This window comes from Rhodococcus sp. ACPA1, assembly GCF_002300195.1.
Taxonomy (GTDB): Bacteria; Actinomycetota; Actinomycetes; order Mycobacteriales; family Mycobacteriaceae; genus Rhodococcus_F; species Rhodococcus_F opacus.
On the sequence record NZ_NSDX01000005.1, the window covers coordinates 169,780 to 227,450 of the forward strand.

The 57,671-nt window shown below is 67.3% G+C and carries 48 protein-coding genes and 1 pseudogene (2 of these 49 only partly in view); 19 read left to right on the plus strand and 30 right to left on the minus strand.

The genetic code is table 11. The annotated features are described in order from the left end of the window. Together hsaC and hsaB are read left to right on the plus strand one after the other, a co-directional pair. A protein-coding gene (gene hsaC, locus CJ177_RS25200) for an iron-dependent extradiol dioxygenase HsaC (protein WP_005263859.1) crosses the window boundary here: on the plus strand, positions 1 to 491 show its 3' portion. The gene continues 412 nt to the left of window position 1, outside the view; the window shows 491 of its 903 coding nt (coding positions 413-903); the start codon falls outside the window, past its left edge; the stop codon is at positions 489 to 491. After that, complete coding sequence (gene hsaB / locus CJ177_RS25205; protein WP_005244804.1) at positions 488 to 1,075, plus strand: 3-hydroxy-9,10-secoandrosta-1,3,5(10)-triene-9,17-dione monooxygenase reductase subunit; 588 nt, start codon at positions 488 to 490, stop codon at positions 1,073 to 1,075. Before hsaC ends, hsaB begins: the two co-directional genes overlap by 4 nt. A gap of 3 nt (positions 1,076 to 1,078) precedes the next feature. Here the strand turns inward: hsaB and CJ177_RS25210 are convergent, their stop codons facing one another. Next, on the minus strand, positions 1,079 to 2,527 hold the full coding sequence (locus CJ177_RS25210) for an NAD-dependent succinate-semialdehyde dehydrogenase (protein WP_095868896.1): 1,449 nt from the start codon (positions 2,525 to 2,527) through the stop codon (positions 1,079 to 1,081). Between the two features lie 114 nt (positions 2,528 to 2,641). On the opposite strand from CJ177_RS25210, the gene CJ177_RS25215 reads away from it, so the two are divergent. The 3 genes from CJ177_RS25215 (at position 2,642) to CJ177_RS25225 (ending at position 5,341) form a co-directional block, all read left to right on the plus strand. Beyond that, positions 2,642 to 3,883: an aspartate aminotransferase family protein gene (locus CJ177_RS25215; RefSeq protein WP_005244800.1), complete on the plus strand. Its 1,242-nt coding sequence runs from the start codon at positions 2,642 to 2,644 to the stop codon at positions 3,881 to 3,883. A 67-nt stretch (positions 3,884 to 3,950) separates the two neighbouring features. Then, on the plus strand, positions 3,951 to 4,445 hold the full coding sequence (locus CJ177_RS25220) for a DUF3830 family protein (protein ID WP_005244798.1): 495 nt from the start codon (positions 3,951 to 3,953) through the stop codon (positions 4,443 to 4,445). Between the two features lie 74 nt (positions 4,446 to 4,519). Then, positions 4,520 to 5,341, plus strand: coding sequence for a PhzF family phenazine biosynthesis protein (locus CJ177_RS25225; RefSeq protein WP_095868897.1), 822 nt, complete (start codon positions 4,520 to 4,522; stop codon positions 5,339 to 5,341). A gap of 2 nt (positions 5,342 to 5,343) precedes the next feature. Here the strand turns inward: CJ177_RS25225 and CJ177_RS25230 are convergent, their stop codons facing one another. Together CJ177_RS25230 and CJ177_RS25235 are read right to left on the minus strand one after the other, a co-directional pair. Further along, positions 5,344 to 6,504, minus strand: coding sequence for an iron-containing alcohol dehydrogenase (locus CJ177_RS25230; protein ID WP_061043614.1), 1,161 nt, complete (start codon positions 6,502 to 6,504; stop codon positions 5,344 to 5,346). Between the two features lie 12 nt (positions 6,505 to 6,516). Further along, positions 6,517 to 8,007 (minus strand): CoA-acylating methylmalonate-semialdehyde dehydrogenase, encoded by a 1,491-nt coding sequence (locus tag CJ177_RS25235; RefSeq protein WP_095868898.1) that lies wholly within the window; start codon positions 8,005 to 8,007, stop codon positions 6,517 to 6,519. Between the two features lie 111 nt (positions 8,008 to 8,118). Here CJ177_RS25235 and CJ177_RS25240 point away from each other — a divergent pair, with 111 nt between their 5' ends. Further along, a complete protein-coding gene (locus CJ177_RS25240) occupies positions 8,119 to 9,012 on the plus strand; it encodes a LysR family transcriptional regulator (RefSeq protein ID WP_061042376.1) in 894 nt (297 codons plus the stop codon). 1 nt (position 9,013) lies between these two features. Here the strand turns inward: CJ177_RS25240 and CJ177_RS25245 are convergent, their stop codons facing one another. The 7 genes from CJ177_RS25245 to hisD form a co-directional block, all read right to left on the minus strand. Further along, positions 9,014 to 10,078, minus strand: a complete 1,065-nt coding sequence (locus CJ177_RS25245) for a LacI family DNA-binding transcriptional regulator (RefSeq protein WP_095868899.1) — start codon at positions 10,076 to 10,078, stop codon at positions 9,014 to 9,016. Positions 10,079 to 10,150: 72 nt separating this feature from the next. Beyond that, positions 10,151 to 11,533 carry an NAD(P)/FAD-dependent oxidoreductase gene (locus CJ177_RS25250; RefSeq protein WP_095868900.1) on the minus strand — a complete coding sequence of 461 codons (1,383 nt, stop codon included), beginning with the start codon at positions 11,531 to 11,533 and terminating at the stop codon, positions 10,151 to 10,153. Positions 11,534 to 11,708: 175 nt separating this feature from the next. After that, positions 11,709 to 12,548: a sugar phosphate isomerase/epimerase gene (locus tag CJ177_RS25255; RefSeq protein WP_095868901.1), complete on the minus strand. Its 840-nt coding sequence runs from the start codon at positions 12,546 to 12,548 to the stop codon at positions 11,709 to 11,711. A 12-nt stretch (positions 12,549 to 12,560) separates the two neighbouring features. Continuing rightward, complete coding sequence (locus tag CJ177_RS25260) at positions 12,561 to 14,360, minus strand: thiamine pyrophosphate-binding protein (RefSeq protein ID WP_095868902.1); 1,800 nt, start codon at positions 14,358 to 14,360, stop codon at positions 12,561 to 12,563. Between the two features lie 35 nt (positions 14,361 to 14,395). Further along, positions 14,396 to 15,982: a GMC oxidoreductase gene (locus CJ177_RS25265; RefSeq protein ID WP_095868903.1), complete on the minus strand. Its 1,587-nt coding sequence runs from the start codon at positions 15,980 to 15,982 to the stop codon at positions 14,396 to 14,398. A gap of 172 nt (positions 15,983 to 16,154) precedes the next feature. Beyond that, positions 16,155 to 17,549, minus strand: a complete 1,395-nt coding sequence (locus tag CJ177_RS25270; protein WP_025431778.1) for an aspartate ammonia-lyase — start codon at positions 17,547 to 17,549, stop codon at positions 16,155 to 16,157. Beyond that, positions 17,546 to 18,871, minus strand: coding sequence for a histidinol dehydrogenase (gene hisD / locus CJ177_RS25275; RefSeq protein WP_095868904.1), 1,326 nt, complete (start codon positions 18,869 to 18,871; stop codon positions 17,546 to 17,548). Before hisD ends, CJ177_RS25270 begins: the two co-directional genes overlap by 4 nt. A 132-nt stretch (positions 18,872 to 19,003) precedes the next feature. Here hisD and CJ177_RS25280 point away from each other — a divergent pair, with 132 nt between their 5' ends. The 3 genes and pseudogenes from CJ177_RS25280 to CJ177_RS25290 all read left to right on the plus strand — a co-directional run bounded on the left by CJ177_RS25280 (position 19,004) and on the right by CJ177_RS25290 (position 23,425). After that, positions 19,004 to 20,545, plus strand: a complete 1,542-nt coding sequence (locus tag CJ177_RS25280) for a PucR family transcriptional regulator (protein ID WP_095868905.1) — start codon at positions 19,004 to 19,006, stop codon at positions 20,543 to 20,545. Between the two features lie 210 nt (positions 20,546 to 20,755). Then, positions 20,756 to 22,072 (plus strand): annotated as a pseudogene (locus CJ177_RS49215) (MFS transporter); the annotation flags it as partial. Positions 22,073 to 22,189: 117 nt separating this feature from the next. Further along, complete coding sequence (locus CJ177_RS25290; RefSeq protein ID WP_095868906.1) at positions 22,190 to 23,425, plus strand: MFS transporter; 1,236 nt, start codon at positions 22,190 to 22,192, stop codon at positions 23,423 to 23,425. Positions 23,426 to 23,481: 56 nt separating this feature from the next. Here the strand turns inward: CJ177_RS25290 and CJ177_RS25295 are convergent, their stop codons facing one another. The 3 genes from CJ177_RS25295 to CJ177_RS25305 are packed head-to-tail and all read right to left on the minus strand — an operon-like array spanning position 23,482 to position 27,538. Next, positions 23,482 to 25,068 carry a GMC oxidoreductase gene (locus CJ177_RS25295; protein WP_095868907.1) on the minus strand — a complete coding sequence of 529 codons (1,587 nt, stop codon included), beginning with the start codon at positions 25,066 to 25,068 and terminating at the stop codon, positions 23,482 to 23,484. After that, positions 25,065 to 26,852, minus strand: coding sequence for a thiamine pyrophosphate-binding protein (locus tag CJ177_RS25300; RefSeq protein ID WP_095868908.1), 1,788 nt, complete (start codon positions 26,850 to 26,852; stop codon positions 25,065 to 25,067). The genes CJ177_RS25295 and CJ177_RS25300 overlap by 4 nt, the downstream gene beginning before the upstream one ends. A 20-nt stretch (positions 26,853 to 26,872) precedes the next feature. Further along, positions 26,873 to 27,538, minus strand: a complete 666-nt coding sequence (locus CJ177_RS25305; protein ID WP_095869224.1) for a ThuA domain-containing protein — start codon at positions 27,536 to 27,538, stop codon at positions 26,873 to 26,875. A gap of 209 nt (positions 27,539 to 27,747) precedes the next feature. Between CJ177_RS25305 and CJ177_RS25310 the strand changes: the two genes are divergently transcribed. Both CJ177_RS25310 and CJ177_RS25315 read left to right on the plus strand, forming a co-directional pair. Next, entirely contained in the window at positions 27,748 to 28,806 is a 1,059-nt protein-coding gene (locus CJ177_RS25310) for a LacI family DNA-binding transcriptional regulator (RefSeq protein WP_005244747.1), read from the plus strand. 46 nt (positions 28,807 to 28,852) lie between these two features. Next, entirely contained in the window at positions 28,853 to 29,737 is an 885-nt protein-coding gene (locus tag CJ177_RS25315; RefSeq protein WP_095868909.1) for an LLM class flavin-dependent oxidoreductase, read from the plus strand. A 43-nt stretch (positions 29,738 to 29,780) separates the two neighbouring features. Here CJ177_RS25315 and CJ177_RS25320 read toward each other — a convergent pair whose 3' ends face one another. The 15 genes from CJ177_RS25320 to CJ177_RS25390 all read right to left on the minus strand — a co-directional run bounded on the left by CJ177_RS25320 (position 29,781) and on the right by CJ177_RS25390 (position 47,457). After that, positions 29,781 to 30,815, minus strand: a complete 1,035-nt coding sequence (locus tag CJ177_RS25320) for a proline racemase family protein (RefSeq protein ID WP_095868910.1) — start codon at positions 30,813 to 30,815, stop codon at positions 29,781 to 29,783. Between the two features lie 182 nt (positions 30,816 to 30,997). Then, complete coding sequence (locus tag CJ177_RS25325; RefSeq protein ID WP_095868911.1) at positions 30,998 to 31,894, minus strand: dihydrodipicolinate synthase family protein; 897 nt, start codon at positions 31,892 to 31,894, stop codon at positions 30,998 to 31,000. A gap of 179 nt (positions 31,895 to 32,073) precedes the next feature. Continuing rightward, on the minus strand, positions 32,074 to 33,414 hold the full coding sequence (locus CJ177_RS25330; protein ID WP_095868912.1) for an MFS transporter: 1,341 nt from the start codon (positions 33,412 to 33,414) through the stop codon (positions 32,074 to 32,076). A gap of 82 nt (positions 33,415 to 33,496) precedes the next feature. After that, on the minus strand, positions 33,497 to 34,831 hold the full coding sequence (locus tag CJ177_RS25335; RefSeq protein ID WP_095868913.1) for an NAD(P)/FAD-dependent oxidoreductase: 1,335 nt from the start codon (positions 34,829 to 34,831) through the stop codon (positions 33,497 to 33,499). Then, positions 34,828 to 36,267: an NAD(P)/FAD-dependent oxidoreductase gene (locus CJ177_RS25340; protein ID WP_061042350.1), complete on the minus strand. Its 1,440-nt coding sequence runs from the start codon at positions 36,265 to 36,267 to the stop codon at positions 34,828 to 34,830. The genes CJ177_RS25335 and CJ177_RS25340 overlap by 4 nt, the downstream gene beginning before the upstream one ends. Beyond that, a complete protein-coding gene (locus tag CJ177_RS25345) occupies positions 36,260 to 37,693 on the minus strand; it encodes an FGGY family carbohydrate kinase (protein WP_061697738.1) in 1,434 nt (477 codons plus the stop codon). The genes CJ177_RS25340 and CJ177_RS25345 overlap by 8 nt, the downstream gene beginning before the upstream one ends. A 36-nt stretch (positions 37,694 to 37,729) precedes the next feature. Next, positions 37,730 to 37,987, minus strand: a complete 258-nt coding sequence (locus CJ177_RS25350; RefSeq protein WP_005244733.1) for a hypothetical protein — start codon at positions 37,985 to 37,987, stop codon at positions 37,730 to 37,732. Beyond that, positions 37,984 to 39,423: an aldehyde dehydrogenase family protein gene (locus tag CJ177_RS25355; protein ID WP_095868914.1), complete on the minus strand. Its 1,440-nt coding sequence runs from the start codon at positions 39,421 to 39,423 to the stop codon at positions 37,984 to 37,986. The genes CJ177_RS25350 and CJ177_RS25355 overlap by 4 nt, the downstream gene beginning before the upstream one ends. A 44-nt stretch (positions 39,424 to 39,467) precedes the next feature. Continuing rightward, entirely contained in the window at positions 39,468 to 40,931 is a 1,464-nt protein-coding gene (locus CJ177_RS25360) for an APC family permease (RefSeq protein ID WP_095868915.1), read from the minus strand. Between the two features lie 198 nt (positions 40,932 to 41,129). Next, complete coding sequence (locus tag CJ177_RS25365; RefSeq protein WP_005244730.1) at positions 41,130 to 41,792, minus strand: PolC-type DNA polymerase III; 663 nt, start codon at positions 41,790 to 41,792, stop codon at positions 41,130 to 41,132. Beyond that, a complete protein-coding gene (locus CJ177_RS25370) occupies positions 41,771 to 43,591 on the minus strand; it encodes a putative nucleotidyltransferase substrate binding domain-containing protein (RefSeq protein WP_095868916.1) in 1,821 nt (606 codons plus the stop codon). Before CJ177_RS25370 ends, CJ177_RS25365 begins: the two co-directional genes overlap by 22 nt. Then, complete coding sequence (locus CJ177_RS25375) at positions 43,584 to 44,369, minus strand: GntR family transcriptional regulator (RefSeq protein ID WP_025431783.1); 786 nt, start codon at positions 44,367 to 44,369, stop codon at positions 43,584 to 43,586. Before CJ177_RS25375 ends, CJ177_RS25370 begins: the two co-directional genes overlap by 8 nt. A gap of 60 nt (positions 44,370 to 44,429) precedes the next feature. After that, a complete protein-coding gene (locus CJ177_RS25380; protein ID WP_005244727.1) occupies positions 44,430 to 44,939 on the minus strand; it encodes a hypothetical protein in 510 nt (169 codons plus the stop codon). Further along, positions 44,936 to 46,573: a GMC family oxidoreductase gene (locus CJ177_RS25385; RefSeq protein ID WP_061042344.1), complete on the minus strand. Its 1,638-nt coding sequence runs from the start codon at positions 46,571 to 46,573 to the stop codon at positions 44,936 to 44,938. The genes CJ177_RS25380 and CJ177_RS25385 overlap by 4 nt, the downstream gene beginning before the upstream one ends. 125 nt (positions 46,574 to 46,698) lie before the next feature. Further along, positions 46,699 to 47,457 (minus strand): SDR family NAD(P)-dependent oxidoreductase, encoded by a 759-nt coding sequence (locus CJ177_RS25390; protein ID WP_095868917.1) that lies wholly within the window; start codon positions 47,455 to 47,457, stop codon positions 46,699 to 46,701. A 251-nt stretch (positions 47,458 to 47,708) separates the two neighbouring features. Here CJ177_RS25390 and CJ177_RS25395 point away from each other — a divergent pair, with 251 nt between their 5' ends. From CJ177_RS25395 to CJ177_RS25430, 8 genes are all read left to right on the plus strand, one after another. Beyond that, positions 47,709 to 48,227 (plus strand): RbsD/FucU domain-containing protein, encoded by a 519-nt coding sequence (locus tag CJ177_RS25395; protein WP_025431785.1) that lies wholly within the window; start codon positions 47,709 to 47,711, stop codon positions 48,225 to 48,227. A 1-nt stretch (position 48,228) separates the two neighbouring features. Beyond that, positions 48,229 to 49,017 (plus strand): alpha/beta fold hydrolase, encoded by a 789-nt coding sequence (locus CJ177_RS25400; RefSeq protein ID WP_095868918.1) that lies wholly within the window; start codon positions 48,229 to 48,231, stop codon positions 49,015 to 49,017. A gap of 46 nt (positions 49,018 to 49,063) precedes the next feature. Further along, positions 49,064 to 49,444, plus strand: coding sequence for a DUF1937 family protein (locus CJ177_RS25405; RefSeq protein WP_061042341.1), 381 nt, complete (start codon positions 49,064 to 49,066; stop codon positions 49,442 to 49,444). A 98-nt stretch (positions 49,445 to 49,542) separates the two neighbouring features. Beyond that, positions 49,543 to 51,744, plus strand: coding sequence for a maltose alpha-D-glucosyltransferase (gene treS / locus CJ177_RS25410; RefSeq protein ID WP_061697745.1), 2,202 nt, complete (start codon positions 49,543 to 49,545; stop codon positions 51,742 to 51,744). 61 nt (positions 51,745 to 51,805) lie between these two features. Further along, entirely contained in the window at positions 51,806 to 52,459 is a 654-nt protein-coding gene (locus tag CJ177_RS25415; RefSeq protein ID WP_025431786.1) for a hypothetical protein, read from the plus strand. Positions 52,460 to 52,566: 107 nt separating this feature from the next. Next, the gene (locus CJ177_RS25420; RefSeq protein ID WP_005244719.1) at positions 52,567 to 54,105 is read left to right on the plus strand and encodes an arylsulfatase; all 1,539 of its coding nucleotides are present in this window, start codon (positions 52,567 to 52,569) and stop codon (positions 54,103 to 54,105) included. Positions 54,106 to 54,110: 5 nt separating this feature from the next. Continuing rightward, on the plus strand, positions 54,111 to 55,052 hold the full coding sequence (locus CJ177_RS25425) for an HAD family phosphatase (RefSeq protein ID WP_061042338.1): 942 nt from the start codon (positions 54,111 to 54,113) through the stop codon (positions 55,050 to 55,052). A 75-nt stretch (positions 55,053 to 55,127) separates the two neighbouring features. Continuing rightward, positions 55,128 to 56,030 carry a formylglycine-generating enzyme family protein gene (locus CJ177_RS25430; RefSeq protein ID WP_257014726.1) on the plus strand — a complete coding sequence of 301 codons (903 nt, stop codon included), beginning with the start codon at positions 55,128 to 55,130 and terminating at the stop codon, positions 56,028 to 56,030. Here CJ177_RS25430 and CJ177_RS25435 read toward each other — a convergent pair. Next, complete coding sequence (locus CJ177_RS25435; RefSeq protein WP_005244716.1) at positions 56,004 to 56,351, minus strand: YidH family protein; 348 nt, start codon at positions 56,349 to 56,351, stop codon at positions 56,004 to 56,006. The genes CJ177_RS25430 and CJ177_RS25435 overlap by 27 nt on opposite strands. Then, positions 56,348 to 57,671: the 3' portion of a protein kinase family protein gene (locus CJ177_RS25440; RefSeq protein ID WP_095868920.1), read on the minus strand. 167 nt of this gene lie beyond the right edge of the window; the window shows 1,324 of its 1,491 coding nt (coding positions 168-1,491); its start codon lies off the right edge, out of view — the gene reads right to left on this strand; the stop codon is at positions 56,348 to 56,350. The genes CJ177_RS25435 and CJ177_RS25440 overlap by 4 nt, the downstream gene beginning before the upstream one ends.

A 57,671-nucleotide genomic window follows, 5' to 3' on the forward strand; every position in this document is an offset into this window, starting at 1 on the left:
CGGGTGAGCAGGGCCTCGGGCACGTCGTGCTCTCGACCACGGACGACGAGGCGTCGCTGCGCTTCTACCGCGACGTCCTCGGTTTCCGCCTGCGCGATTCGATGCGGTTGCCCCCGCAGATGGTCGGGCGGCCGGCGGACGGCAAGCCGGCGTGGTTGCGGTTCTTCGGCTGCAACCCGCGGCACCACAGCCTCGCGTTCCTGCCGATGCCGACGCCCAGCGGCATCGTGCACCTGATGATCGAGGTCGAGAACTCCGACGACGTCGGATTGTGCCTCGACCGCGCGCTCCGCAAGAAGGTCAAGATGTCGGCCACGCTCGGCCGCCACGTCAACGACCTGATGCTGTCGTTCTACATGAAGACCCCCGGCGGCTTCGACATCGAATTCGGTTGCGAGGGACGCCAGGTGGAGGACGAGAGCTGGATCGCGAGGGAGAGCACGGCCGTCAGCCTGTGGGGTCACGACTTCAGCGTCGGGATGCAGCCGTGAGTGAGGTGACCGGGGACGGGGCCGTCGCGGCCGAGGCGATCGATCCGCGACGGTTCCGGACGGTGCTCGGCCAGTTCTGCACCGGCGTCACCATCATCACGACGATCGACGACGGCGTGCCCGTGGGGTTCGCGTGCCAGTCGTTCGCCGCGCTGTCGCTCGAACCCCCGCTCGTGCTGTTCTGCCCGACCAAGACGTCGCGGTCGTGGGCGGCGATCGAGCGCAGTGGCATCTTCTGCGTCAACGTGCTCGCCGAAGAACAACAGTCGACGTGCGCCCGCTTCGGTTCCCGGGACCCGGACAAGTTCGCCGGGATCGACTGGACGGAGTCGCCGCTGGGCTCGCCGATCCTCACCGGTTCGCTCGCCCACATCGATTGCTCGCTCGAGAGCGTGCACGACGGCGGCGACCACTGGGTCGCGTTCGGCCGGGTCTCCTCCCTGAGTGAGATCAGGGAGGAGCGACCGTTGCTGTTCTACCGCGGGCAGTACACCGGCATCGAGCCGGACAAGACGGTGCCTGCGCCGTGGCGCGACGACCTCGAGGCGTTCCTCACGACGTCGTCGGAAGACACCTGGCTCTAGTTCCTAGACGGCGACACCGATGTACTTCGTCTCGAGGAATTCGTCGATGCCGGTGGTCCCGCCTTCGCGTCCGAGCCCGGATTCCTTCACACCGCCGAACGGCGCGGCCGGGTTCGACACCACACCCTGATTGAGCCCGACCATGCCCGACTCCAGCGCCTCGCACACACGGATGCCGCGCTTGAGGCTCTCGGTGTACACGTAGGCCACCAGCCCGTACGGGGTGTCGTTGGCCCGCTCGACGGCCTCGGCCTCGGTCTCGAACGTGCTGATCGCGGCCACCGGGCCGAAGATCTCGTTGTGGCACATCTCGGCGTCGTCGGGCACACCCGTCAGGACCGTCGCCGGGTAGAAGTTGCCCGGACGGTCGAGTGCCTCGCCGCCGGTGAGCACCGAGGCGCCGCGGTCGACCGCGTCCGCGACGAGACTGCTCACCTTCGCGACGGCCGCCTCGTCGATCAGCGGTCCGACCACGACGCCGTCCTCCGTGCCGCGCCCGACGGGCAGGGCCTCCATCCGCTGCGTGAGTTTGCGGGTGAATTCCTCGGCGACCGAACTGTGCACGAGTATCCGGTTGGCAGCCGTGCAGGCCTGGCCGATGTTGCGCATCTTCGCCGCCATGGCCCCGTCGACGGCGTCGTCGAGATTCGCGTCGTCGAAGACGAGGAACGGCGCGTTGCCGCCCAATTCCATGGACGTGCGCATCACCGTGCGCGCGCACAGTTCGAGCAGATGCTTTCCGACCTTGGTCGAACCGGTGAACGAGAGCTTGCGGGCCCTGCCGTCGAGGATGAGGGGGGTGATCACCTCGTCGGGGCTGGACGTGGTGACGACGTTGACGACGCCGTCCGGCAGTCCGGCCTCGGTGAGGATGTCGGCGAGCGCCAGGATCGACAGCGGCGTCTGGGCCGCCGGCTTGATGACGGATGTACACCCGGCGGCGATCGCGGGCCCGATCTTGCGGGTGCCCATCGCCATCGGGAAGTTCCACGGGGTGATGAGCAGGCTCGGCCCCACGGGCTGGCGGGTCACGAGGAACCGCGACCCGCCGCCGGGTGCGGTCATGTAGCCGCCGTCGATGCGGACGGCCTCCTCGGCGAACCAGCGGAAGAACTCTGCGGCGTAGGCGATTTCGCCCCGAGCCTCGGTGAGTGGCTTGCCCATCTCGAGCGTCATGACCAGCGCGAGCCGGTCGACGTTCTCGAGCAGCAGCCGGTGCGCGTTCATGAGGATGGTGCTGCGTTCGCGGGGTGTCGTGGCCGCCCACGACGGTTGCGCCGCCACCGCCGCGTCGAGCGCCTCGCGGGCCTCCGCTGCGTCGGCGTCGGCGACCGTGCACAGGATCTGTCCGGTGGACGGGTCGTGGACCGGCATGGTGCGGGCGCTGTCGCGCCACTTGCCGCCGATGAACAGGCCGGTCTGCACCGATGCGATTGCTGCTTCCTCGAGCATGATTTTTCCCCATTCTCCGTTGCCGAAGGGACGGTCCCCATGTTATACAGATTGTCAACAATCTGACAATGCACTTGCCGACATCCGCCGGCATCTACGCGTGGGAGGGTTCTCGTGACTCGGCTATCTCCACTGCTCGCACAGGCCACACCCGTGACGGTCGATCACGGTGAAGGGTGCTACCTCTACGGCACCGACGGCAGGCGCTATCTCGACTTCACCGCGGGCATCGGCGTCACCAGTACCGGGCACTGCCACCCGCACGTCGTGGAGGCCGCGCGCAGGCAGGTCGGCTCCCTGATCCACGGCCAGTACACGACCGTCATGCACCAGCCGATGCTCGAGCTGGTCGATCGACTGGGGTCGGTGCTGCCCCCGGGGCTCGACTCGCTGTTCTTCGCGAACTCGGGGAGCGAGGCGGTCGAGGCGTCGCTGCGACTGTCGCGGCAGGCGACCGGCCGCCCCAACGTGATCGTCTTCCACGGCGGCTTCCACGGACGCACGGTCGCGACGGCGACGATGACCACCTCCGGCACCCGGTTCTCGGCCGGCTTCAGCCCGCTGATGGGCGGCGTGCACGTGGCACCGTTCCCCAACGCCTACCGCTACGGCTGGTCCGAGGAGGAGGCGACCGCGTTCGCGCTGAAGGAACTCGACTACATCTTCGCGACGCTCACCGCGCCGAACGAGACGGCGGCGTTCGTCGTCGAGCCCGTTCTCGGTGAGGGCGGGTACGTGCCCGGAAACACCGCGTTCTTCCAGGGTCTCCGCGAGCGCGCCGACCGGTACGGCATCCTGCTCGTCATCGACGAGATCCAGACCGGTTTCGGCCGCACCGGCAAGTTCTTCGGGCACCAGCACTTCGACGTCCGGCCCGATATCATCACCATCGCCAAGGGGCTGGCCAGCGGCTTCCCGCTGTCGGGCATCGCGGCGTCCGAGGAGCTCATGGCCAAGGGCTGGCCGGGGTCGCAGGGCGGAACATACGGCGGCAACGCCGTGTCCTGCGCGGCCGCGGTCGCGACACTCGAGGTGATCGAGAAGGAAGATCTCGTGGCCAACGCCGCCGCGCGGGGCGTCCAGTTGCTCGACGGTGCGCGCACGCGTGCCATCGACGGGATCGGCGACGTCCGTGGCCTCGGACTGCTCGTGGGCAGCGAGTTCACGGCCGCCGACGGCAGCGCGGACCGCGCGAAAGCGGCTGCGGCGCAGCAACTGGCCGCGAAGAAGGGGCTGCTGCTCTTGACCTGCGGCGCCCACATGAACGTGGTACGGATGATTCCACCGCTCATCGTGACGTCGGAACAGATCGAGGACGCCCTGAAGATCTGGTCCGAAGTACTCGACGAAGTGTGACAAGCACCCGTGAGTACTTGTCAACCGCCCGCGGTTAACAAGTACTCACGGCTCCGAAGGAGGACCTGTGGCTCGCTACATCACCATCAGCCTGGACAAGCGCGGCGTGACCTGCCGTGCCCGGCTTCTCGACGAGGACGCACCACTCACGTGCGACGCGGTGTGGGACGTGCTTCCGCAGAGCGGCGACGCGTACCACGCCAAGTACGCGCGCAACGAGGTGTACACGCTGATCCCGCGGATCACCGCGGCGCCGCGGCGGGAAAATCCTACCGTCACACCGATTCCCGGTGACGTGTGCCTGTTCGACTTCGAGCCCTGGGAAATCGGCAACTCGGCCTACGGGTACGAGCCGGGCTCCGAGGCGCACGCCGCGCAGGGCGCCACCGACCTCGCGATCTTCTACGGCCGCAACAACCTCCTGCTCAACGGCGACGTCGGCTGGGTGCCGGGCAACGTGTTCGCCGCCATCGAGGAGGGGCTGCCGGAATTGGCGGCCGCGTGCAACGACCTGTGGATGCGCGGGGTCGAAGGCGAGACGATGAGCTTCGCCCGGGCCTGACGTCGGCGCGACCGGTCCAGGGTGTGCAGTTTGGCCCTCGACGAGCGCCGGGGCGTCCACCACCATCGGACGATATGAAGCTGGACATCTATCAGATCGACGCATTCGCCGCCGGACCCTTCGAGGGAAACCCGGCGGCGGTCATGCCGCTGACCGACCGGCTGGACGACTCGGTTCTTCAGCAACTCGCCGAAGAGAACAATCTGTCCGAGACGGCGTTCTACACCGCTCGGCTTCCCGTGGAGGCGGGGCCCCACGACCGGGAATACCCGGCGTATCACCTGCGGTGGTTCACCCCTGCCGTCGAGGTGGACCTGTGTGGCCATGCCACCCTCGCCACGGCCGCGCAGATCTTCGAGGACGTGCACCCGGACGCCGACCGCATCCAGTTCTGGACGCGCAGCGGTTGGCTGCACGTCGACCGTGGACCGGACGGGAAACTGGTGATGGATTTCCCGGCCGAGCCGCCGGTGCCGACCGCGGGCGATCCCCGGATCGTCGCAGCACTCGGCATTCCGGTGCGGGAGTGCCTGAAGGCCACCGACCTCGTGTTCGTGGCGGAATCCGAAGACGACATCGCGTCGATGGCCCCCGACTTCGCCGTGATCAGCCCGCTGAAGGTGCGGGGCATCGTCGTCACCGCAGCATCCGACGTCGAGGGACTCGATTTCGTGTCGCGATGGTTCGGCGCCGCGGCCGGCGTTCAGGAGGATCCGGTGACGGGGTCCGCGCACTCGCAGATCGCGCCGTACTGGGCTGACGTCCTGGGCAGAAACAGCCTTGTCGGACGCCAACTGTCGGCGCGGGGTGGAACCGTGCACTGCGAGGTGCGCGGGGACCGCGTCCACCTGTCCGGGGCGTACCGGCGGTACCTCCGGGGCACCGTCGAGTTCTAGCGCTAGCTGAAGACCTCCGAATACAGCGTCTCGATCTGGCCGGCGGTGGGCACGACCGGATTGTTGCCGGGCGATCCGGACGCCAGCGCCTGCTCTGCCATCAGCGGAATGAGGCCGTCCCAGGCATCGCGATCGATCCCGTATGCGAGCGGCGTCGGAACCTTCAGGTCGTGACACAGCGACGTCAGGGTCTCGACGAGGAACTGCGCGGCGACGGAATCGCCCGCCGATTCCGGTGCCGCGCCGAACGCACGCGCGCAGTCGGCGTAGCGGCTCTCCGCTCCCTTCACGGAGAACGCCGTGATCGCCGGAAGCAGCATGGCATTCGACAGTCCGTGTGCGACATGGAAATGCGCACCGATCGGCCTGCTCATCCCGTGCACCAGCGCCACGCTCGAGTTGGAGAACGCCATACCGGCCTGCATGGACGCGACCATCATCGCTTCTCTCGCGGTGCGGTCTTCACCGTCCGCGTACGCCATGCCGATGTGCTTGCCAATCGTGCGGATCGCGGAGAGCGCGAGTCCGTCGGTGAACGGCTGGGCCTTCTTGCTGACGTACGCCTCGATGGCGTGGGTGAGCGCATCGATGCCGGTGTCGGCGGTCAACCGCGGCGGCATCGACATCGTGAGTTCGAAATCCACGATCGCGGCGATCGGCAGGAAGGAGAGTCCCGGGCACAGCATCTTCTCGTCGGACGCGCTGTCGCTGATCACCGTGAACTGCGTCGCCTCCGAGCCGCTTCCGGCGGTGGTCGGTATCGCGATGATCGGCAGCGCCTTCCCGGTGTACACGTGGGGTGCCTTGTACGACCGCATCTCGCCGCCGTTCGCGGACAGCACGGCCAGTGCCTTCGCGGTGTCCATCGGACTACCGCCGCCGAACCCGATCACCGAATCCGCGTTGTGTTCGGCGACGATCCTCAGCCCTTCCTCCAGGGAAGCGGTGGTGGGGTCGGGCACGGTGCCGGAGAACAGTGCCGGCTCCTTACCCGCCGACCTGAGGAGGGTCATGATCCGGTCGGCAGCGCCGGTGCCGGTCAGATAGGAGTCGGTGACGAGAACCGGCCTCTGCAGACCCAATTGGTCGACAACCGAGCCGATCTCGTCGACTGCTCCGGCCCCGATCCTGGCGAAACGGGGGAGTGAGAGATGTGCGGTCATGGGAGAGGTTCCTTAGTTGTTCTGGGGGAATCCGAGGTTGAGGCCGCCGTGGCTGGGGTCGAGCCAGCGGGTGGTGACGACTTTGCCGCGGGTGAAGAAGTGGACGCCTTCGGTGCCGTGGGCGTGGGTGTCGCCGAAGAGGGAGTTCTTCCAGCCGCCGAAGGAGTAGTAGGCCATGGGGACGGGGATGGGGACGTTGATGCCGACCATGCCGACCTCGACCTCGTTCTGGAACCGTCGGGCGGCGCCGCCGTCGTTGGTGAAGATGGCGGTGCCGTTGCCGAATTGGCTGGAGTTGACCAGTTCCAGGGCCTCGTCGTAGGAGTCGACGCGGATCACGGAGAGGATGGGTCCGAAGATTTCGTCGGTGTACACACTCATGTCGGTGGTGACGTGGTCGATCAGGGTCGGGCCGAGCCAGAAGCCGTCTGCACCGCCATTTGCGTGCACGGTGCGGCCGTCGACGACGATGGTGGCCCCGTCGTTTGCGCCGGCGTCGATGTAGGAGGCGACCTTGTCGCGGTGCACCTTGGTCACCAGCGGTCCCATGTCGGAGTCGCGGGTGCCGTCGCCGATCTTCAACGTGTCGGTGCGCTCCTTGATCTTGGCGACCAACTCGTCGGCGATGTCGCCGACCGCGACCAGGGCGGAGATGGCCATGCAGCGTTCGCCGGCGGAGCCGAAGCCGGCGTTGACCATGGCGTCGGCGGCGAGGTCGAGGTCGGCGTCCGGGAGGACGATGGCGTGGTTCTTCGCCCCACCCAGGGCTTGGACGCGTTTGCCGTGGGCGGTGCCGGTGGCGTAGACGTACTGGGCGATGGGGGTGGAGCCGACGAAGCTGATGGCCTTGACGGCGGGGTGGGTGAGGAGTTCGTCGACGGCGGTCTTGTCGCCTTGGAGGACGTTGAACACCCCGGCGGGGAGTCCGGCTTCGGCCCAGAGTTCGGCCATCCAGATCGCGGCGGTCGGGTCCTTCTCGGACGGCTTGAGGACGACGGTGTTGCCGGCGGCGATGGCGATGGGGAAGAACCACATCGGGACCATGGCGGGGAAGTTGAACGGGGAGATGATGCCGACCGGGCCGACGGGTTGGCGGAGGGAGGAGACGTCGATGTTGGTGGAGGCGTTTTCGGTCATGCCGCCCTTGAGTAGGTGCGCGATGCCGCAGGCGAATTCGACGACTTCCTGGCCGCGGGAGACCTCACCCAGGGCGTCGGAGACGACCTTGCCGTGTTCGGCGGTGATGATTTCCGCCAACTCGCCCTTGCGGGCGTTGAGCAGTTCCCGGAATGTGAAGATCACCTGGGTGCGCTTGGCGAGGGAGGTGTCGCGCCAGGCGGGGAACGCGGCGGCGGCGGCGTCGATGACGGCGCGGGCGTCCTCGACGCCGGCCAGGGCCACCTGACCGGTGACGGCACCGGTCGCCGGGTTCGTCACCGGAGCGGTATCGACACGCGTTCCGGGGTAGGACTTGTTGTTGAGCCAATGCGAGATAACGGCCATGGGGTTCACTCCTGGAAAGGTGGGGTGCCCACGAGTCTGCTGGGCAACAATGCCTGCGTCAACGAGTAAAATAGCACTTCGGACTGCACTTTTGCACGAGGGATGAGGACGATGTTCACCGCAGACAACATGCGTTACCTCCTGGAGTTGTCGAGAACCGGCCGCCTCGCCGACGCGGCGAAGCGGCTCGGTGTCGATCACACGACCGTCTCGCGGAGAATCACTCGACTCGAGAAAGACACGGGCACCAGACTTTTCGATCGTGGCGTGTCGGGGTGGCAGCTCACCGAAGCGGGTCGGCGACTGGTTCCCCACGCAGAGGCGGTGGAATCCGCGGTGCTCGCCGCTCTCGACGAAACGTCGTCCCTGGGCGGGCTGACGGGCACCGTCCGCATCATCACTCCCGACGGTTTCGGGTCGTTCGTGCTGGTGCCGGGGTTGGCCGCTCTGCGGTCCGAACACCCCGATCTGTTCACCGAACTCGTCACGTCGACCACCCACGACCTGCTGACCGGGCGCGACTTCGACATCGCGGTCACCCTCGAGCGTCCGTCGCCGCGGTCCGTGGTGGTCCGCAAACTGGCCGAGTACGACCTCCGTCTGTACGCGTCACGGCGCTACCTGGACCAACACGACCCCATCACGTCACTCGAGGATCTCCGGCATCACACGCTCATCTGGTATGTGGATGCGTTCCTCGATGTCGAACCGCTGCGTATCCTCGACGCGCTGATTCCGGATTTCCAGGCCCAGATCCAGACCAACAACATCGCGGGCCACTACCAGGCCGTGAAGCACGGAGTCGGGATCGCGCCGCTGCCGAGCTACATCGGGGCGCTGGACGAGGATCTCGTGCCGGTTCTCCGCGACGACTTCATCGCGCACCGCACCTACTGGTTGGTGGTACCGCGGGAATTGACGCGACTCGCGCGGGTGAAGGCGATCACCGAGGCGCTCTACTCCATCGTCGACGGCAATCCCGAACTGCGAGGCGCAGCAGGGTAACTCACCGATCCGCGGGAACGGGCCCGGAGCTCTCCCGGACGACGAGCTCGGTGGGGAGTGTGATTTCCCGTCCCGCCCCGCCGCCGATGATGTCGAGGAGCAGTTGCGCGGCCTCGCGGCCCTTGTCGACGAGCGGTTGCCGGACCGTCGTGAGTCCGGCGGCTCGGGCCGCGGGGATGTCGTCGAAACCGACCACCGACAGATCCTGCGGCACCCGGAGTCCACGTTCCTGTGCGACGTCGATGGCCGCGAGGGCCAGCAGGTCGGAGGCTGCGATCACGGCGGTCACGGGACCGGCATCGAGCAGCGTCTCGACGGCGGTGCGGGACAGTTCGTAGTCGAACCCGCCGGCTTCGACGACCACGGCGGACGACCACGGCACCGTGAATGTGCGGCAGGCGGACGCGTATCCGGCGAGGCGTTCCTTCATCACGTGGTCTCGTGCGGCCCTGATGCGGGCGGCGTCGACGGGCCCGCCCTTGCCGTCGGGGACGAGCCGGTCGACGAGAAACCCGACACGCCGGTGCCCGAGCGACAGAACATGCTCCGCGATTTCCTTGGCGGCCTGCCGATCCCGGATTCCGACGCGCGGCAGTCCGCCAGGGTTGGGGCCGTCGATCACGACTATCGGCAGCCGGCGGCTCATCGCCGTCTGCATTCCGGGGTGGCCGTCCGGCATCGCGTACGCGAGGAAGCCGTCCACCGCGCCCCGCACGAGCACGCCGGATCCCTCGGCCACCCGGGTCGACTCGAGTGGGCAGGGCAGCAGGGTCAGCGCGACCTCGGCGAGTTCACCGACCTCCGATATGCCCTTCAGCAACTGCGAGGTGGCCGGATCGTCGAACGCGTAGCGCAACGAGTCGGTGATCATCAGCCCCAGCGCACCGACCTGCCCGGTGCGGAGATTGCGGCCCGCGGGGTTGGGGCCGGCGTACCCGAGCTCCGCGGCCACCTGGAATATGTGGGCGCGCCGGGCCGCCGACAGCTTGTGGGGCTGGTTGTACGCGTACGAGACCGCGGCCTGCGACACGCCTGCCGCTCGGGCGACGTCGTGCATCGTGGTCACGAATGCCGATCCTCTCCGTCGCACGGTTACCGAGCCCAGCTTATCGGCCGGACCGCGCGCGTCATCCGGGTGTCAGCTCGCTCTGGCGACAACAGCGTCATCGTCGTCCTCACCCCGGTCGAGGAGAACGAGTTTGCCCATGACGTTGCGTGCCACCACCTGTTGGTCGGTGACCGTCATCTGTCCCCGCCACGACCCGAGGAAGGTCCACGTCCACGACATGAGCGTGGACAGCCGGCTCCGGAACCCGACGACGTAGACGACGTGGACGGCCAGCCACAGGATCCACGCCAGAAATCCTGCGAGTTCGATGCCCCCGACCTTCACGACCGCGTTGAACCTCGAGATCGTCGCCATCGACCCCTTGTCCCGGTATCGGAACGGAACACGGTCGGGTGACGTCGCGCGCCCGCCGGCATCGGCCGAGATCTGCCGCGCCGCGTAGCGGCCACCCTGGATCGCGACCTGCGCCACCCCGGGGAGGCGGTCGCGCGCCATCATGTCGCCGATCACGAACACCTCGCGGTGTCCCGGCACCGTCAGGTCCTCGCGGACGGCGATCCGCCCGGCGCGGTCGAGTTCGGCCCCCGACTGCTCGGCCAGCTGCCTGGCCAGCGGGCTGGCTTCCACGCCCGCCGACCACACCTTGCACGCGGATTCGATGCGGACGGTCTCGCCTCGTCCGTCCTTGATCGTCACCCCGTCCGCGTCGACGTCGGTGACGGCCGCCCCGAGCCGCACCTCGACACCGATCTTCTCGAGGCGCTCGGCCGCGGCGGACCCGAGCCGGTCGCCGAACGGCGGCAACACCGCGGACGCGGCGTCGAGCAGGACGATCCGGGCGTCGCGGGTATCGATGTTCCGGTACGCGCCGACGAGGGTTCGGTGGGCCAGTTCGGCTATCTGACCGGCCATTTCCACCCCGGTGGGTCCTGCACCGACCACCACGAACGTCAGGAGGCGGGCGCGCTCCTCCGGGGCGGTCGACAGTTCGGCTCGTTCGAATGCGCCCAGTATCCGGCCGCGGAGTTCGAGTGCGTCGTCGATGGTCTTCATGCCGGGGGCGTGTTCGGCGAAGTCGTCGTTACCGAAATACGACTGCCGGGCTCCGGCCGAGACGATCAGACTGTCGTACTCGGTGGTGGTCGTTCTGCCCTGGTGGGTCGAGGTGATCGTGCGCGCGGCCAGGTCGATGTCGGTGACGTCCCCCAGCATCACCGAGGCGTTCGACTGCTTCTTCAGCACCATCCGGGTCGACGGTGCGATCTCGCCCTCGGACAGGATTCCGGTCGCCACCTGGTACAGCAGCGGCTGGAACAGGTGGTGGCTGGTGCGGTCGACGACGAGCACGTCGACGTCGGCGCGGCGTAACGCCTTCGCGGCGAACAGGCCGCCGAATCCGGAACCGATGATCACCACGCGATGACGTGCCTCGGTTCGGGCAGGAGTATTCATGACACGCTCTTCCTGGATCGCGCCTATCGCCATCCGCAGTACTGGTAGGGGTGAAGCGTGCCGCCCGACACACGGGGTGTCGGGCGGCACGGTGGACACGACGCACCGGAGACTCGAATGTCGGTTCAGGACCCAGCGTGTCGCGAGATCACCTGCAGGACCGGCGACGCCGTTGTCAGCTGCCCTGGATGCGGGTGATCAGATCTGTGAGGTAGGTGTAGCTCTTCTTCGCGGCGTCGAGGCCACCGCATTCGACCGACAGGACGACGTCGTGGTCGGCGTCGTGCAGGGTCTTCACGATGCGTTCCCAGTCGATGACGCCGTCGCCGCAGGCGCAGCCGAGCATGCCGCGGACCTTGCCGCGCAGCCGTTTCGCGTCCTCGATACCGATGTCCTTGGCGTGCAGGTGCGTGACGCCACCGACGATCTGCTCCAGCCACTCGTGCGGGTCGTTCTCACTGAGGTAGCTGATGCCGGTGTCGAGGTTGATCGTCAGCGCCGGGCTGTCGATCAGCGTCATGATCTTCTCGAGCCGCTCCGGGGTCGCGGTGTACTCGCCGTGCGTCTCGATCGCGATCTTGATGCCGCGCGGTTCGGCGACCTTCGCCGCCTCCTGCAGCGTGTACCGCATCAGCGTGTAGTTCTCCGCCTCGGTGGTCCACGTCGGCAGCGGTCCGTCGTCGACCATGATCATCGGGGACCCGACCTCGGCCGCGTAGCGGATCGACTGCTTCAGATAGTCGACGCTCACGTCCGGCTTGGCCAGCGGTGCATGACTGGACAGCGAGGAGATGCTCAGCCCGCGTGATTCGGCGGCGTCCCGCATGATCAGCGGGTCGTCGAGCATCGACCGGGTGTGGAAGTACCCGGCCGTGCTCAGCAACTCGCGGCCCCAGTAGACCATCGGCTCGACGTACTTGTAGCCGATCGCCGCGGCCTGGTCCATGGCCCAGTCGAACGACCCGTTCTCGAAGCGGGCGAACTCCAGATTCAGACCGAGTTTGATCTGTCCCATGCCGGTCTCCGATCAGAATCCGCGTTGCGCGACGTAGTCGTCACGAACCTCGCCGTGGTATGCGGGAACAGTGATGTCCCACCAGCCGGTCGGGTGCATTTCCGTCCACGGCAGCTCGTGGGCGCTCATCGCCTCGATGATCACCGGGCCCGGCGTCGCGAACGCGCGCTCGATCGCGTCGGCCAGCTTCTCCGGGTCCTCGACGCGCTCGGCGCTGCAGCCGAGTGACTGAGCGAACCGGGTGATGTCGGCGAAATACGGTGTCCCGTCGAGGTTCTTCCAGCCGGAGATGATTTCGCGTTCTTCACCGAACAGGCTGATCTGGAGGTCCTTGATCGCCTCCCAGCCGCCGTTGTTGAGTACGACGATCACCAGCGGCACCCCGAGCATCGCGGCGGTCGCGATCTCGGTGCCGGTCTGGAGGAAGCTGCCGTCGCCGACCATCGCCAGGACCGGGGTGTCCGGGGCGCCGATCTGCGCACCGATCGCGGCGGGCACACCGAATCCGATGCCGGAGAAGCCGCCGGCCACGATGTTGGTCTTCGGCCCGTAGATCGGGAACTCGTTGAACGCCTGGTTCGCGGGGTTGGACGAGTCGGTGACCAGAATGCCCTCGCGCGGAAGGGCCTTGCGGATCTCGACCATCGCCCGTGAGTTGGTCATCGGCAGGTAGTCGGTGGTCCGCATCGGCCGCAGGTGCTCTTCCCACTGCGCCTTGAGGTCCTGCAGTTCGGAGAAGTAGTCGGTGTTGCGGTAGTCAAGGGCAGGCCCGAGGTCGGCGAGCACGTCGCGCAGCGCGGCGAGGGACGTTTTCGCGTCGCCGACGACGCCGACCTCGACCGGGTAGTTGCGGCCGATCTCGAAGCCGTCGATGTCGATCTGCACGAGCTTGGTGTTCGGGATGTCGAACGTGACGCCGGGACGGTACGACGACGTGATGCGGTCGCTGAACCGGCAGCCGACGGCGAGGATCACGTCGGCTGTGCGGGTCACGCCGTTGCCGGGAATCGAACCCATGTCGCCGCACGGCCACGCGTAGAGGTCGTGGTCGGCGGGGAACGCGCCCTTGCCCTGGAACGAGTGCGTCACCGGTGCGCCGAGGTGCTCGGCGACGGCCATCAACTCGGCGGCGGCCTCGGCGTGGATGACGCCGCCGCCGGCCACGATGACGGGACGTTTCGCACCGGCCAGCAGGCGTGCGGCCTCGGCGATCACGGCCGGGTCACCGGTTGCGCGGGTGGCGGGACGGCGGGCACCGGTGTCGGGGGTGTAGTCGCCGTACTCGGCCTGCAGGTCCTGCGGGATGTCGACGAGCACGGGTCCGCGCCTGCCCTCGTGCATGGTGTTGAACGCCTGGGCGAGCGCCACCGGAAGCTGTTCGAGGCGGCTGGGCTGCCACCAGCGCTTGACCACCGGTTCCACCATGCGGGGAAAGTTGTTGCCGTGCGGGCGGTCGATCTCCTGGAGCACCCCGCGGTTCTCCATGTAGGTGTGCACGGCACCGGTGATCAGGAGCATCGGCATCGAGTCGGCGAAGGCCGTCGCGAGTCCGGTGAGGGTGTTGGTCGCGCCCGGCCCGATGGAGGTACAGATCGCGGCGATCTTGCCGGAGGCCCGGTAGTAGCCGTCGGCCATGTGGGCGGCGCCCTGTTCGTGCATGGCCGGCACCAGTTCGATCTCGTCGGCTCGGTCGACGAACGCGTCGAGGAGGGCGGTGTTGCCGTGTCCGGGGATCGCGAAGACCTTCTCGACTCCCTCGCGGATGAGGAAGTCGACGACCATCTGTCCGCCGGTGAGTTTCTGTGTAGTCATCGAAGAGGCTTTCTGGGTGTGGTGGGGGCGAAGCGTCACAGGGACGCGGACTGGGCCGGGGTGTCGTGGGAACGGGTCTTGCCGATTCGGTCGGCGATGCTCTCGGCGACGCGGAAGGCGTTGGCCGCGATGGACAGGGCAGGGTTCATCACGGGCAGGGACGGGAAGAAGGACGAGTCGACGACGTACAGGTTGTCGACGTCGTGGGCGCGGCAGTCGGCGTCGAGCACGGAGGTCGCGGGGTCGGTTCCGGCCCGCACGGTGCCGGCCTGGTGGGAGTTGACCTCGATGCCGGTGCCCTGGCTGAAGACGAACGGATAGCCGATCTTCCGGAGGATCTTCCGCACCTCGCGGACGAGTACCTCGTGGGCGCGAGTGTTGTTGGGGGTCCACGCGATCTGGATGTTGCCGTCGTCGGTGAGGGTGACGCGGTTGTCCGGATCCGGCAGATCCTCGGTGAACAGCCACCAGTCCATGCTGCGCGCGGTGGCCTGGCTCAGCGCCCACTTGGGGATCAGCGGCCGTTGGCCCTTGATCATCTCGCCCTGCAACTTGCCGATGAGTTGCACGTGTCCCAGCGGGTAGGGGTGGTCCGCGGTGCCGCGAGTGTAGAAATCGTTGATGTACAACGTCTTCTGGAACTCGGACGTGTTCTTCTTCAGCGGGTTGATGCCGACCATGATGGAGTTGTTGTGCACCATGTAGTTTCGTCCGACCATGCCGGAGGAGTTGGCGAGACCGTCCGGGTGTGCGGCGTTCGCCGACCGTAGCAGCAGCGCCGCGGAGTTGACGGCGCCACAGGACACCACCACGGTGCGTGCGTCGACGACGACTTCGGTGCCGCGGTGCCGGAGTCGTACGCCGGTGGCCTGTTTGCCGGTCTCGTCGGTGAGGACGCGCTCGGCGTACGCGTTGGTCAGCAGTTCCACCGAGCCGGACGCGACGGCCGGCCGGACGCAGCGCACATCCGCGTCCGACTTCGCCAGCACCCGGCAGGGGAACCCGTCACAGGTCTGACAGCGGATACATCCGCCGCCGTCCCGCAGATCGATGCCCAGTGGGATGTTCGACGGCGTGTATCCGAGACGCCGCAGTGCGTCGGCCGCCTCCTGCACCGGTGGCTCGTGTCCGATCGCCGGGTAGGGGAAGGGCTCGTCACGGGGGAGCGTGGGGTCGTCGGTGTGATCGCCGTGGACCCGGTACACCTGTTCTGCCCGTGCGTAATACGGCGCGAAGTCGTCGTACGTGAAGGGCCACTCGGGAGATTCGCCGTCCTCGTGTTGCGTCGACTGGAAGTCTTCCCGACGGAACCGGACGAGCGACGAACCGTACAGCTTGGTGTTCCCGCCGACGTAGTAGTACGTGCCGGGGCTGAACGGCCTCCCCTCGGGGTCGTACCACTGCTCGGCGTTCGCGTACCGGTGTCCCTCGAAGACTTCCCGGGGGTCCCAGTTCTGCTTTTCCTGCGGCAGGAAGTCGCCGCGCTCGATCAGAAGCACATCGACTCCCGAGTTCGCGAGCGCGTAGGCGAGCGTTCCGCCGCCCATTCCGCTGCCGACGATGACGACGTCGTAGCTGTGTTTGCTCGGGCCTGTGGGCTCCCCCACGTATGCGTCGCTCATGGGTACTGCTCCTCGGTCGTAGAGAGTGGTGTCGACGTTCTGCCGGGCGGGTCGACGCGAATCGGCAGTCGGTGAAGTGGTTATACGTATAACTAAAGGTTAGCGGCAGTGTGGTGGATGTCAACCCCACGCGAGCAACTCATCCCGACGGGGGATGAGCTGCTCGCCGCCGTCAGGGCACGAGCGGTCGAGTGAGGTTCTCCGGCCGCAGCACGTCGTCGAGTTGCTCCCGGCTGAGCAGACCCCGTTCGAGCACGAGCGCGGCGACGGTGCGCCCGGTCGCGAGGGCGTCGGCGGCGATCGCGGTGGCCGCGGTGTACCCGATGTGCGGGTTGAGAGCGGTGACGACGCCGATGGACGCGTCCACCATGTTCTTCAGATGGTCGATGTTCGCGCCGATGCCGACCACGCAGCGCTCCCGCAGGACGGTGCATCCGCGAGTGAGCAGTTCGATCGTCTCGAACAGGCTGTGCGCGATGACCGGCTCGAAGGCATTGAGCTGAAGCTGCCCACCCTCGGCCGCCATCGTCACGGTCAGGTCGTTGCCGACGACCCGGAAGGCGATCTGGTTCACCACCTCCGGGATCACCGGGTTCACCTTGCCCGGCATGATCGACGACCCCGCCTGCACGGGCGGCAACGTGATCTCCCCGAAGCCGGCGCGCGGCCCCGACGACAGGAGCCGGAGGTCGTTGCAGATCTTGGACAGCTTCACCGCGGTCCGCTTGAGGACCCCGGACAGCTGGACGAACGCCCCGACGTCCTGCGTGGCTTCGATCAGGTCGGACGCCGTCGTCACTTCGATCCCGGTGATCGCAGCAAGGTGCTCGCGCACGCGCCACGCGTACTCGTGGTGCGCGTTGAGACCGGTCCCGATCGCTGTTCCGCCCAGATTGATCTCGGAGATGAGCGTCGCCGCCTCCCCCAGCCGCTGAGAATCCTCGTCGATCATGAGAGCGAACGTCGCGATCTCCTGGCCGAGGGTCATCGGAACCGCATCCTGCAACTGGGTACGGCCGACCTTGAGGACGTCGGAGAACTCCGTCGACTTCACCGCGAATGCCGCAGCCAAGTCCTGCATGGCCGCCCGCAGCCTGGTCAGGGCGGTTTGCAGGCCGGCCTTGATTGCGGTGGGGTAGACGTCGTTCGTGCTCTGGCTCATGTTCACGTGCTCGAGTGGATGGAGATACTCGTAGCGGCCGCGCCGGTGGCCGAGCAATTCCAGAGCCCGGTTGGCCACCACCTCGTTCGCGTTCATGTTCGTCGACGTGCCGGCGCCGCCCTGGATGACATCCACGACGAACTGGTCGCGCAGCGCGCCGGCCCGGATCTCCTCGCAGGCCGCCACGATGGCGTCCGCTTCGCGCCGCGGCAGCAGGCCGAGGCCGGCATTGGTCTGCGCTGCCGCCTGCTTGACGGACGCCAGCGCCGACACGAGGTCGGGATGGCTGGCCAGCGGAATGCCGGTGATCGGGAAGTTCTCCGTCGCCCGCAGCGTGTGGATGCCGTAGTAGGCGTCGTCGGGGACCTCGCGGTCGCCGAGGAGGTCGTGTTCGATGCGGGTCATCGTTCGGACGTCACCCGGGTCGGGATGTCGCCCCACGGGAGCGGGGCGTTGCCGAACTTGGCGGCGCGAAGGTCGCCGGAGCGGGCGTGTCCCTCGAACTTCTCCAGACGCGACAGGCGGCCGCACACCTCGCCGAGCTTCGCGCTGCTGCCGAGGTCGCGCACCTCCTGATAGGTGAGCGTCTTGAGGAACTTGCCCACCCACAGACCGCCCGTGTAGCGGGCCGCACCGAGCGTCGGGAGGACGTGGTTGGTGCCGATCAGCTTGTCGCCGTAGGGAACACACGTGCCTTCGCCGAGGAACAGGGCGCCGTAGTTCCGCATGGAGGTCAGGGCCTGACGGGGGTCCTCGGTGAGGATCTGGACGTGCTCCGACGCGAAGACGTCGGCGAGCCGGTACGCCTCGTCGAGGGTGTCCACCACGTGGATCTGGCCGTGATCACGCCACGCGGGGCCGGCGATGGCATTGGTGACCAAGCCGGGGAGCAGGGCGTCGATGTGATCGATCACCGCTCGTCCCACGGACTCCGACGTGGTGATCAGCACGCACGGCGAATCCGGGCCGTGCTCGGCCTGGCTCAGCAGATCGACGGCGATGGTGAACGGGTCGGCCAGGTCGTCGGCGACGATGAGCGTTTCGGTCGGACCGGCGAAGAGGTCGATCCCGACCTCCCCGAACAGCTGGCGCTTCGCCTCGGCCACGTAGGCGTTGCCGGGGCCGGTGAGGATGGACACCGGGTCGATGGTCTCGGTGCCCAGCGCGAGTGCGGCGACGGCCTGCACTCCGCCGAGGACGAAGATCTCGTCGGCGCCGGCGAGGTGCATCGCCGCGACACTGATCTGCGGCGGCTCCCCGGCATTCGGAGGCGTCGTCGCGGCGACACGTTCCACACCCGCGACCTTCGCGGTGAGAACCGTCATGTGCGCGGACGCGGTCAGTGGGTAGCGCCCGCCGGGGACGTAGGCGGCTGCCGCGTCGATCGGGACGTTGCGGTGCCCGAGGAACACACCCGGGAGGGTCTCGACCTCGAGATCCTGGATGGAGTCCCGCTGCGCCTGGGCGAAGTCGCGAATCTGGCGCTGCGCGAATCGCAGATCGTCGAGGACGGTCTCGGGAACGGACTTCACGATCTCCGCCACCCGGTCCTCGCTCAGCCGGAACGACTCGGGGGACCAGCCGTCGAACTTCTCGGAGTACTTCCGGACGGCGTCGTCGCCGTTCGCGCGGACATCGGCGATGAGGGCGGCGACGGTGTCGACCACGGCGGGGTTGCTCGCCCGCTGCGCTGGTTCACCGACGGCGGCCTTGAGAACGAATGACATGGGATGCTTCCTTCGGATGAGCGAGGGACTGGATCTGTTGCCACTCAGCATCGCGGTGCCACACGTGTTTCCGACAGTTGCATTGTGGGAACTATTTGCGTCGGTTCATGCACGTTCTGTGTACCATTGAGCATGGTTTTCACCGTCGCCGACGCTCTCGACATCGATCTCCTGAAAGACGCGGGAGCCCGTGTCCTGACCGGATCGGGCAGCCTCGACCGTGAGGTCCGCTGGGTGCATTCCTCGGAGATCTCGGATATCGCCCGCTTCCTCCGGGGTGGAGAATTACTCCTGACCGCCGGGCTCGGAATGGGCAGCACGGGCGCCCTTCAACAGGTGTTCGTGCGCGCAGCCGCTCATGCCGGGGCCGCGGCGCTCGTCATCGAGGAGTCGGGACGGATGTTCGACCGTGTACCGGATGCAGTAGTCGCCGAAGGGCAGGCCTGCGGCCTGCCGATCATCGCCCTCGCCCGCGAGGTGTCGTTCGCCGGCGTCTCGTCGCAGGTGCACGAGATCCTGACCGACAAGCGCCTGCAGGCGCTCACTCACGAACGGGAAGTCGAGTCCACTTTCTCGAACCTCCTCCTGGACGGCGCCGATTACCTCTCGATCGTGCAGACGCTGGCCGAACTCATCGACGGCACGGTGATACTCGAGAACATCGCGCATCGCGTGATGGCGTACGTCGGCGAATTCGACGAGGAAGCCGGCATCGAGGGCTGGGACCGGCACGCGCGGGGCCTCCACAGCGACGACAGCGGATGCGTCCGCAGGCCGGTCCTGATGCGCGGTCAGCCGTGGGGCTGGATTCACGTCTTCACCGACCGGCCCGCGACCGAACGGGCCACCGCGGCCTTCGCGACCGAGCGTGCCGCCGCGGCCGTCGCGATCTCGTTGCTGACCGACCGCAGCCGGGAAGCGAGGGACGATCAGCGGAGCACGGCATTGATCACGCGACTGCTGATCGGGGATCTCTCCGGGGCCGAATTCGTCGACCAGGCAGGAAGACTCGGATATCAGCTGGGGTCGGGACAGATCGTCGTCGTCATCGCGAACAAGGATGCCCGCGACGAGTCGTCCGGGCCGCGGGCCGGCCGTCAGATCGACACGGGTGCGATCAGCGCTGACATGGGCGACTACGTCGTGGCCGTGGCGGCGGAGTCCGGCCGAACCCGCGCCGAACTCGCGGGCCTGCTCGGGAAGATGGAGCACGGCGGCGGCATGAGCCGCGCGGTGCCCGCATCGATGCTGCAGGTCGCGGTCACGCAGGCGAAGAGTGCCGCCGCGGTGTCGCGCTCCCTGCCTGCCTCACCGATGCTGCATTTCGACGACCTCGGCGTCGAACGTCTGCTCGTGACGTTGGCGCAGGGTCCCGAGCTCGCCAGCTTCGTCGAGGACGAACTCGGCCCACTGCTCACGAAGGATGCGCAGTCCACCACCCCGCTGTTGCCGACACTGCGCGCCTTCCTCGCCGTCGACGGCCGCAAGACCGAAGCGGCCGAGAAACTCTTCATCCAGCGCCGGACGTTGTACAACCGGCTCGACCGCATCGCCGCGATCCTGGGCAAATCCCTGGACGACGCCGCCACTCGCCAGAGCCTGCTGCTCGCGGTGAAGGGGCTGGATCTGCTCGAGGGGTCGTCCATCGTGGCTCGGCGGAGTGGGCGACCATGATTACGGAGCGGGCGGCCATGACACGGTCGGCGCCGGCTTCTCATTCTGTGCAGTCTGCGCGCAGTAGGTACACGGTCTGTACCTGTTGTGCGGCGCGTCACCTTCGTAGTGTTTTCTTCGAGATTCCGGCCATCCAGTCGGCGTTGATCGAAAGTTCACGCACTCGCTACTCGCTGAACGGATGCCTACCCCCGTAGGCGCCCGCGGCGATCCGAGACCTACCGCAAGGACGAAATCATGGCAACACATGGAGCAGGCACCGCTCCCGTGCTCGACCATACACGCGTGCGTAAGGCGCGAATCGCGACATTTTTCGGCTTCTTCCAGCTGGGCGCCGTGATGTTGATGTGGTCGACGAGCACCACCTCGTTGCGTAGTCACCTCGGATGGGAAGGCGACGGCGGCGACTCCCAGTTCGGCCTCCTCGCGCTGTCGATCGGCATCGGTGCCGCTGTCGGCTGCTTCGCCATCGGCCCCTTCATCGACCGGTACGGCCCGAGAAACACGGCCATGCCCACGATGGTCGTCTACCCCCTCTGTTACATCCCCCTCGCGTTCCTCGACGGACTGGTCGGGGCGATGGTGATCGGCGTACTCATCGGACTGCTCCGCGGTGCCTTCGACACGGCGTTCAACACTCACGGTGTGCAGGTCGAGCGGTACTACGGGCGACCCATCATGTCCGCGTTCCACGCCGCCTACCCGGCGGGTGGTTTCGTTCTCGGACTCGTCGGCAGCGCCCTGGCGCGGCACTTCACCGACAGCCCGGCCGTCGCCTACATCTCGATCGGCGTGGTCCTGTCGGTACTCGGTGTCGTCTTCGGCAAATGGCTTCTCTCGCTCGACGAGTTGCTGCCTCCGGACCAGGACGAGATTCCGGGCGCCGCCGACCCCGCGCATCCGGGGAAGCGTTCGGCCACCACGGCGACGCTCCTGGTGATGATCGGATTCGGTGTGCTCCTGCTCGGATCGATGTTGAGCGAGGGCGCGGTTCTGGACTGGGGTCAGGAATTCGTTCGCCGCGCGGTCGGCACCACGGCGGGCCTGGCAGCGACGGCTGTCACGCTCTACTCGGGAGCGCAGTTCGTCGGCCGGTTGTTCGGCGACAAGCTGGCCGAGTATTTCGGCGCTCGACTCATCGTCGGTGCGAGCGGTGTCATCGGTGCCGCCGGTGCGCTTCTCGCGATGCTGGGTGGCTCGGCGCCGCTCGCCCTCACCGGCTTCGTGCTGCTGGGACTCGGCCTGGCGTGCATGGCGCCACTCATGCTGTCGGCGGCGGGGCGGCGCGATCCCGAGAATGCGGGGCGGAACATCGGTCTGGTCAACGCCATCGGATATGTCGGCATGCTCGTCGGGCCGGCCGCGATCACCGTCGTCGTCGACAACCTCGGTATCGAATGGATGCCGCTTCTGCCAGCCATCCTTCTCGCACTGATCGCGATCGGCGGTCCCGCGCTGATGCGCCTGGTGCCGCGCTACCACAAGCCGGCATCGGAGACGAGCAGGCACGAGGTCGCGACCGGGTAGGTCGTCCGGCACTTCCGGTTCCTGCGGTCCGGTACCTCTTCCGAGGTGCCGGACCGCCTTTCGTGTCGTTACCCGGTGATACGATTAACCATCCCCCGAGACGAACAGGAGACAGGTGTGCCTACCCGGAGTCCGCCGTTGAAGCGCGGTGAGCGCGGCTGGAAAGCAGCAACTTTCGTCATCTTCGTCGGAACGGGGATCACCTATGCGTCCTGGGTGACCCGCACCCCGGCCATTCGCTCGTCCCTGGGAGTCGGCACGGGCGACATGGGTCTGATCATTCTCGGTCTGTCGATCGGATCGATGGCGGGGCTGCTGCTCGCCGGTCCCGTCGTCGCCCGGATCGGTGCCCGTCACGTCATCGCGGCCGCGGCCACGGTCGCGAGCCTCGGCCTGTTCACGGTGGGACTCGGTTCGGGTGTCGCGATCGCGGCCCTGGTCGGTCTGGGACTCGCGTTCACCGGTGCGGGATTCGGCATGTGCGAGGTGGCCCTCAACGTCGAGGGTGCAGCGATCGAGAAGCGCATGGGACGCAGCTTCCTTCCGTCGCTGCACGGTGCGTTCAGTCTCGGAACGCTCGCCGGCGCGGGCCTCGGGGCGGTCGCCGAACTGCTCGATGTTCCGGTGCCGGTGCATCTCGGGGTGCTGGCCGTCGTGGTCCTCGTGTCGAGCGTGAGCGTCGTGGCGCTGCTACCTCCGGCTACCGGACGAGAGGCCGGGCGCACCCGCCGTCGATCCGGCACGTCCGGCGGTCCGACCATCTGGCGGGACACCCGGATCGTTCTCCTCGGCCTGATCGCGCTGGGCATGGCGTTCGCGGAAGGCAGCGCCAACGATTGGCTTCCACTGGGAATCGTCGACGGGTACGGCGTCGGGTCGGCCACCGGCGCCGCGTTCTACGTCGTGTTCGTGGCCGCGATGACGTCGGGCCGCCTACTCGGCGGGCGCGTCGTCGACCGGTACGGCCGCTCTGCGACCGTCCGCTGGTCCGCGGCGCTCGCGGTGGCGGGGGTCCTGATCGTGATCCTGGCGGGGAACCTGGTTCTCGCCGCGCTCGGCTGTGCGTTGTGGGGTGTCGGTGTCGCTCTTGGATTTCCGCTCGCACTGTCCGCGGCAGCCGACTCGGGTGCCGACGCCGCGCGACGCGTCAGCGCGGTGTCGACGCTCGGGTACATGGCGTTTCTGGTCGGGCCGCCGCTCCTCGGGCTGCTCGGTGAGCAGTTCGGGCTCCTGCAGGCCTTCTACGTCGTCCTCGCCGGCGCCGTCCTCGCCGGGTTGGTGGCGAGTGCGGCCGGGGAAACCCGCGAGACGGAGGATCTTCCGCTCGCCGAGGAGTGGATCGGCTCGAGGTGATCACGCGTTCGCCCGGCCTCTGAGAACGAGGCCGGGCGAACCGTGATCGGATCACATCACACTGCGGCAGAAGCGATGTGGGGTGCCACGCGCAGCGCGTTGGCCGCGATGGTCAGCGCGGGGTTGAGCGCCGCCGACGACGAGAAGAACGATCCGTCCACGACCCACAGGTTGTCGACGTCGTGACTGCGGCAGTGGGGGTCGAGGACACTCGCCGCCGGATCGGTACCCGCGACCGCGGTTCCGCACATGTGCGAGTTCGTCGCGATCCCCATCCGCTCGGTGAGAATGATCGGATACCCCGCCTTGCGGACTGCCGTGGAGACGCGGCGAACCAGTTCACTGTGCGGCGCAGTGTTGTTGGGTGTCCAGTCGACGATGATCCTGTCGCCGTCGATCCGGACCCGGTTGTTCCGCGCCGGCAGATCCTCGGTGGTGAGGTAGATGTCGAGGCTGCGATCCACCACCGCCTTCAGCGCCCACAGCGGAGCCCAGGGCCGTGCCCCCTTCACATGCGCGGCCTGCAGTTTGCCGAGCATCTGCAGATTGCCGAGCGGGTACTCGTTGTTCGGGCCCGCGACGTACCAGTCGTTGATTCCCAGCGTCTTCTGCCACGCAGTCGTGTTCTTCTGGAAGGGGTTGACGCCCATGAAGAACGTGCTGTTGTGCACCATGTAGTTCCGGCCCAGCAGCCCCGACGAGTTGCCGAGACCGTCCGGATTCCGCTCGTCGGCCGAGCGGAGCAGCAGTGCCGCGGTGTTGACCGCCCCTGCCGAGACCACGAACTGGTTGGCCGTGATCCGGATCGTGCGACCACGGAACTCGGCCTCCGCGGCGACGATTCGCGTGCCCTTCGCATCGGTGAGCAGACGCGTCACCTTCGCCTCGGTGAGCAGGCGCACCCGATCCGACTCGAGAGCCGGGCGCAGCGCGCGGTTCTCCGCTTCACTCTTGTGATCGGTCTGCGACGGGGTGCCGTCCGATGCCGTCGACTGCCGGCGATGCTCCTGCGTGGTCAGGTTCATGCCGTTCGGTGTGTGGAACGGATGCAGTCCCTGCTGGCGGAGGGAGGACGCGAATCGCTCGATCGTCGGCTCGTGCGGCAGCGGTGGCAACGGGTACGGAGACGACCGTGGTGGTTCCGTCGGATCCTCGCCGTCGATGCCGTGCACCTGGTAGAGGCGCTCCGCCTCGGCATAGAACGGTTCGAGATCGGCGTAGCTGAACGGCCACTTCGGTGAGATACCGTCGTAGTGCTGCGTCTCCTCGAAATCCGTGACGCGGAAGCGGGGGAGGCTGCCGCCGTAGAACTTGGTGTTGCCTCCCACCCAGTAGTACACGCCGGGCTGGAACGGCTCACCATTGCTGCCGTCGAACCACGGTTCCGCGGTCTTGTACCGGCCCTCGAGGAACATTTCCGCGGCCTGCGAGTTCTCCACCTCGCGGGGGAGGAATCGCCCGCGCTCGACGACCAGGACGTCGACGTCCTGATCGCGAAGCGCCCACGCCAGCGTCGAGCCGCCCATCCCGGATCCGACGACCACGACATCGGCGGTGACCGTGTCGGAGTCGCCCACATCGACCACCGCGCCCTCGCGCAGCGGTGAATACGCGTCGATCTGATCGTGTCCCGACGTTCTCACAGGTGCTGTTCCTTGGCTCGGGTCGCCCAGTACTCGTCCTGACGCTCATCCTCGATGTACGCGGGAACGGGGAAGTCCCACCAACCGGGAACCCACGGTCCCGCTGCATCGCGATCGGTCGGGATCTCGATCAGCGCAGGCGCTTTCGAGTCGAAGGCCTTCCGGTAGGTGCTCTCGAGGTCGGCCGGGTCGTCCACCCGGAACGATTCGAGGCCGAACGACTGGCCGAGCGCCTTGAAGTCGGGGCTGTACGGAGTGCCGTCGGGGCGATTGAACTCGGTGCCGATGTGCCGGCTGGTCTGCTTGCGCTGCCCACCGCGGATGGACATGAAGCCCGCGTTGTCCTGGACCACGAAGACCACCGGAATGTCGTGCTGCACGCAGACACCGATCTCCTGCGACGTCATGAGGAAGTCGCCGTCACCGAGCACACACGCGACCTGCCGGTCGGGGGCGGCGAGCTTGGCGCCGATCGCGGCGGGCACGGCCCAGCCCATGGACGAGAATCCGCCGGAGGTCAGGTGGGTGCGCGGGTGATACACCGGGAACGTCTGCTTCACGGCACCCTGGGTGTTGCCGGAGCCGGCCACGATGATGCCGTCCCGTTCCATCACCGACCGCAGGCCGCCGAGGGGGCGTTGGGAGGTGAACGGGAAGCGGTCGGAATCGCGACGGCCGGCGAGCTTGGCCTCCCACTCCGCCTTCAACTGTTCGAGTTCGGCGAGGTATTCGGACCGGTCGGCGCTGCTGCGGGGGAGGGAGGCGACGATCGCGGCGACGGTCGGCTTGGCGTCGGCGACGATGCCGACCTCGGCCGGGTAGTTCTTGCCTATCTCGTGCGGATCGATGTCGATGTGGATGAGCTTGGCGGGCGGAATCGAGAACGTGACTCCCTGCGCGTAGCTGGAGGAGGACCAGTCGGTGAACCGGCATCCGATGGAGATCACCACGTCGGCGCGAGAGGCGACGGCGTTGCCCACGATCGTTCCGGTCTGGCCGACGCTGCCGGCGAACAGCGCGTGGTCCTCGGGGAACGCGCCCTTGCCGTTCCACGTGGTGACCACGGGGATCTGCCACGCCTCGGCGAGGGCGAGCACTTCGCCGGCCGAGTCGGAGGTGATGGCGCCGCCGCCGACGACGATCACCGGCCGGCGTGAGTCACGGAGCACGTCGACGGCCTTGTCGATCGCCAGCGGGTCGGGCTGCTGGAGGCCGACCGGCAGCCGTCGTGCGAGGTCGTGGAGGGAGACGTCGGCGGCCTCGGCCTGCACGTCCATCGGCACCTCGATGTGTGCGGGCCCCGGCCGACCGGTCAGCATGGTGCTGAACGCGCGGTGCATGATGAACGGCAGTTCCTCCACGCGGGTGGCGACCCAGCTGCGCTTCGACACTGCGTCGGTGACCTGCGGAAAGCCGTTGTCGGTGTGCCGCTCGAGTTCCTGGAGCAGGCCGCGCCCGCGCATGTGGGTGGGCGGCCCGCCGGTGATGCACAGCAGGCTCGTCGAGTCGCTGTACGCGGTCGCGAGGCCGAGCACGGTGTTCGCCGCGCCCGCCCCGATCGACGCCACCGCGGCCATCGGCTTACCGGACACCCGGTAGTACCCGTCCGCGAGGTGCGTGGCGCTCTGCTCGTGGTAGACCTGGATGAACGGGATCTCGGACCCCGTCTCCAGGAATGCATCGGTGAGCGACCAGATGCCGTGGCCCGGAATGCCGGTGACGTACTCGACGCCGTACTGCTTCAGGACCTGGGCGACCACCTGCCCGCCGGTCAATTTCGCCATGATCGTTTCTCCTTGCTGTGTCAGTTCGCTACGCGGGCGGCGTAGCACAGTCCCTGCTTGGTCAGTCGGCGCACGTTCGGCTCCGACAGGTCGGCCGGTGTGTGGCCGATCGAGTGGTAGAAGACCCGGCCGGCGCCCCACTGGCGCACCCACGCCACCGGGCTGCGCAGTCCCTCCAGCCAGGGCAGGTGCTCGCCGCTGAACTCGGTCTCCGCGAGTACCCGGTTGTTCGGGTCGACGTGCATGTAGTACTGCTCGGACGCCACGGCGAAGTCCTCGACACCGGCGGTCACCTCGTGCTCGCGGTCGGTGATGCTCACCTTGTACGGCTGTGGGAAAGCCTCTCCCGCAGGATGTTCGACGAAGTCGCCGCCGAGGAGGAAGTGGTACTTCAGACTCGCCCGGAACGCGGCGGCGGCGCCGTGCCACGCCGCGACCCCGGTTCCTGCCGCGACGGCGTCGAGCAGGTTCTTCTCCTGCGAATCGCTCAGGTCTTCGGTGGTGAGCGCGTTGTTCCAGCCGAGCACGATCAGGTCGTATCCGGTCAGGTCGCGATCGAGGGTGAAAATGTCCTGCGACTCCTCGACCTGGTAGTTCAGCTCGGAAAACAGTTCGCGTGCCCATGCGGCGATGTCGTACGGATGGTGGCCGGGCCAGCCGCCGTAGAGGTAGAGGACCTTGGTCATGAGTGCTCCCATGGATGGTGAAACCGGAAATGGTGAAACGATTAACTTATGGTGGTGAATCGTATCACCGGCTGGAGCGCTGTCAATGGGTGATGTCGAGGGGAACGTGGAGAGCGTCCAGACGCGGACTAGGATCGGTCTTTGCCCATTGTGCGCTCCGGTGCGCAACGGCCGGGTGTGGCCGATGATCGCCGACGAGGGAGTACCACTTGGTCACGATGAAGGACGTCGCCCGAGCGGCCGGGGTATCGGTCGCCACCGTCTCCTACGCCTTCAGCAAATCGTCGAAGGTCTCTGCGACACAACGGGAACGCATCTATTCCGTCGCCGCGGAACTCGGCTACGCCGGCCCGAACATCGCCGGGAGCAGTCTGCGGTCGGGGCGGATCGGCGCGGTCGGCGTGATCGTGCCCGACTCCCCGGTGCAGGCGCTCGAGGATCCGTCCGTGACCCTGCTGATGAAGGGCATCGCGGAAGTCGGGAACTCGGCCGACATCGCCCTCACTCTGTTTCCGGCCTCGCGCGGTGGATCCCCGGATTCACCACCGAACTCGCTGGTTCTCCGTGGGCTCGTGGACGGCGTGGTCATCCACAACGTCCCCGACGGTCATCCTCTGGTCGAGGCGATCATCGCGCGCGGTATCCCGGCCGTCGTGGTCGATTCGCCGCGAAGCGCGGGACTACCGTTCGTGGCCATCGACGACCGGCACGGCGCCTACCTGCAGATGGATCACATCCTGAGCCTGGGTCATCGACGCATCGGGATCATCGTCGACAAGCTCGGCCAGGACACCGAATGCCGGATGGTCACGGCGGACGACGTCGATGCGGCGACCGAACGCAACGCGCGAGAGCGGCTTGCCGGTTATTTCGCCGCGGCCCGCGACCACCACCTCCCAGTGGAGGAACTGTCGATCGTCGTGGCGGGCAACATCGATCGCGCCACCGGTGCCGAGGCCACCCGGATCCTGCTCGACGCCGCTCAGCCGACCGCCCTCGTGGCGACGTCCGACGTGCACGCGGTGGCGGCGTGGCAGGTCTTACGCGAGCGCGGACTCGCCGTGCCCGACGACATGTCCGTCATCGGGTTCGACGACGCACCCGTTGCAGAACTACTCGGTCTCAGCACAATTCATCAACCGATCGTCGAGAAGGGCCGCGCGGCCGCGACGATCCTGCTCGATCGACTGGGTGGCGGCACCCGCACACGATCGTTGATGAAGACGTCACTGGTCGTCCGCACCAGTACCGCGCCGCCGCGCGAATGATGGCGATGGCCCGCGCGGGCCGGGCGCCATCCCGCATGATGGATCGATGACGAGTGCGGTGCCGCGACTGGGCGTGACGTTCATCCCGACGATCGAACCCGAGCAGTTGAAGGACTTCGTGCGGGTGGCCGAGGACAGTGGCCTCGACGAGATCTGGTTGTGGGAAGACTGTTTCAAGGAGAGCGGCGTGGCTTCGGCCACCGCCGCACTGGCATGGACGGAGCGAATCCACGTCGGTGTCGGGTTGATGCCCGTACCGTTGCGCAACGTCGCGCTCACCGCGATGGAGATCGCCACGCTCACCCGGTTGTTTCCCGGTCGAGTGATCGCGGGCGTCGGACACGGGGTGCAGAGGTGGATGGAGCAGGTGGGCGCGCGGGTGGCGTCACCGATGACGCTCCTCGAGGAGTATGCGGTGGCGCTCCGTGCCCTCTTGGACGGTGAATCGGTGAGCACGGACGGCCGGTATGTCCGGCTCGATCGTGTGAAACTCGACTGGCCTCCCACCGAACGGGTCCCGTTGATGCTCGGCGGCGAGGGGCCCAAGTCGATTCGCCTCGCGGCACGTCTGGGTGACGGTAACCTCGTCACCTCTGCGGTCGGTGACGACGACATCCGCAGGACCCGCGACCTGATCGTCGAGGAGATCGGCGACGAACGGGCGTCGTCGCATCGCATGGTCGTCCCGAAGATCGCCGCCACCGGCGAGGGAGCGCGACAACGGGTGGACGAGGAACTGGCGCGGTGGGAGAAGCCGGCCGACACGGGAATCGGGATCGCCGGCGACGCGACCACCATCGCCGAGGAGGTGCGAAGGCTCGCGCGCCTGGGCGCGACGTCGGTGGCCTTCGCACCGACCGAGGACGAACCGGACCTGCTGGGATTCGTCGAGTTCCTCGGCCGCGCCGTCAAGCCCCTGCTCCCCACGTGAGTGGCAAAGAGTGCCCGGGCACACTTTGCCACTCACGTGCGGGTCAGTTGCCGGTCGGCCAGGTGTCGGACAGGGTGTAGCCGGTCGGGAACGGGTCGGCGGGGTCGAGTCCGACCTGGCTGAGTTCGGTGATGAACGCCTGGCCGCTCACGCGGGGAACCACGGCGTCGTACGTTCCGACCTTCGTCAGTCTGTCGATCCGGCTCTCGAAGCGACTGCCGATCACCGATTCGTGCACGAACTTCTCCCCGACCTCGATGAGCCCCTTCGCCTTCAGCACCGCGAGCCGGGCGGACGTGCCGGTGCCGCAGGGCGAGCGGTCGAGCCGGCCGGGGGAGACCACCACGGCATTCCGGGCGGTCAGCACCCCGTCGGTGCGGGAGAGCGGGCCGACGAACTCGGTCTGGGTGATTCCGGCGAACTCGGGATTCGTGGGGTGCACGGCGGGGATCTGCTCGGCGGCGGCGGTCTTGAGCTTCTGCCCGAGGTCGCAGATCTCGCGCGCCTCGTCGGGCTGCAGCTTCAATCCGAGCTGGTCGGCGTCGGCGAGCACGTAGGCCATGCCGCCCCACGCCACGTCGACGGTGAGGGTGCCGTAGCCGTCGAGTTCGAGCGGCACCCCGATCTCGTAGGCGAACGCGGGCTGGTTCTCGAACTCGACGCTCGTCACCTTGCCGTTCTCGCAGGTGCAGCGAATGCGGATGAGTCCGGCGGGTGCTTCCAGCACGATGTCGGTGATCGGTTCGACCATGGGAATCATGCCGGTCTCGAGCAGCGCGGTGGCGACACACATGGTGTTGCTGCCCGACATGGCCGGGTACTCCGTGGACTCGGCGATGACGTAGCCCATCTGGGCCTCGGGATCCGTCGCCGGGACGACGAAGTTGACGCACTGGGTCACCGAGCCCCGCGGCTCGTGGAGCAGAAGCTGCCGGAGGTCGTCGCGATGCTCACGGAAGTGCTTCATCTTGTCGAAGACCGTGGCGCCGGGGACATCGCCGATTCCGCCGGTGACGACGTTGTTGATCTCGCCCCCGACGTGACACTTCACTACGTTGACTACTCGACTCCAGCGCACGATCTTCCTCCGTGTGTTCGTCTGCGTTGCGGTGGCCTGGGATCCACCCTGCCAGGGGTGAACTTCTCTGCGCCTGCCGGCGAGAGGCGAGGCCGGCAGCGGGGGTGATTGCTGCCGGCCTCTGCGCACGTGTCGGGGAAGGGTCACTCCGTGATGAACGCGCGCGGTCTTCTTGGTGGTGACTAGCGGGCGTAGGTGAGGCCGGTCTCGGCGATGAGCTTGGTGAGCTCTTCCTTCTTGTCCGCGGGCAGCTCACCGTACGGGGCGCGGGGCACTCCGAGGTCCACGCCGACGGACTGCGCGGCGGCCTTGGTGGCCACGGCGTAACCCTCCTTGCCGAGGAAGTCGAGGACGTTCCACAGCCGCTTGAAGATTTCGAGGGCCTCGGTGTACTTGCCGGCCTTGGCGAGTTCGTAGATCGCGACGCACTCCTTGGGCGCGAAGTTGGGCGCACCCCAGATGGAACCGGCGGCACCGGCGGAGAAGGCGGGCAGCACGATCGTGTCCCAGCCGACGAAGGTGTCGATGGCGTCGCCGAGGTTGAAGATGAGGTCGAAGGCCTGCTCGATCGATCCGGACGTGTCCTTGATGTACTTGACGGCGTCCGTGCGTTCCAGCAGTTCACGGTAGAACGGGCGGTCGAGGTTCATTCCCGTGACACCCGGCAGGTTGTACGCGATCACCGGGATGTTCGCCGCTTGGCCGACGGTGGCGAAGTACTCGATGACCTCGTGGCGCGTGGGGGCCTCGTAGAAGGGCTGCACCAGCAGGACGGCGTCGGCGCCCGCGTCGGCGGCGTGCCGGGACAGTTCGATGGCCTCCGCGGTGCGGGTGGAGCCGGTCTGCGGTGCGACGGGCACGCGGCCGGCGGCCTGGTCGATGACGACCGTGTTGACGAGCTTGCGCTCGTCGAGCGTGAGAGCTGCGAACTCTCCGGTGCTGCCGCCGGGGACCAGGCCGTGCAGTCCGTTCTCGATCAGGAAGTCGACGTGGTTGCGCAGTGCGCCCTCGTCGACGGAGCCGTCCTGGGCGAAGGGAGTGGAGACGGCGGCGAGGATGCCACCCAGCTTCTTGGTCATGTCGTGTCCTTGTTCGGTGGTGGTGGTCGATGCCCGTTGTGGGGTCCTCGACTGGTGAACTTCCGGGAACTGCTCTGGCCTCGACAATTGTTAGATTGGCGATTGTCGACAAGAGAACGATCTCAAATCTAAGGTCGATCCGCGGTGGTGTCAAGGGATCAGCCGGGGTTCTTCGGCCGCTATTCACCCACGGTGATGGGATCGCGGTGGAGGGGCTCCGCCGCCACCCTCGCATCGACTTTCCGGCCTGCGGTTTCGTGCAGCGTCGCCGCCGCCACGATGGCCATCACGCCCGTCACGATCAGAATGACCGACGGTGACAACGGACTGCCGGTTGTGGCGATCAGATAGGTCGCCACATACGGTGCGGTGCCGCCGAAGACTGCGACCGAGATGTTGAATCCGATCGAGAATCCTGCGTACCGAACACGACTCGGGAAGATCTCCACCATCGCTGCGCCCGACGCGGACATGAACATGGCGAGGCAGATCCCCATCGCGGCGTGCGCGACGACGATTGCGGGGACATTCCCCGTCGCGAACACCATGAACGCGGGATAGACGATCAGCGTGCTCGAGACGGCGCCGAGGATGATCACGGGTTTGCGACCGTAGCGGTCGGAGAAGCGGGCGAACACGAAGATGGCGACCGCCGCCGAGCACAGGCAGGTGACCGTCGATGCGGAGGCCAGACCGAACGAGAATCCCACTTCCGACTGCAGATACGTCTCCATGTAGACGAAGATGAAGTAGAACGCCGCGGCCTGCAGCGCAATACACCCGACCACCTGCAGGATCTGCCGGCGACTGGTCGTGAGGGCGTCCTTGACCGGGGACTCGCTGACTTCGCCCGAGGTCTGAAGTCGTTCGAATTCCGCTGTGTCGCTCAGCTTCAGGCGAATGTAGAGCCCGACCAGTCCGAGCGGTCCCGCGATGAGGAAGGGGATGCGCCAGCCCCACTCGAACATCGCCGCCTCGCTCAGCGCAGCGTTGAGGCCGAGGATGAGGACCGAGGCCGCCGCGTTGGCGAGATAGCTCGAGCAGTGCCAGAAGCTGACGGTGCGCGCCCGCCTGCCGCGTTTCGCGGATTCGACGAGGAACGTCGCCGCACCGCCGGGTTCACCGCCGGCGGCGAAACCCTGAATGATCCGCAGTGTCACGAGCAGCGCCGGGGCTGCGAGGCCGATGGTCGCGTATCCCGGCAGCAGGCCGACCGCGAACGTCGACAGCGACATCAGAATGATTACCGTCGCCAGGATCTTCTTGCGCCCGACCTTGTCTCCGAGCCGTCCGAAGACGAAGCCGCCGATCGGGTTCATCAGGAACGCGACCCCGAATGCGGCGAACGTCGCCAGCAGGCTCGTTGCCGGGTTCTCGGAGGGAAAGAAGATCTGGCCGAGCAGGACGGCGAGAAATCCGTATGCCGCGAAGTCGAACCAGGTGATGAAGTTTCCGATCGCGGCGGCCGTGATGGCCCGCCGCATCTCGGGACCGTGCAAACCGCCCTGTACTTCCGTCATGTGTCTTCCGATCGATCGAAGTTTATTGTCGACAATCTGTGTGCGGGGTAGTGCTGAACGAGAGTGCGTGTCGGGGGTGTGCTCAGTTGCAGCGGGAGGGAATGAATTCCCCGACCGCATTGGGCGTGGTTCCCCGACGAGGTGCGTTGGCCAGTCCGACGGTCACGGGCCCCAGTGCCGGGTCGACGGCGTCCATGATCGACCACGGCACCCGGAAGACCCGTCCCGGTGAGGCGGCCCAGGGCAGCAGCGTGGTCGCGACGACGCGACCCCGCTGCGAGACAGTCACCTTCGGGAACCGGACCAGCTGATCGGTCCACAGCAACAGGCGCTGTCGTGGTGGTGCCGGGTCACCCGCCCGGAGCACTCCGGGGGAAACCCAGCGGAACGGTGGGGCCGCGAGGATGCGCACGGCGACCGCACCCGGATCGATCGCTTCGCCGGCGTCGAGGAACGCGGCCACCCGGTCTGCGACGAACGTGCCGTCGAGGGCAGCGATGTCGGCGGTGTCGACCGGGTGCAGGACGTTGCCCGCGGCGAAGACACCCGGCCGGCTGGTGCGCAGAGCGCTGTCGACCAGCGGTCCCTTCGTTCCGGGGTCGATGGCGATACCCGCCGAGCGCGCGAGTTCGTGATCCGGGATCCAGTCGCCGGTGAAGACGACCGTGTCGCATTCGACGATCTCGCGTGCGCCGGTGTCGAGATTCTCGATCTCTACCGCCTCCAGATTCCCGCGACCGATGATCCGCACGACGCGGGTGCGGGCGGCGATCGGGAGCCGGAACAGTGCCTTACCGGCAATGTTGAAGGCGGCGTAGGACTCCGGCGACGGATACTGCGTCGTCATGAGCACGGTCCTGCATCCGGCGTGCTTGAGCGTCATGACCGCGGACCAGCTCACCAGTTCGCCGCCGACGACCACCGCACGTGTTCCGACACGTCCGTGGTGCAGGTGCACGATGTTCTGCAGCTGTCCGGTGGTGTAGACCCCAGACGGTCTGTCGCCGGGAATCATGCGGGCCGGACGGGCACGCTCGCGGGCGCCGGTGGCCAGGACGAGCGCCCTGGACTCGATGCGGAGGAGACCCGCGGGTGAGGTGACGTCGAGCGCGCCGTCGGGATGCACCGCCGTCACCATCGCATTCGGCATGATGTCGGCGCCCGCGGACGTCGCCGCCCGCACCAGGCGTTCGGCGTAGGCGGGGCCGCCGATGAACGTGTGCATGTCGCGGATGCCGTAGCCGGGGTGATCACAATGCCGCGGGATCCCACCGGCACGGCTTTCGCGGTCCAGGACGAGGGCCTGGCGCCCGTGGACCTTTCCGAGTTGCGTGGCCGCGGCCAACCCGGCGGGACCCGCGCCGACGATGGCGACATCGGCGGTCACCACGGTGCGTGAGGTGTCGGGCGCGCTCATCGGACGGCTTCCTTCCGGGTCTCGGTCGCTTCGGGCGAACCGGCGGGGCATCGGTGTGCCTCGACGAGCGAGCCGACCTCGGCGCCGCAGAAGAAGCCCTGGCACCGGCCGTTCATCGCCCGGGTGCGGCGACGGAGCCCTTCGAGTCCGGCCGGGGGGATCAGCGACTGGTACGCGTCGCGGATCTCACCCGCCGTGACGCGCTCGCAGAAGCAGACGACCCTGCCGTATTCACTGTCACGCGCGATGAGTTCGGCGTCCTGATACGGGCGCGTGAATGCTTCGCCGATGTTCGGCATCCGGGGTGGTGGTGGCAATTCGGTGCGTGCGCCGTCGAGAACGCCTGCCTTGGTGAGCAGTTCGCCGACGTACTCGGCCACCGCCATACCGGACGTCAGTCCGGTCGAGCGGATTCCGCCGACCAGGACGTAGCGCTGATCGTGGTCGACCTCGACGAGGTAGTCACCGTAGTCGGTGGCGGCACGGAGTCCGGCGTACGTGGCGGTGACCTCCTCCTCGAGCAGGCGGGGCATCAGCGTGCCGCCCTTGCCCAGCAGGAACTCGAAGCCGGCCTCCGACGTCGCCGTCGCGGAACGGTCGGTGAGGTCTTCCGCAGTGGGCCCGAGCATCACGTTGCCGTAGATCGTCGGGCTGACCAGAACACCCTTACCGCGCGATGTCGGGACGGGGAGCACAATTTTGTCGATCAACGGCCGCGCGAGCTTGTCGTAGACGAGCAGTTCGCCGCGCCGCGGGGTGACGTGGAATCGGTCGTAGCCGAATTCCTTGTCGATGTAGTCGGCTCCCAACCCGGCGGCGTTGATCACCCACCGCGCGCTGATGTCGCCGCTCGACGTGTGCAGGATCGTCCGCTCGGGCTGGACGGTCACGGACTCCGCACGGGTCCGCGTCCGCAGTGTCACCCCGCGGGCGACGGCGTCGGTGGCCAGCGCGAGGTTGGTGGTCCAGGTGCAGATGATCGACTCGTCGGGGACGGTGAGCCCGCCGAGCGCGCCGTCACCGAGCGCGGGCACGAGTCGGTAGACCTCGTCGGCGTCGATGATGTCGCAGTGGGTGTAGCCGTTGTCGGCTGCCTTGTCACGCAGGCCCGGCAGTGCGGCCAGTTCCTCGTCGTTCCATGCGACGAGGATGGCGCCCGACCGTTCGACGGGAATCCCGGTCTGCTGTGCGTATTCGGAGAGCAGCGTGTAGCCGCGGCTCACCATGCGGGATTCGAGCGTGCCCGGCTTCGCGTCGAATCCGGTGTGCAGGATCGCCGTGTTCGCCTTGCTCGTCCCGTCGCCCACGTCGTCCCGCGCCTCGACGAGTGCCACGGTGTGGTGGTATCCGGCCAGTTCCCGCGCGATCGCCGAGCCGACGATGCCCGCACCGAGCACGACGAAATCGTAGTCGGGGGGCGGAGGGGTGTCAGTCATCGCTTTTCTCCTGTGGCAGCGCCGCTCGTGCGGCCGTCCGCCAGTGGTGTCGGAATTCTGCCGCGCGGTCGACCGACCACCGCGGCTCGTAGGTGGTCGCCGGTTCCCAGTCGGCTACCGCGTCCTCCAGGGACAGGTCGGGGTTCAGTGACAATCTGGCACAGGCCGCCGCACCGAGAGCGGTGGCGTGGGGCGACGGATAGACGTCGAGGGGGATCTGGGTCAGATCGGCCGTGGCCTGCATGAGGCGGCGGGACCGAGTGAGCCCGCCGTCCACCCGCAGCCGGGTGAGGGGAGCGCCCAGGTCACCTTCGACGGCAGACACCAGCTCTGCCGTCTGCGCCGCCAGCCCCTCGAGGACGGCGGCCACCAACCGGGACCGGTCGGTGGACAACGTCATCCCGGAGAACGACGCCGTCGCGTCCGGCCGCCACCAGGGCGCGGCGAGACCGGCCAGCGCGGGCACGAAATATGTTCCACCGGAATCGTGCGCGGCCACACTGTCGAGGTCGCGCGCCGACTCGATCAAGCCGAGGTCCTGGATCCACCGGATGGCGGAGGCGGCGGTGTAGGCCTGGCCGTCGACGCAGTACGACTTCTTCCCGCGCACGTTCCACGCGACGCACGACGCCAACCCGGCGGCCGAGCGGACCGGGAGCGTGCCGGTGTTGGCCAGCAGGAACGCCCCGGTGCCGAACGTGCACTTGGCGGTCCCCGCATCGAAGCACCGCTCCGCCAGGAGAGCCGCCTGCTGATCGACGACGAGACCGCCCACGGCAGCGCCGGATCCGAAGACATCCGTGGTTCCCACGACGACGTCGTTGGCGACGATGGCAGGCATCCGCTCGGCGGAGAGCTCGAACAGATCGAGAAGCTGCGGATCCCACGCGACCGTGTCGAGGTCGGTGAGCAGCGAGCGGCTGGCGGTGGCGGAATCCGTGACGAACTCCCCGGTCAGGTAGTGCACGATCCACGTGTCCGTCGTGGTGACCACGCCCGATGCTGTGGCATTCTGCCGTAACCACTGCATCTTCGGCGCCGAGAAATACGGATCGAGCACGAGGCCCGTCCGCTGTTCGACCCACGACTTGGACTCGGACTTGTCGCGGCACAGCTGATCCGACCGGCGGTCCTGCCACACCACGGCCTGGCTGAGCGGGCGGCCGGTGTCCGGGTCCCACACCAGGACGGTCTCACCCTGGTTGGCAAGGGACACGGCGGACACGGGCACACCCGCTTTCGCGACCGCGCTCCGTCCCGCTTCGAGGACCGAGCCCAGCAGTTCCATCGGGTCCTGCTCCACGCCGCCCGCAGCGAGATATGCCGGACGGACCGCTGTTTCGGCGATCGCGAGGACGTCGCCGTCCTCGGAGACGACGACAGCCTTCGTGCCGGACGTGCCCTGGTCGATGGCAAGGACTGTCACGCGCGCTTCCTTTCGAATCGGATGGTTGGACCAGATCTAGTCGGTCCGAGTGCGAAAATCGAACTCGTATCTCGCGGTCGTGTCGTCGACCCGCCACACGTCGACGTTGCCGTCCCACAGCGTCACCAACCAGCACTCGCGCCCGCGCGACGGCACGACCATGGTGGCGTGCGCCCAGGGCGACGCCGTACCGCTGCGCAGGTCGATCCGCCGGATGGCTCGTCCGACCGCGTCTTCCGGCTCTGCCGGCTCCCACGTCCCCCACGCGGTGTCGTGGCGGCTCGGCGCCGTCACGCCAGGCTCACGATGACGTGCTTGAGCCGGGTGAATTCCTCGAGTCCGGCCGCGCCGCCCTCTTTGCCGTAGCCCGAGCCCTTGAAGCCGCCGAGCGGTCCTTCCGGGCCGACCGCCATGTGGTTGTTGACCCACACGACCCCGGACTCGATCGCGTTGACGTTCCGCAGCGCTCGGCCGATGTCGCGGGTCCAGACCGACGCGGCGAGTCCCTGCTCGACCGCATTGGCCTTCTCCAGGGCGTCCGCCTCGTCCGTGAACGTCTGGACCGTCGCCACCGGTCCGAAGATCTCTTCCTGCACCAGCTGATCGTCCTGTCGCAGACCGTCGATGAGGGTGGCCTCGTAGAAGTAGCCGGGACCGTCGACGATCCTGCCGCCGGTCACGACCTGTGCGTGGTCCGGCCTGCCGTCGACGAGCTCTGCCACGCGGGCGCGCTGGCCCTCCGAGATGAGAGGTCCGAGAACCGTCGAACTGTCGGCAGCATCACCGATCCGGGCCGCGCTCAGGCTTTCGGCGAGCGCCGCGACGAACGGGTCGTGGATGGTCTCGCTCACCAGCAGCCGGGTTGCCGACATGCACTCCTGGCCGGCGTTGAACAGGATGCCGTTGGTGATGATCGGGAGTGCGGCCTCGAGGTCGACGTCGTCGTAGACGACGACGGGAGCGTTCCCGCCCAGCTCGAGCACCAGCCGTTTGGGCGTGGCACCCGCAGCCTCGGCGATCCGCTGTCCGGCGGACGTCGAACCGGTGAAGGAGACGAGGTTGACGTCGGGGTGACGAACGAGAGCGTCCCCGACCACACTGCCCTTGCCGTGCACGACATTGAGGACACCCGCGGGCAGCAGCTGTTGCGCGAGCTCCGCGAACCGGGTGGTGGCCAGCGGGGTCAACTCGGCAGGCTTGACGACCACGGTGTTGCCGGCGACCAGTGCGGGGGCCAGCTTCCAGACCGCCTGCCAGAGAGGGAAATTCCACGGCGTGATTCCAAGGACGACGCCCAGGGGTTCGCGCCGGACGAAGCTGGTGTTGCCGGCGGTGAATTCGCCGGCGGCCTGCGCGGACAACGCCCGGCCCGCGCCGGCGAAGTGCCGGAACGCCGCGACGATGCCCGGAAGTTCGTCACCCTTCGCCGCCGTCGTCGGCTTGCCGGCGTCGAGGGTCTCGAGGTCGGCGAGTTCGTCCAGGTTCGCCTCGAGGAGGTTGGCGAGGTCGTGCAGAATCTGCGAGCGCTCGCCGGGTGTCTTCGCGGCCCAGGCGGGGAACGCTGCGCGGGCCGCATCGACGGCGCGATAGCCGTCCTCGACGGTCGATTCCTGGAGTTCGGCGACGACCTCGCCGGTGGACGGGTTGCGGACCTGTCGCATCTGCTCGGAGGATCCGGCCACGGCCTTGCCGTCGATGATGTTGGTGACGGAACGAAGCGTGGATGACATGAAGTTCCTTTCGAATGTGGGTCGGTTGTCAGGCAAGTGGGCTGTCAGAGGTGTCCGGCCTGGGTGTCGATGGACTTACCGCGCCTGCTCTTGGGGATCATCATGTAGATGACGGCGCCCGACGCGATGACCAGCAGCATGCCGAGGCCGACATGGGTGGGGTCGGAGTAGATCAGGAGCGCGCAGAGCACGACCGACCAGGCGATCGCCAGGATGAAGATGACCGGGCTGACGATGCCGTAGTGCCACGGGTGGGACGGCAACTTGCGCTTGATCAGTCCGTAGAAGCCGACGACGACCACGACACCGTAGGCCATTCCCCAGGCGAGTGCCGTCATCGCTGCGAGCACGGACAGCAGCGAGGACCACAGTGCGAACACCACGGAGATCGCGAAGATCGTGAGGGTCGCGTTGATCGGGATCCGCTGGGCACTCACCTTGCGCAGCCAGGAGGCCGCGGGGATCTGGCCGTCGCGTGCCTGCGACCACAGGACGCGAATACCGGTGAGCTGCAACATGACCAGGGCGGCGAACAGGGCGACGATCGCGACCGCTTCGAAGATGTTCGCGAACGCGGTGCCGACCGCGGTGTCGAGGATCAGCTTGACCGGGGTGGTGCTCTCCATGACCGCCGGGAGGTCCTGGATGGCGAGCATGATCAACGCGACCATGAAGATGCCGACGACGTAGGAGGAGACGTTGGCCATCACCGATGCCATCGGCGCCTTCCGGGCGGCGTCCTTGGTCTCCTCGGAGGCGTTTCCGGTCGCGTCGAACGACGAGATCGCATATGCGGGAAGGATCATCGCGAGAAGGAAGGGGACGAACCAGTTGCCGCCGGTGGTCGTTCCGCCGGACTCGCTCAGGAACGACAGCGGCTGGGTCGGATGCTTCACGATCAGCAGCACGGCTACCAGTGCGACGACGCAGAGTACTTCCGCCACCACGCCGATGTTGTTGAGCACGGCAGCGACCTTGACTCCGGCGATGTTGATGACGGTGCCGAGCACGATCAGGCCGAGCGCCCACGGGAGGGCGTCGGTGTTGTCCTCGAACGTGACGCCGAACCAGCCGGCGACGAAGGGGGCGATGCTCACGGCGACGGTGGTGACCGCGACGGTGTGCGCGATCAGCAGCCACCATCCGGTTTGCCAGGCCAGCCACGGCTTCCCGGTGATCCGCCCGGTGATCTGGTACACGCCGCCGGCCAGTGGGTAGGCCGAGACGAGCTGCGCGACCGCGAGTCCCACGGTGAACACCTGCAGGCCGCCGCCGACGAGAAACGACCAGAACGACGCGGGCCCGAAGAACCCGAAGCCGACGATCAGGGTCGTGAAGATTCCGGAGGCGATCGCGATCGAGGTGAACTGGACTCCGAAGGCGGAGAACAGCCCCAGCGTTCGGTTGAGCTCCTGCTTGTAGCCGAGCTTCTCCAGATAGGCGGTATCGGTGTCCGCTCCGGAATCGAGGAGCGGGCGATCGGGCTCGGTGGGCGGTTGAGTGGACACCGGGGGCTCTTCCGGGGTTATGGCCATCGTGACCTCGCTGGTCTCTGTCGCGGGTATCTCGGCGGGGGATGTGCCGAGACGAGGTTCGGTTGTCGTGGAAGAAGGCGAAAGGTGCATCGCGCTTGTTCTACTGTCGACAATCTACCACAAATCGGTGTGACCTCAATCACCAGTTGTTTCGGCTGGATTACCTTTGCGTCAACCGCGCCCGAGGCGACGGTCGCCGGCACTCAGATCCACGAGGGAGCGCGCGGTGTCGTGCCCGAGGTGCTCGAGCCGGGTCGCCAGGGCGAGGAACACCTGTGCCGTGGTGACGGCGTCGCCCAGTGCGTGGTGGGGATCGACGACGGGCAGGCCGAGCGTGTCAGCCAGCCATTCCAGGTTCGGCTCGCACCGGTGCTGTCGCGGCGCCACGCCGACAGCACGGGCGAGGGCAGCGGTGTCCACGACCGTCGGCCGGAACTTCAGCCCGCTGTCGCGAAAGGCGCGGGAGAGGAAGGCCGTCTCGACCCACGCCGCGTGGGCGACGAGGACACGGTCGGTGAGGAGATGTCGCAGGACGCCGACGGCCTCGCCCAACGGTGGGGCATCGGCGACGTCCGCCTCCCGCAGAGTGTGGACGGCCACGGCCTCCGGGCGAATGTCGCACTCGGGGTGGACCAGTCCGTAGACACTCTCCGCCATGACGATGCGACCGTGCCGGACCACGACGGCCCCGTAGGACACGATGGTGTCCCGCACGAGATCCAGTCCGGTGGTCTCCAGATCGACGACCGCGAACTCGGCGTCGCGCCACGGGCACACCAGAGTGTCCGGGCGGCGGAACCTCCGGTGTGCCCTCATGGAAGGCGCGCCACCCATTCACTTTCCAGCCGGTTCTGGACCTCGGCCACCGCCCGGAACGATTCACGCAGATACCGGCGAGTGAGCGTGTCCAGTTGGTTGGGCGCGACCCACGTCGTCGCCACTGTGCTGCCCTTGATGGCCTCGATCTCGCGGCCCAGAATCAATCCGTACACGTACTCGAACGCGCGCACCAGCGTCTCGGTTTCGTCCGCGGTGAGCAGAGCGGCGGCCTCGCCGCGCCGCAACCGGGTGAGAGTGGAGCCGCGATCGTCTCCGGTGACCACGGCGATCCACCGGCCCAGGGAGGCGATGGGCACGAGTCCGCCCGCCTTGAGGTCGAGGTGGCCGCGGTTGGCGCCGGAGTGCTCGACGACGAAGTTGCGCACGAACCCGACCGGAGGTCGCCGGGACGTGGTGAAACGCAGCAGAGCCGACAGATACTCGCGGCTGCGGGTGGTCGCGAGCATGGCGTCGGACACCGAGCGTCCGAGCGACATCCCGCTGACGGGTCTGCTGTCGGCGATCATCGACGACAGCAGCAGAGCGTTCTTCTGGGTGGGATTCGTGATCCACGACGTCGCGGCGGCGACCGCGTCGGTGCGCGAACGCGCGAACAGGGGGTTGGTCGCGTTGGCGCCGTCGGCGCAGCGGGGCAGGCCGCAGCGTTCCATGTTGTCCAGGACGCGCCCGGCCCAGTTCTGCAACTTCCGGGCGGGGGAGTCCGTCCCGGGCAGGTCTTCCCAGACCAGGCCGGTATCGACGTCGGACTTCGGGAGGGGTTCGCGGCGGGCCACCGAGCCGAGAAGCAGCCAGGACGTCCGGTGGGGAACGTGGTCGTCGCCGACGTCGGTCAGCTCGACGAGCCGCCTGATGATCGCGTCGATCACCGCGGACATCAGGCCCGCGACGTGCATGACGGACGCGCCGGTGTCGTACAACTCGACCCAGGTTCCGGGGAGCAGGGCCGCCGCGGCCGCCAGGTCCTCCACTGTGGTCGCGTCGTCGATCGCCCGGCGGACGACCAGGGGATTGCGCACTTCGGCCGACGCGAGGTCGACGACGCGGAGAACCCCCACCGGTCTGTCACCGGTGCCGGTCACCACCAGGTGGTGCACCCCCGACTCGACCATCGTCAGGAACGCATCGCCCACGAGAGTCTCGGCGGGGACGGACCGGGCGGGGAACGAGGCGATGACCGAGGCCGGGCTGTGCGCGTCGACGTGCCCGTCGGCGAACGCCCGCCGGAAGTCGTTGTCGGTGACGATGCCGATCGCTCCGCCCCGGTCCATCAGCGCGTACGACTGGCCGGCGTCGGTGATCACGGACGCGGCCTCGCTCACGGTCGAGTCGGCGGGGCACCAGACGACCGGACGCATCTGATGACGGGCCGCCCGCAACGCCTGATCGACCAGTCCGGAGCGGGCCAATCGTTCCCGCGTGACGAGGGTGCCGTAGTGCCCGAACTGGAGTCGCTGCGGGTGCCGCAGCACCGGCCGCGGGTCGGGGAAGCGGTAGCAGAGTGTGTCTTCGGAGGCGCGGACCGCGAGAGGCGGAGGCAGACCGGACAGCACCGAGATCTGCCCGAACGTTTCGCCGGGGCCGAGGAGATCGACGACCCGGCCGCGGTCGATCACCTCGACCTCGCCGGTGCGGACTACGAAGAAATGATCGAGTGGGGCCTGGCCCGCCTCGACGATCCGTGCGCCGGCGGCGAAGTACTCGACCTCCACCGTCCGAGCCAGGGCATCGAGGTCGGCGGAGTCCAGCGCGTCGTAGGGCGGCTGACTGCCGAGGAAGTCGACGTACTCACGCATTCGACGGTTGAGAACCGTCGACTGGAGCGGTTGCGGCCGGGGCGGCGTCGGTCGAACCGTGGACGTGCCGGTCGATCTCGCGGGTGATCGCCTCGAGGTCGCCGGTGTCGATGATGGTGAGCAGGCGCTCGTGTTCGGCGACGACGTCGTGGAGATCGGGGAACGACTGATGATCCGCCGAGAGGAACAACTGGAGCTGGGATTCCCAGCTGCGCCACAGGTCCAGTAGGAGGCCGTGCTCGGACAGTTCGTAGATCACCCGATGGAAGCTCATGTGCGCGTCGATTGTCCGGGTCAGGTCACCGTCGTCGGCGCCCCGGGCCATGTCCTGGAGGGTCCGCACGATTCTGGTCCGGCCGGCTCCCGACAGGCGTGGCAGTGCCAGCTCGATCGCGTAGGGCTCGAGCCGTTTGCGCAGGCTGGCGATCTCGGCCATCCCTTTCGCGCTGACCTCGGCGACGAACGCACCCTTGTACGCGATCTTCACTACGAGGCCTTCGTCGGCGAGGATGCTCAGCGCCTCCCGCAGCGGCGCCCGGCTGACGCCCAGGTCGGCGGCGATGTGTGCCTCGCGGAGCTGACTGCCGGGGGCCAGGGTGCCGTCGAGGATCGCCGTGCGCAGGACGCCCGCGACCGTGCCCGGCGTGGTGCGCTGATGGATCCGCCCGAGGGAGATGTCGCCGTCCTCGCGCCGACCCACAGTCGATCCCGGTGGACGATTCGGTGACAGTGTCATCGGGTTGTCCTTTCTGATGGTGGTTGATTCGACGTTGACCACGCCGGGAGCCTCTTGTCGACAATAGATCAACAGTGCGGAGCGGGGGAGCGTCCGAGCCGGCTACTCGCCGTTCGCGGACACGTAGAAGTGGCCCCGTTCGAGCACCGGATCAAGTATCCCGGTTTCCAGTTCGTTGGCCGCGTCCTCGAATCCGGCGGCGTCCCGGTGCTGCCCGGGGTAGCCGATCAGCGCTTTGACCTGGGGGGTCATGAAGTAGGCGCCGGCGAGAATCGAGGACAGCGGATCGAACGTGAACTTGTCCTCTGCCCACATCCGCTTGATCTCCGCGCGCAGGTCGTCACCGTGCAGATCGGCTGCCTCGGAGACCGCGGAGAGGACCGCGTCGAAGACGTCGGCCCGGGCAGCCAGCGCCAGATTCAGGTAGCGGAGGTACTCGTCGGCCTCGCTGGCGGCGGGATTCTCACCGGACGCGGGGATCAGACAGTCCGCGATCCGCAGCAGCGTCGTCAGTTCGGTGTCCGTGAGCGGCCGCGGCGGTGCCGTGTGCCTGCCCGGTACCGACAGTCGCCGTTTCGGTGCCGACTGCAGGTCGAGGGGTGTGGTGCTCATGCCGATGCCTTCCGTGCGTTGACGTCTTCGACGACCTTCTTGCCCACCCGCAGGGCGAGGGCGCTGATCGTGCAGGTCGGATTGGCGGAGCCGGACGTGACGAAGATGCTGCCGTCCGCGATGTAGAGGTTGTCGACATCGTGGGCCCGGCCGTGCGAATCGACCACGGACGTCGCCGGGTCGTCGCCCATCCGGGCCGTCCCGAGGAGGTGCCCGGGCTGGTCGACCCACAATTCCTGCGTGAAGATCTGCTTCGCGCCCGCGGCCTCGTGGAGTTCGACCATGCGGTCGACGGTGTACTTCAGGATCTTGCGGGTGTTCTCGCTGACGCGGTACTCGACCTTCGGCGCCGGCAGGCCGTCGGCATCGAACTCCTCGGTGGAGAGGGTGACCCGGTTGTGTTCCTCGGGCAGATCCTCCACGTTGGCCGCCCACAGGATTCCGTTGGACGCCGCGCGCGCGACATCGTGGATGGCCGGTCCCCACAGGTCGTCGAAATCGAGTTGCCGGTGGGTCTCGATCGTGTTCAGCGGTCCCGGAGTCGGGAGGGCGTGCAGCTTGGCGCCGCGGACGAATCCGCGGGAGGTGTCCGTGTCGTAGAACTGCATTGAGTGAATGAGTTGCCCGGCCGGCCCGCGCCAGCTCTCCAGGTTGTCCTCGTAGTACCCGATGGCGGTGCAGTTGGGGTGCAGCATGAGGTTCCGGCCCACCTGGCCCGAGGAATTCGCCAGGCCGTCCGGATGCTTCTCGTCGGCCGACAGCAGCAGGAGTCGCGGTGTTCCGATGCCGTTCGCGCAGACGATCACTGCCCGGGCCGGCTGGAAATGGACGGCGCCGGTGCGGTCCACCCATTCGGCCCCTGCGGCGCGGCCGTCGTCGCCGGTGACGATCCGGCGGACACGCGCACCGGTCTCCACGCGGGCGCCGGCCTGCTGCGCCTGCGGCATGTAGATCAAGTCGAACGAGGCCTTCGCGCCCTGCGGACAACCCCATTCGCAGACGCCCCAGCGACCGCACTGCTCGAGTGTCTTGTTCTTCTGGCTGGGAATCGCGTTGGTGCCCGGCCACCAGTGCCAGCCGAGCTTGTTCGCGGCTTCGGCCGCTTTCATGCCGGGCTTGCCCAACGGGTGTGGCGGCAACGGGTATTCGAGACCCTCGGGGTAGGCGGTGTCGCCGTCGACTCCGGAGACGCCGATGAATTCGTCGACCTCGTCGTGGTACGGCTCGAGGTCGTCGTAACTGATCGGCCAGTCGTCCGCGACGCCGTCGAGCGTCTTGACCCGGAAGTCCGAGGGCAGCAGCCGTGGCCATTCGGCGCCGTAGAAGATGGAACTTCCCCCGACGGCGTTGAACATCACGGGCCACATGTCGGATTCCGTCACATCGACGGGGTAGTCGGACGGCAGGGCACGGACATTCGGATCGTGCGCCCAGTCGTGCTGGATGAGCAGTTCCCACTCGGGGTGGTTGGCGGGGAAGTCGCTGGGGTTGACCCAGTCACCCTGCTCGAGGCAGAGGGTGCTCAGTCCCGCCGTGGCAGCGGTGTGCGTGACCACCGCGCCGGACGGACCCGCGCCGATCACCAACACGTCGACAACGTCGTGCTGGGTGACATCGGAGTCAGTGGAAGTCATCGGGGTCGACCTCATTTCGTCTAATTGTCGACATTACATCAATGGTGATGGGAGTCACGTCGGCTGTCAAATGGGATTGCGGTGGGAGCCCGAGGCGGCAGGGCTCCCACCGCAAGACTGGGCGATCAGGCTCCGGCGAGAACGCCGCCGTCGACGACGAATGCCGTTCCGGTGATGGCGGTGGAGTGGTCCGACAGCAGGAAGGCGACGGAGTGCGCGATCTCGATGGGGAGGATGGCGCGGCCGATCGGCTGGAAGTCGGGGAGCCCGGCCTCGAGTTCCTCGCGGCCGCCGAGTGCCGTGTAGTGCGGGACGTTCAGCGGGGTGTCGACGAAGCCCGGGCAGAGGGTGTTGGCGCGGATGCCCTGCGCGCCGAAGTCCAGGGCGATGGCCTTGGTCAGCGTGAGCACGGCGCCCTTGCTCGCCGTGTACGTCGTCAGCAGTTTCTCCGCGCCGATCGAGTTGATGGAACCGAAATTGACGATCGACCCGCCGCCCACCTTCAGCAGCTCGGGAATCGCGTACTTCGACCCCAGGAACACGCCCTTCACGTTGACGTCGAACGTCTTCTGGAAGTCCTCGACCGACGCATCCAGAATGGTGCCGGGCTTCAGGATGCCGGCGTTGTTGACGATGCCGTCGAGCTTGCCGAACGTCGCCACCGTGAAGTCGACGAGGTTCTTGACCTGCTCTTCTTCGGTGACATCGACGACGCGGCCGATCAGGCGATCGTCGTCGACCTTCAGCTGGGGAAGGCTGGACTCGGAGTGCACGGTGGCGACCACCTGTGCCCCCTCGTCGTGGAGATGCAACGCCGTGGCGAGGCCGATTCCTCCGCCTGCGCCCGTAACGATGACTGTCTTGCCCGGCAGCAGCTGGCCCATGGTGTTCTCCCTCGAGGGTCATGTGGATGTGGAAGCGCGTAGACGCGGAAGCGATTGACTCTTTGTCGACAATCGACCAGGCAAGTGTGCGCCCTCCCCGGACGATCGGTCAAGCGTGGATCTGGATTCGTTCAGCGCTTGACCTCCAGGCGAGAGCGTCCTAGATTTCTAGTCGATTGTCGACTAGAGCACATTCAGTGCCCGGTGCGCTGCGCCGCACACCTCACGCCATCGATCGAAGGACGAATCCCATGGCACCACAAGCCCGATTGCTGCACGAACGCCTGGCCGCCGTCGTGAGCCAGCTCCGGCACGGCGAGATGATCTACGTCGCGGACGCGGGAAGCGGCACGTCTTCCGCGAGCCTCGTTCCACTGTCGCCGCAGGTCGAGACGATCGATCTCGGCATCGCACCGGGATTGCCGTCGGTCGGGGATCTGCTGTCGGTGCTGTGCGAGGTGGGGGATTTCGAAGCAGCCATCGTCACCGAGGACATGGTGACCGCCAACCCCGAAGCCCGGAAGTTCGTTTCGGCACTGGTGGGTGAGGAGAACGTCCACGAGCTGCGGTACCTCCCCGAGTTCTACAACCTCCGCGACCGGGTGAAGGTCTTCGTCCAGACCGGCGACTACTCGGTGCACGGCAACGTCGTTCTCGTCGCGGGCTACCCGAGCCCGCCGATTCCGCTGAACTGGCTCACGTCCCCGACCTGGTTCGAGGACTTGCCGACCGCACCGTCGTCGACCGATCCGGGAAGTCCGGAGGCCTGACATGCCCTTCTTCGACGGTGTCAGGAACAAGGTCTACTACCGGCAGTGGGAAGCCTCGCAGCCCTGGGCCCGGATCCTGCTCCTGCACGGATTCGGTGAACACTCCGGTCACTATCACCGGCTCGCGGGGCAGCTGAACTCGGCCGGTCTGGACGTGTGGGCGCCCGATCACCTCGGCCACGGACACACCGGCGGACCGGCAGGGCTCTTCCCCTCGGTGGACGAACTCGCTTCCAATGCAGGAGTTCTCGTCGACATCATGGCCGGCGACGGGCCCGACCTGCCGGTGGTCGTCCTGGGTCACTCGCTCGGCGCACTGACCGGGGCCCTCCTCTCGGTTCGCACACCGTCCCTGCGCACCGGATTGATCATGACGGGAGCGCCCCTGTGGGGTCTGCCGCGTGAGGCGCAGGGCCGGACGGACCTCGTCATGGCGAAGGACCGGTCGTACCTCGACGCACTCGAGAACGATCCGCTCGGCTTCGACACGGCTCCCGCCGAACCGAACCTCTGGCAGGCGCTCACCGTGGCCGGAGGAAAAGTGCGGGCGTGCCTGCCGGCGGTGACGATGCCGATCCTGTTGGTCAACGGCGAATTCGACGCCTTCGCAACGCCCGACCGCGCCGCCGAATTCGCGCGGGAACTGCAGCACGGACAGAGCGTCGTCATCCCCGGCGGCTACCACGACATTCCGAACGACGTCGCCCACCGGGCGGTCGCGTCGCTGATGATCGAGGCGATCTCGGGGTGGTGCCGGACCGTGCATCCACTCCCGGCGGGTTCTCGATGAGCACACCCTGTACCGGGGCCGTCGCCCCACGAATCACGAGGAACCCATGAGAAAGATCTTTCTGGCCTGCCCCTACAGCCATGCCGATCCGGCGGTGACGCACGAGCGGTTTCTCGCCAGCAACGAAGTCGCGGGATACATCGTCGAATCCGGCCATGCGGTGTTCAGCCAGGTGTCGATGTCGCATCCCGTCAACCTGACTTTCACCGGAAAGGACAACACGGCGATCGGCACGATGTGGGGGCCCGTCGACCGGGTGTTCATGGACGCGATGGAGGAGCTGATCATCCTCGACCTCCCCGGATGGGACCAGAGTTCCGGCATCACACGCGAGATCGAGTTCTTCGAGAGCCGGGACAGGCGGGTGAGCCTGTGGTCCGAGGCCTCCGCCGAGTTCGTCGCACCCGACAGTTCCGCGGTCCGCTGACAGTCGTCCAACTCCGCATGCCGGCCGGTCGTTTCCGTGGGACGGTGGACGGGTAGCCGACCGGTGCGGCGGAGCAGACGAGATGACGACGGAGGACCATGAACCCCGAGATCCATCACGAGCCCAGCGAGATCAGCTACGACGAGCAGTTCTACCCGGCGCGCCCTCGGCCGTTGAAACCGTCGGTCCGCCGTGCGACCAGGGTCGATGCACAGACGGGTGAGCCCGTGCCGGACAACCCGAACTATGTGGAGTGGCTGATCAATCAGTCGATCCTGCACGATGCGAAGTTGATCGCGGAGCAGCTGTCCGGCAAGGGCAGCATGTGGCAGAACCCGTATGCCGACCCGAATCCGCGCGCAGCGGTGGAGCGGGGATCGGTGTGGTTCACGGCGTACCCGATTTCGATCATCACGGCACCGGGTGCGAGTTTTCTGAGTTCGCTCGGCGACGAGTCGTTGTGGCAGGCCTTCTCCGAGATCGGGGTGACGGCGGTGCACACGGGGCCGGTGAAGCAGGCCGGCGGGATCAACGGGTGGCGGGCCACGCCGTCGGTGGACGGCCATTTCGATCGCATCAGCATGCAGATCGACTCGGCCTTCGGGACCGAGGAGGAGTTCCGCAAGCTCTGCGTCGTCGCCGCAGCGTACGACGGCATCGTCATCGACGACATCGTCCCCGGTCACACCGGCAAGGGCGCCGACTTCCGGCTCGCCGAGATGGCGTACGCCGACTACCCCGGCATCTACCACATGGTGGAGATCGAACAACAGGATTGGCACCTGCTTCCCCGCGTGCCGGAAGGCCGGGACTCGGTCAACATCGACGCCGACACCGAGGCTCAGCTCGCCCGGGCCGGGTACATCATCGGTCAACTCCAGCGCGTCATCTTCTACGAACTCGGTGTCAAGGAAACCAACTGGAGTGTGACCCCCGTGGTGAAGGGGGTGGACGGCATCGAGCGCAGGTGGGTGTACCTGCACTATTTCAAGGCCGGGCAGCCCTCCATCAATTGGCTGGATCCGTCGTTCGCGGGCATGCGGCTCGTCATCGGGGATGCCTGCCACTCCATCGCGGACCTCGGTGCGGGCGCGCTTCGACTGGACGCCAACGGATTTCTCGGGGTCGAACGCCGGACCGAAGGACTGCCCGGGTGGTCGGAAGGGCATCCACTGTCGGAGGCGGCCAATCACCTCATCGCCAGCATCGTGCGGAAGATGGGGGGATTCACGTTCCAGGAACTGAACCTCACCATCGACGACATCAAGGCGATGGGCACCACCGGAGCCGACCTGTCCTACGACTTCATCAATCGTCCCGCCTACCATCACGCCCTCGTCATGGGGAACACCGAATTTCTCCGGCTCACCATGAACCTCGCCCGCGATCACGGTGTCGACGCCGCGTCGCTCGTCCATGCCCTGCAGAACCACGACGAGCTGACGTTCGAACTGGTCCACTTCGCGACGCTGCACAAGGACGACGAGTTCACGTACGGCGGTGAGTCGGTCACAGGGTCCGATCTCGGCGATCGCATCCGTAAGGATCTGTGCGAGCGGCTCACCGGACGCTGGGCCCCGTACAACCGCACGTTCACGACCAATGGGATCGCCTGCACGACCGCCAGCGTCATCACCGCGGCGCTCGGCATCCGCGACCTCGACAGGATGGATGCCGCCGACATCGACACCGTCAAGCAGGCGCATCTGCTCCTGGCGATGTTCAACGCGCTCCAGCCCGGTGTCTTCGCCCTGTCTGGCTGGGATCTGTGCGGGCTGCTTCCCGTGCCGTCCGAGGACGTCGCCGACCTTCTCGCCGAAGGGGACACCCGCTGGATCAACCGCGGCGCGCACGACCTGATGGGGGTCAATCCCGATGCCGCCCGGTCGGAGTCCGGCATCCCCCGGGGCACCAGCCTGTACGGGAGTCTCCCGGTGCAACTGCAGGATCCGGCGTCCTTCGCTCGCGGTCTCGCCCGCATCATCGACATCCGAAACCGGTTCGGCATCGCCACCGCGGTCCAACTCGACGTGCCCACCGTGTCGCACAAGGGGCTGCTCGTCATGGTCCACGAACTGGCGGATTCGAGTCTCGAAGTCACGGTTCTCAACTTCACGTCCGAGGAGATCGCCGCGACCGTGCAGTCCCAGTTCCTGCCGGCCGGATCGCCCGCGGTCAACCTGTTCACCGACGAACAGATCGGCACCGTCGACGAACTCCACAGCTTCCCGATCTCCCTCGCGCCGTACGAGGGTGTCCCCGTCGTCGTGAGGGCGGGCAGGACCGACGACGCGGGCTGAGAACGGGCACGATTCGGGCTCCTTGTTGCCCTGGAGCTCGACCTCGGCGAAGACTGAACTCATGGCCCGCACACAGAGCGACGCCGAGTTCCACCAGCTACGGACTCCACGGGCCGCGGCCGTCGCCGGTGTCGTCTTCGGTGTCCTGTTCGCCTCCAGCATCGTCCTGCTGCGGAGCGCGCTGCCCGGCGAAGCCGCTACCCCGTGGTTACGCCACCAGACGCAGATCACGGCGGCCCTGATACTCGCACCCTTCGCGGGCATCGCGTTCCTGTGGTTCATCGGCGTCATCCGCGACCGGCTCGGGAACCTCGAAGACCGATTCTTCTCGACCGTCTTCGTCGGCAGTGGGCTGCTGTTTCTCGCCATGACGTTCGTGTCGACGGCAATCGCCGGCGGGCTCCTCGCCGTCTCCCGGCTCACCAACGTTCCGCAGAACGACCTCGTCTTCTTCGGGCGCGAAGTGATGTTGCATGTGAACAACGTCTACGGGGTTCGCATGGCCGGGGTGTTCATGATCTCGCTGGGAACCATCTGGCTGCGCACCGGACTGATGCCGCGATGGCTGGCCGTCGCCACCTACCTGCTGGCACTCGCCCTGCTCGTGGTCGTCAGTTTCAGTCTGTGGGTGACGCTGGTCTTCCCGGCGTGGGTGACGGTGATCAGCGCGTACATCCTCACCGTGGATCGACCGCCGTCGAGTCCCCCGGACTGACCGCTCTTCTCGGGCGCGAGGTTCTCACCCGGTACGGGTGATGTGGCGCGGGGGCGCCGCGAGCAACGTCAGGACTGCGATTCCCCCGATGATGCGAGGAGAGACAGATGACGGACGCGAAACCCAACATCCTGGTCATTTGGGGCGACGACATCGGTATCACCAATCTCAGCTGCTACAGCGACGGGCTGATGGGGTACCGGACACCGAACATCGACCGTCTCGCCGACGAGGGCATGAGGTTCACCGACTCCTACGGTGAGCAGAGTTGCACGGCCGGCCGCGCGTCGTTCATCACGGGGCAGAGCGTGTACCGCACCGGCATGAGCAAGGTCGGAATCCCTGGAGTCGACGTCGGATTGTCGCCCGAGGACCCCACCATCGCCGAACTCCTCAAGCCCCTCGGATACGCCACCGGACAGTTCGGGAAGAACCATCTCGGCGATCTGAACAAGTATCTGCCGACCGCTCACGGATTCGACGAGTTCTTCGGCAACCTCTATCACCTCAACGCCGAGGAAGAACCCGAGCTCCCCGACTACCCGAGTGCACAGGACTATCCCAAACTGCACGAGGTGATGATGCCGCGCGGTGTCCTGCACTGCTGGGCCACCGAGGAGGACGCGGGCGAGGTCGATGAGCGGTACGGGCCGCTCGGGAAGCAGCGCATCGAGGACACCGGTCCGCTGAGCAAGAAGAGGATGGAGACCATCGACGACGAGACGGTGTCCGCGGCAATCGACTTCATCACGCGGCAGAAGGAAGCGGAGACACCGTTCTTCGTGTGGATGAACACCACGCACATGCACCTGCGGACCCACACGAAGCCGGAAAGCGTCGGTCAGGCCGGGCACTGGCAGTCGCCGTACCACGACACCATGATCGATCACGACAAGCACGTCGGCCAGCTGCTCGACGCGGTCGACGAGCTGGGTCTCGCCGAGAACACGATCGTCATCTACAGCACCGACAACGGTCCTCACGCGAACACCTGGCCGGACGGCGCGACCACCCCGTTCCGCAGTGAGAAGGACACCAACTGGGAGGGTGCGTTCCGCGTCCCCGAGGTGATCCGCTGGCCGGGCAAGATCCCCGCGGGCAGCGTGTCCAACGAGATCGTTCAGCACCATGATTGGCTTCCCACCTTCCTCGCCGCCGCGGGGGCACCCGAGGTCGTGGAGCAACTGAAGACCGGGCACACGATCGGCGAGAAGACGTTCAAGGTGCACATCGACGGCTACAACCTGCTCCCGTACCTCACCGGGGAGGTCGAGACGTCCCCGCGCCGGGGAATGGTCTACTTCTCCGACGACTGCGACGTGCTGGGCATCCGTTTCGACAATTGGAAGATCGTGTTCATGGAGCAGCGGGCGCAGGGCACCCTCGGGCTGTGGGCGGAGCCGTTCACCCAACTGCGGTTGCCGAAACTGTTCAACCTGCGCACCGACCCGTTCGAGCGTGCCGACATCACGTCGAACACCTACTGGGACTGGTTCCTCGACCACGACTACATCGCCATCTACGGGACATTCATCACGAGTCAATTCCTCGAGACGTTCAAAGAGTTCCCCCCGAGACAGGAGCCGGCGAGCTTCACGATCGACCACGCGGTGGCGAAGCTGCACGCCTTCCTGGCGAAGGACTGACCGCCGTGGGGGCCGGGCTGGGTGGTTCCTGGGCGGACGGATCGACGCGGTCCGCGATCGAGGACTTCGTCGGGCGGGTGACGACACGGGGACCGGACTTCGTCGAGCCCGCGGACCGGGTGGCCGTATTCGACAACGACGGCACACTCTGGTGCGAGAAGCCGATGCCCATCCAGCTCGACTTCACCATCCGGCGCTTCGCCGAGATGGCCGCGGGTGACCCCGACCTTCAGCAGACGCAACCGTGGAAGGCGGCCCACGAGCACGACCTTCAGTGGCTCGGTGCGGCGATGGTCAAGCACTATCGGGGCGACGACGGCGACCTGAAACTGTTGATGGGCGCAGTCACCGAGGCGTTCGATTCGATCACCGTCGAGAATTACGACGCGCGGGTCCGGTCCTTCTTCGACGACGCGGACCATCCGACACTCGACCGCCCGTATTCGGGCTGCGGATACGCGCCGATGGTCGAACTGCTGCGCTATCTCGAGGCGAACGGATTCACGATCTACATCGCGTCCGGTGGTGACCGGGACTTCATGCGCCCGGTCGCCGGACGGCTCTACGGGATCCCGCCGGAACGCGTCATCGGTAGTGCCCTCGGCCTCTCGTACCGTGAAGGGGCGGACACGAGCGACCTGCTCTACAAGGCCGCGATGGACTTCTTCGACGACGGGCCGGAGAAACCGGTCCGAATCTGGAGCCGGATCGGGCGACGGCCGATCCTGTCGGTCGGCAACTCCAACGGTGACCTGCCGATGCTCGCGTTCTCCGGGCTACCCGACCGCCCGGCGCTTCGGGTGCTGATCCTGCACGACGACGCCGATCGCGAATTCGACTATGTCGCCGGTGCGGAGCAGGCCCTCGAACACGCACGAGAAAAGAACTGGACCGTGGTAAGCATGAAGAACGATTGGACGAGCGTCTTCTCGCCGGCCGTCACCTGATCAGGCAGAAGGGAAGGCGTGTTGGATACCCAGACCGTCTCCGAAGTCCGGCACATCCCCGCTCAGACCTTCACGATGGGCTCGGATCGGCACTATCCGGAAGAAGGTCCGGCACATCGAGTCGCGATCGACGCCTTCGCCATCGAGGCCCACCAGGTCACCACCGCGCAGTACGCCGCGTTCGTCCGGGACACCGGTTATGTGACCGTCGCCGAGCGGCCGCTGGACGCCGCCGACTTCCCCGGCGCTCCCGCCGAGAACCTGCAACCGGGATCGATGGTGTTCACGCCCACTCGGGGCCCGGTCGATCTCCGTCACCTCAGTCAATGGTGGACCTGGACTGTCGGTGCGTCCTGGCGACATCCCACGGGACCCGCGTCGACGATCACCGGCCGCGAACAGCATCCCGTCGTCCACGTCGCCCACGAGGATGCGGCAGCGTACGCCCAGTGGGCGGGGCGCTCCCTCCCCACCGAGGCGCAATGGGAGGCCGCGGCGCGCGGCGGACTCGACCACGCCGAATTCACCTGGGGTGACGCCCCCGAGAGCGAATCCCCTCCGCTGGCGAACTACTGGCACGGGGAGTTCCCGTGGCGCGCGGACCCCGGGTACGGCACCACGACCGCCGTCGGTAGCTTTCCGCCCAACGAATACAGTCTGTTCGACATGGCGGGAAACGTGTGGGAATGGACCGCCGACTGGTTCTCGGTTCGCCACGCCGACACAGCGGAGTCGTGCTGCGCGCCACGCAATCCGCGTGGGCCCGGCATGTCGGAGAGCTTCGACCCCCGCCAACCCCAGTTCCGGGTGCCCCGGCGGGTGATCAAGGGCGGATCGTTCCTGTGCGCCGACAGCTACTGCCGGCGGTACCGGCCCGCCGCACGGCGGCCGCAGATGGTCGACACCGGGATGAGCCACATCGGATTCCGCTGCGTCACGGCCTTACCCGGATCAGATCAGGACCACCACAGCGAGTAGCGCGAGCACTGTGACGACGCTGGACGTGACGACCGCGGCGAACGTTGCCGGAGCGAATTCCCCGGATTCGATCTGCCGGCTGATGACCCGGTAGCGGACGGTGCCGTAGGCGGACACCAGTAGCCCCGCGCCGATCAGGATCAATCCGGCAGCCACGGCGTGGCCGCCGCGGTGCGGTGCGAACTTCGCGACCGCCACACCGAGTGCGGCGACACTGATACCGGTGCGATGCCAGGCGAGGTAGGTTCGCTCGTTGGCGAGATGGTCGCGCGCGGTGCTTCCCTCGTTCGGCTGCGTGGGGCCGAAGATGTTGCGGCTCATGCGCCGCTACCCAGGAAGCCGATCTCCGACAGGCGCGACTGGTACCCGGACTCGCCGCCGGACAGTCCCGAGATCCAGACCAGGACGCGGTCGGTGGGTGCGGGCGTCCGGGCCACGATCTGGGTGACCCCGTCGCCGAGCGTGGCGGCGCCGATCACCTGGGTGCGATCGATGGTCGGCCACGCGACGGGCACGGTCCGGATCTCGACCGTGGTGCCCGGTGTCGGGGAGTCGATCAAGACGGTCCGCAGATCGACGGGCCCGGGAAACGACACGATCAGACCCACTCCTCGCTTCGTCGCCGACAGTTGCTGCGGGTAGCGGTCGGTCGCCCAGGATGTCGCGGGGTTCGCGTCGACGGCGAGGGAGGCGGTGGCACCGTTGTCGGGGAAGCGCAGGGGGGAGTAGACGGCCGCGGATGACGGGGTGAGCGGTGTCTGAAGGGGGTCCGGAACCGGTGCGATCTGGCTGAGCATGCTGTCCGCGACGGCGGCCGGGGGAGCGTCCGACGAGGTGAATGTGGCGCCCGCCGCCCACCCGGCGGCGCCGAGCGCGACGACCAGGGCGAGTGCGCCGCTCAACGCGGGAAGTGGCGCGTTCGGCCGGGGGGCCCGGTTGGCGGGTGCCGGGCGGGCTCTCTTCGTGGTGGCAGCGAATGCGGATGCCGAGCGAGCCCGCGCGTCCGCCAAGATGCGGTCCAGGGCGTCGACGACCGCCTGCGCGGTGGCCATCCCGGGCCGTCGAGCGAGGGCGTTCATGGCCACGTCGGACAGACGTCGTGGAATCGCCGGCCGCACACGATGCGGCGGGACGACGGAACCGTCGCCACGCCTGCCGGCCGGGGGCAGTCCGGCTGCCAGGGTCGCGCCGGACGAGGACAGCGGCCACGTGCCGAGCAACAGGGCGTACAGCAGCGCCCCGAGTCCCGCGACGTCGTCGGCCGCGCTGCCGTCGGCGAGAGTGGCGGGGAAGGCGAGGACCGCGAGTCCTTCCCGGGAGATCCGCACCCGGTTGGGATGATCGAGTGAGATGCGGGCACCGTAATGGTGTGCGTCTGCGGTCGCGGCGGCGAGGTCCCGCACGGTACGAGCGGCATCCAGCGGCCGCGGAACCGTGCGCGCGACATCCGCGACACGCCACCCGGGCGTCCATTCCGCGACCACGGCGATCCGGTCACCGACCGCCGCGATGTCGTAGACCTGCGCGATCCGCCCCTCGTGGCTGAAGCTGGTTCCGGTGGTGTTCCGGCAGAACCGCACCACCGGATCCGGGAGTGGGTCGGTGGCGCGGACGTGCGCCGAGTCGACGAGGCTGAGCGAG

Bases quoted from the DNA above. Each gene is read 5' to 3' on its own strand.
- CJ177_RS25210 (WP_095868896.1), bottom strand. From the start codon at position 2,527: ATGCTCGAGGAAGCAGCAATCGCATCGGTGCAGACCGGCCTGTTCATC.
- CJ177_RS25225 (WP_095868897.1), top strand. From the start codon at position 4,520: ATGAAGCTGGACATCTATCAGATCGACGCATTCGCCGCCGGACCCTTC.
- CJ177_RS25230 (WP_061043614.1), bottom strand. From the start codon at position 6,504: ATGACCGCACATCTCTCACTCCCCCGTTTCGCCAGGATCGGGGCCGGA.
- CJ177_RS25235 (WP_095868898.1), bottom strand. From the start codon at position 8,007: ATGGCCGTTATCTCGCATTGGCTCAACAACAAGTCCTACCCCGGAACG.
- CJ177_RS25240 (WP_061042376.1), top strand. From the start codon at position 8,119: ATGTTCACCGCAGACAACATGCGTTACCTCCTGGAGTTGTCGAGAACC.
- CJ177_RS25250 (WP_095868900.1), bottom strand. From the start codon at position 11,533: ATGAATACTCCTGCCCGAACCGAGGCACGTCATCGCGTGGTGATCATC.
- CJ177_RS25255 (WP_095868901.1), bottom strand. From the start codon at position 12,548: ATGGGACAGATCAAACTCGGTCTGAATCTGGAGTTCGCCCGCTTCGAG.
- CJ177_RS25260 (WP_095868902.1), bottom strand. From the start codon at position 14,360: ATGACTACACAGAAACTCACCGGCGGACAGATGGTCGTCGACTTCCTC.
- CJ177_RS25265 (WP_095868903.1), bottom strand. From the start codon at position 15,982: ATGAGCGACGCATACGTGGGGGAGCCCACAGGCCCGAGCAAACACAGC.
- CJ177_RS25270 (WP_025431778.1), bottom strand. From the start codon at position 17,549: ATGACCCGCATCGAACACGACCTCCTCGGCGACCGCGAGGTCCCCGAC.
- hisD (WP_095868904.1), bottom strand. From the start codon at position 18,871: ATGTCATTCGTTCTCAAGGCCGCCGTCGGTGAACCAGCGCAGCGGGCG.
- CJ177_RS25280 (WP_095868905.1), top strand. From the start codon at position 19,004: ATGGTTTTCACCGTCGCCGACGCTCTCGACATCGATCTCCTGAAAGAC.
- CJ177_RS25300 (WP_095868908.1), bottom strand. From the start codon at position 26,852: ATGGCGAAATTGACCGGCGGGCAGGTGGTCGCCCAGGTCCTGAAGCAG.
- CJ177_RS25305 (WP_095869224.1), bottom strand. From the start codon at position 27,538: ATGACCAAGGTCCTCTACCTCTACGGCGGCTGGCCCGGCCACCATCCG.
- CJ177_RS25315 (WP_095868909.1), top strand. From the start codon at position 28,853: ATGACGAGTGCGGTGCCGCGACTGGGCGTGACGTTCATCCCGACGATC.
- CJ177_RS25325 (WP_095868911.1), bottom strand. From the start codon at position 31,894: ATGACCAAGAAGCTGGGTGGCATCCTCGCCGCCGTCTCCACTCCCTTC.
- CJ177_RS25330 (WP_095868912.1), bottom strand. From the start codon at position 33,414: ATGACGGAAGTACAGGGCGGTTTGCACGGTCCCGAGATGCGGCGGGCC.
- CJ177_RS25335 (WP_095868913.1), bottom strand. From the start codon at position 34,831: ATGAGCGCGCCCGACACCTCACGCACCGTGGTGACCGCCGATGTCGCC.
- CJ177_RS25340 (WP_061042350.1), bottom strand. From the start codon at position 36,267: ATGACTGACACCCCTCCGCCCCCCGACTACGATTTCGTCGTGCTCGGT.
- CJ177_RS25355 (WP_095868914.1), bottom strand. From the start codon at position 39,423: ATGTCATCCACGCTTCGTTCCGTCACCAACATCATCGACGGCAAGGCC.
- CJ177_RS25365 (WP_005244730.1), bottom strand. From the start codon at position 41,792: ATGGGTGGCGCGCCTTCCATGAGGGCACACCGGAGGTTCCGCCGCCCG.
- CJ177_RS25370 (WP_095868916.1), bottom strand. From the start codon at position 43,591: ATGCGTGAGTACGTCGACTTCCTCGGCAGTCAGCCGCCCTACGACGCG.
- CJ177_RS25380 (WP_005244727.1), bottom strand. From the start codon at position 44,939: ATGAGCACCACACCCCTCGACCTGCAGTCGGCACCGAAACGGCGACTG.
- CJ177_RS25385 (WP_061042344.1), bottom strand. From the start codon at position 46,573: ATGACTTCCACTGACTCCGATGTCACCCAGCACGACGTTGTCGACGTG.
- CJ177_RS25390 (WP_095868917.1), bottom strand. From the start codon at position 47,457: ATGGGCCAGCTGCTGCCGGGCAAGACAGTCATCGTTACGGGCGCAGGC.
- CJ177_RS25395 (WP_025431785.1), top strand. From the start codon at position 47,709: ATGGCACCACAAGCCCGATTGCTGCACGAACGCCTGGCCGCCGTCGTG.
- CJ177_RS25400 (WP_095868918.1), top strand. From the start codon at position 48,229: ATGCCCTTCTTCGACGGTGTCAGGAACAAGGTCTACTACCGGCAGTGG.
- CJ177_RS25405 (WP_061042341.1), top strand. From the start codon at position 49,064: ATGAGAAAGATCTTTCTGGCCTGCCCCTACAGCCATGCCGATCCGGCG.
- treS (WP_061697745.1), top strand. From the start codon at position 49,543: ATGAACCCCGAGATCCATCACGAGCCCAGCGAGATCAGCTACGACGAG.
- CJ177_RS25415 (WP_025431786.1), top strand. From the start codon at position 51,806: ATGGCCCGCACACAGAGCGACGCCGAGTTCCACCAGCTACGGACTCCA.
- CJ177_RS25420 (WP_005244719.1), top strand. From the start codon at position 52,567: ATGACGGACGCGAAACCCAACATCCTGGTCATTTGGGGCGACGACATC.
- CJ177_RS25430 (WP_257014726.1), top strand. From the start codon at position 55,128: ATGGGCTCGGATCGGCACTATCCGGAAGAAGGTCCGGCACATCGAGTC.
- CJ177_RS25435 (WP_005244716.1), bottom strand. From the start codon at position 56,351: ATGAGCCGCAACATCTTCGGCCCCACGCAGCCGAACGAGGGAAGCACC.